Raw genomic sequence first — 57,671 nt, 5'->3', positions numbered from 1 at the left:
TTCGGCGATCGGCTCGAAGGCGCCGAAGTGCACAACGACGACGTGATCAGGGCTCGTACGAACCCGGTCGCGGCCGAGGGCGGCGTCGCCGTCCTGCGCGGCAACCTCTGCCCCGACGGCGCCGTCATCAAGCACATCGCCGCCGAGCAGCGGCTGCTCAAGCACACCGGCACCGCGGTCGTCTTCGACGACTACAAGACCATGCAACGCACCATCAACGACCCGGAGTTGGGCATCACCGCCGACAGCGTCCTGGTGCTGCGCGGCTCGGGCCCGAAGGGCGGGCCCGGCATGCCCGAGTACGGGATGCTGCCCATCCCCGACCACCTGCTCAAGCAGGGCGTGCGCGACATGGTGCGGCTCTCCGACGCCCGGATGAGCGGCACGAGTTACGGGGCGTGCGTCCTGCACATCGCCCCCGAGTCGCACGTCGGCGGGCCGCTCGCGCTCGTCCGCAGCGGGGACACCATCACCCTCGACGTCGCCGCCCGCTCGCTCCAACTCAACGTAGAAGACGAGGAGTTGGCGCGCAGGAAGGTCGAGTGGGTGGCGCCCGATGAGCGGTGCGAGCGCGGCTACGGCGTGCTCTACAACGAGCAGATCACCCAGGCCGACACCGGCTGCGACTTCGCCTTCCTCGCCAGGCCGGGCAAGGTCCCGGACCCGTACGCGAGCTGAACCACCTCTGAACCACCTCTGAACCACCCGCCGTGGGCCCTTTGTTGGCCGACATCTCGAACACCGTCTGCGAAGCGTTTCGATACGTGTCCCGTGCAAGCGCTTTCTGTCGACCCGCAAGCAGCACACGCAGGCAGCACCCGCAGGCACCACCCGTAAGCAGCACCCGCAAGAAGCACCGACCTGAGCCACCGAGAACGGAGTTCCCGTCATGGCCCAAGCCGCAGCCGTGGCCAAAGCCCCGCAGGGCGCGTCGCCGCCCCGGCGCCGCAAGTCAGCCACCCCGCGCAGGCTCCCGTATCTGCTGATCGCGCCCGCCGGGCTGCTGATGCTGGGCTTCATCGCGTATCCCGTCATCAGCGTCTTCTACTACAGCCTGCAGCACTTCAACCCGACCAAGCCGTGGCGCAACGGCTTCGCGGGCTTCGACAACTTCGTCACCGCGTTCACCGAAGACCCGGACTTCTGGCGGACGTTGGGCTTCAGCCTCCAGTGGGTCGGCGTCCAGGTGGTGCTGCAGCTGCTGCTCGGCCTCGGGCTCGCGCTCGTCGTCAACCAGACCTTCATCGGCCGCGGCCTCGCCCGCGCCATGGTCTTCTCGCCATGGGCCGTGTCGGGTGTCCTCACCTCGGCCGTCTGGATGCTGCTCTACAACTCCCAGACCGGCATCACCCGTTACCTCGCGGACATGGGCGTCGGCTCGTACGGCACGTCCTGGCTGTCGGACACCGCGACCGTCTTCCCCGCCGTCGTCACCGCCGAACTCTGGCGCGGCGTCCCCTTCTTCGCGATCCTCATCCTCGCCGACCTGCAGTCCGTGTCGAAGGACCTGTACGAGGCCGCCGAGGTCGACGGCGCGAGCCGGCTGCGGCAGTTCTTCCACATCACGCTGCCGCACCTCAAGGACGCGATCATCCTGTCCACGCTGCTGCGCGCCGTGTGGGAGTTCAACAACGTCGACCTGCTCTACACCCTCACCGGCGGCGGACCCGCGGGTGAGACGACCACCCTGCCGCTGCGCATCGCCTCCATCGCCGTGGACTCGCACGACTTCGGCTACGCGTCCGCGCTCACGTCCATCGCCTTCGTGATCCTCCTGTTCTGCTCGATGATCTACCTCCGCCTGAGCAAGTTCGGGGGCGAGGACAAGTGACCGTCAAGGAAGCCCAGTTGACCGCCACCACGACCACGCCCGTCGCCACCTCCGGCGGCGGTGGCCGGCACCGCGCCGCCCTCACCCCCACGAAGAAGGGCCGCTCCGGTCCCTCCTGGGAGCACGTGCCGCGCTGGCAGATCTATCTCCCGCTCGGCGTGTATCTCCTCTTCACGCTCGTCCCCTTCTACTGGATGCTGCTCTTCGCGTTCCGGCCCGCCGGATCCACCTCGCTCGTGCCGTGGCCGCTCACCTTCGACCACTTCGACAAGGTGTGGAACGAGCGGTCCTTCGCGGTCTTCTTCCAGAACAGCCTGCTCGTCGGCCTCGCCTCGATGCTGATGACGACGGTCGTGGCGCTGGCCGGCGGCTACGCGCTCGCCCGCTTCAACTTCCGGGTCAAGCGCGGCTTCATGCTCGCGCTGCTGTGCTCCCAGTTCATCCCGGGCGCCCTGATGCTGGTCCCGCTGTTCCAGATCTTCGCCAACCTGCGGATGATCAACTCGCTCGGCAGCGTCATCATCGCCGAGACCGTCTTCCAGCTGCCGCTCACGATGATCCTGATCAGCGGCTTCATCAAGAACGTCCCGTACTCGCTCGAAGAGGCCGCCTGGGTCGACGGCTGCGGGCGCTTCCGCGCGTTCTGCGCCGTCGTACTGCCGCTGCTGCGACCGGGGTTGATCGCGGTCGGTTCCTTCGCCTTCGTGCACAGCTGGAACCACTTCCTGTTCGCCCTCATGTTCCTGTCCAACCAGGACAAGCAGACGATCCCGGTCGGCCTCGCCACCCTCATGGGCGCCGACTCCGTCGACCTCGGCGCGCTCGCCGCGGGCGGTGTCGTCGCCGCGCTGCCCGTCGTGATCGTCTTCGCCTTCATCCAGAAGTGGCTCGTCACCGGGTTCAGCGCAGGGGCGGTGAAGGGATGAGGAGCCGTATGGTCCAAGTCGGCGTTGCCTGCGGCCTGTTGGTGCTGGGTGGCCTCGGGGTGTCCGGTTCCGCCGGCGCGCAGGGTGGCCGCGACATCAGCCGCGACATCAGCCGCGACATCAGCCGCGACGTGCTCGCCGCCGATGACGGCTGGGCCGCCTCCGGCACCGGTACCACCGGAGGGGCCGCCGCCGACGACGCCCACGTCACCACCGTCACCGACCGCGCGGGGCTCGCCCGCGCCCTCGACGGCGGCAGCGCCACACCCAAGATCATCAAGGTCGCGGGCACCATCGACGCCAACACCGACGCCGAAGGCGACCGCCTCTCCTGCTCCGACTACGCCACCGACGGCTACGACCTGCGGAAATACCTCGCCGCCTACGACCCGCGTACGTGGGGATCCGGCAAGCCGAGCGGCGCACAGGAGGAGGCCCGCGCCGCCTCCGCCGCCCGGCAGGCCGAGCGCGTCGTGTTCAAGGTGGGCTCCAACACGACGATCGTCGGCCTCGGTTCGAGCGCCGTCCTCAAGGGCGCCTCGCTCCAGGTCGCGGGCTCCGACAACGTCATCGTCCGCAACCTCGAACTGCGCGACGCCTACGACTGCTTCCCCGCCTGGCAGCCCAACACCGGCGGCCTCGGCGACTGGAAGACGGCGTACGACACCCTGTGGCTGAACGGCGCCACCCACGTCTGGGTCGACCACATCACCGCCTCCGACAAGGGCCACCTCGACGAGGACGAGCCCACCTACTTCGGCCGCAACTACCTGCGCCACGACGGCCTGTTGGACATCACGAACGGCGCCGACCTGGTCACCGTCTCCTGGAGCCGGTTCGCCGACCACGACAAGGCGATGCTCATCGGCAACGGGGACGGTGTCACCGGCGACCGCGACAAGCTGCGCGTCACCCTCCACCACAACGAGTTCGAGGGCGTCGTCCAGCGCGCCCCGCGCGTCCGCTTCGGCCAAGTGCACCTCTACAACAACCGCTACGTCGTCCCCGAGGAGCAGAAGGACTACCGCTACAGCGTCGGCGTCTCCACCGAGTCGCGGATCCACGCCCAGAACAACGCCTTCACGACACCGAATTACGTAGAGGTCGCCGACCTGGTCAAGAGCTGGAACGGCAGCGCCCTGCACGACGAGGGCGCCCGCTTCAACGGCTACCCGGTCGACCTCCTCGCGATCTACAACTCGTACAACTCCGGCAGCGAACGCGACCTGACGGCCGACGTCGGCTGGACGCCGACGCTGCACGGCCCGATCAGCGACGCGGCGCGCGCCGACCGGGACGTGGCGCGCGGCGCCGGAGCAGGGAGGGCCCGATGAACAACACTCCGTCCTACGTATCCGAGCCGGTCCCCGTCGTCCTCGCGGGCGCGCGTGGGCACGGGCGCTGGCACCTCAACAACATCCGGAACCTCGCGGAGGCGGGGCGGGTGCGGCTCGCGGGCGTGTGCGAGCTGCGGCCCCTTGACGCGGAGGAGCTCGCCGGGTTCGACGCCGAACGTGTCGTGCAGTCCGCCGACTTCGGGGAACTGCTCGACCGCACCGGCGCCCGGATCGCGATCATCTGCACGCCGATCCCGACGCACACGGACCTGGCGCTGACGGCGGCCGAGCGGGGTGTGCACCTGCTCCTGGAGAAGCCGCCCGCGCCGTCATATATGGAATACGAGCGGATGGCGGCCGGGGTGGCCGCGGCGGGGATCGCCTGTCAGGTCGGTTTCCAGTCGCTCGGCTCGCATGCGGTGTCTCATATACGAGATCTCGTACGCGACGGCCTCATCGGCGAGCCCCTCGGCATCGGCGCCGCCGGAGCCTGGGCCCGCGACGAGGACTACTACCGCCGCGCCCCCTGGGCCGGCCACCGCCGCCTCCCCGCCACCGGCGGCACGGGCGGCGCCGGCCGCACGGTCGACGTCGTCGACGGCGTGCTCACCAACCCGCTCGCCCACGCCGTCGCCACCTCCCTCGCCCTCGACGGCGCGACCGGCGGCGCCGACCTCACCGCCATCCACACCGAGCTGTACCGCGCCAACGACATCGAGGCCGACGACACCTCGTACGTCGAGCTGACCACCCGTACCGGTTCGCGCGTCACCGTCGCGGCGACGCTCTGCGCCGAGCAGGCCGACGAGCCGTACGTCGTGGTGCACGGCAGCCGGGGCCGGATCACGTTCTGGTACAAGCAGGACCGCGTCCTCGTGCAGCGCGCGGGGCACGGCCCGGACGAGACGGTGCACGGGCGCACCGACCTCCTCGCCAACCTCCTCGACCACCTCGCCACCGACGGCGCGACGCCGCTGCTCGTGCCGCCCGCCGCGACCGGCGCGTTCATGCGCGTCGTCGAGGCGATCCGGCAGGCGCCCGACCCGGTGGCGCTGCCCGACGACGCGTGGAGCCGGGTGCCGGCCGACCGGCCGGGAGCCGTGCGCCGTGTCGTGCACGGCGCCGACGGGCTCGTCGCGGCGAGCGCCGACACCCTCACCGGCTATGCGGGGCTCGGCGCGTTCTGGGCCCGCGCGGAAGCGGAGGCCGCGTCATGACCCGCACCGTGAACGGCCTCATCGCCGCGCCGCTGACGCTGAGCTGCGCGGGCCGCCCCGTCGCCCGCTACGAACTGCGCCCGGAGGTCGACCCGAGGCTCTCCCCGCGCCCCGCCCTGCACCCGGTGACGACGCTCGCCGGCACCCCGGTCACCGAGTTCGCGCCCGCCGACCACGCGCACCACCTCGGCGTTGGCGTCGCCGTGCCGGACGTCGCCGGGCACAACTTCTGGGGCGGCCGCACCTACGTACGCGGTCAGGGGCCGACCGAGCTGGACAACCACGGCGAGCAGCGGCACCGCGAGTTCAAGCTGTGCGACCCGGACGGTTTCGTGCAGGACCTGGACTGGCGCACCGGCGGCACGGGCGCGACCCTGCTGCGCGAGCGCCGCACGGTAGCGGTCACCCAACTCGCGGACGACGCCTGGTCGTTGGACTTCACCTTCTCGCTCACCAACCCGTCCGACGACGAGCTGACCATCGGCAGCCCCGCCACGAACGGCCGCCCCGGCGCCGCGTACGGGGGCTTCTTCTGGCGCGCGCCGAAGGAGGCGTCGGCGCCGACCGTGTTCACGGCCGACGCCCAGGGCGAGCCCGCGGTCCACGGCCGCCCCGCCGACTGGCTCGCCATGGCGGGGGAGCGCTGGACCCTCGTCTTCGCGGGCGCCACCGCCGAGACCCGCCGCGACCCGTGGTTCGTCCGCACCGAGGAGTACCCGGGCGTCGGCTCCTCCCTCGCGTCCGCGTCCCGCCTCGCCATCGCCCCCGGCGCCACCGCCGTACGCCGCGTGGTCACGGTCGTCGCCGACGGCACCCTCGACCGCGAACGGGCGGCGACCCTGGTCCGCAAGGCGGTGGCCGCATGAGCGCCGCGCCGTGCGGAACGGGCCGCCGGGGACCGCGTGCCCGTGACCGGGGGTTCGGCGCGTGCCGAGCCCGCGTGCCCGCCGTCGTCGGCGGAGCCGGCCGGGCGTGGAGCGCTCGGTCGGGGCGAGGGGCGGTGGCCGCATGAGCAGCGCGCCGCGCACCACCACACGCCGAGCCCTGCCAACCGGTGACCTCGGGGACGGGACGTACCGCAACCCCGTGCTCGCCGCCGACTGGTCCGACCCCGACGTGGTCCGGGTCGGGGACGACTTCTATCTGACCGCCTCCAGCTTCGGCCGGGTCCCGGGGCTGCCGCTCCTGCACTCCCGCGACCTCGTCAACTGGACGCTCGTCGGGCACGCCCTCGACCGGCTCGAACCGGCCGAGGCGTTCGCGACGCCGCGCCACGACTGCGGGGTGTGGGCGCCGTCGATCCGGCACCACGACGGCCGCTTCTGGATCTTCTGGGGCGACCCGGACCACGGCGTCCAGCAGGTCAACGCCCCCTCCATACACGGGCCTTGGACGGAACCGCACCTGCTCAAGGCGGGCAAGGGGCTCATCGACGTCTGCCCGCTGTGGGACGAGGAGACCGGCGAGGCGTACCTCGTGCACGCCTACGCGAAGTCCCGCGCCGGCATCAAGAACCGCCTCACCGGCCACCGCATGTCACCCGACGGCACCGAACTCCTCGACGAGGGACGGGTGTTGATCGACGGGGACCGCATACCCGGCTGGTTCACCCTCGAAGGCCCCAAGGCCTACCGGCACGACGGCTGGTTCTGGATCCTCGCCCCGGCGGGCGGCGTGGAGACCGGCTGGCAGGGCGCCTTCCGCTCCCGCTCGTTCTTCGGACCCTACGAGGAGCGGGTCGTGCTCGAACAGGGCGACACCGACGTCAACGGTCCCCACCAGGGCGGATGGGTGCGCACGGCGGCCGGGGAGGACTGGTTCCTGCACTTCCAGCAGCGCGGCCCGTACGGGCGGGTGGTGCATCTGCAACCCATGCGCTGGGACGAACGGGGCTGGCCGGTCATCGGCGACGACGGCGCCCCCGTCGACGTACACGACAAGCCCGCGCTGCCGCCGCACCCGGTGGCCGCGCCCGCGACCGACGACGATTTCCCCGGCGGGAACTTCGGCCCGCAGTGGCAGTGGACGGCCAACTCCCGCGCACAGTGGGTCGGTTCACGGTCCGGCGGCGACGCGGACGGCCTGCACCTCACCTGCGTGCCCTCCGCCGACGGCGTCCGCGACCTGCGCCGCGTACCGCACCTGCTGACCCAGCGGCTGCCGCTGCTGCCGAGCCGCGTGACCGTCGACCTCCGCCTCGACGCCACAACTCCCGGCGCCCGCGCGGGACTTGTGGTGCTCGGCGACGCGTACTCCTGGATCGGCCTCGAACGCGGCGCGGACGGCGCGGCCCACGTGGTGCACCGGTTCGCCGAGACCACCGCCGAAGCGGAGCGGGACGCGGCGCACCCGCGCGAGGCGCCGGACGGGACGGCCCGGCTGCGGATCGACATCGCCGAAGGGGCCCGCTGCCGCTTCTCCGTCGACACCGGCGACGGCTTCCGGCGCTCGGGACAGGTGTTCGCCGCGCAGCCCTGGCGCTGGGTCGGCGCCCTCCTCGGCCTGTTCGCGGCGGCACCCCCAGGGACCCCGGACGAAACCGGTCCTCAGGCCACCGGCACCGCCCGGTTCACGCACTTCCACCTCACCACCCTCCAGTTGGATCCAGAAGAAGAGAGCCGATCATGAACATCCGTACACGCAGATCCGCGCTGCGCGGCGGCACCGCCGTCGCCATCTCCGTCGTCCTCGCCCTCACCGCCACCGCCTGCGGCGACGACGGCGGCGGCGCGGGCGACTCCAAGGGGACCGAGGGCTCCGGCAAGGGTGAGATCACCTTCTGGGACAACAACACGGCCGTGCGCCGCGACGTCTGGCAGGAGATCATCAAGGACTTCGAGAAGAAGAACCCGGACATCAAGGTCAAGTACGTCGGCATCCCCGCCGAGAACGTGCAGTCCAAGTACGACACCGCCATCCAGGGCGGCGGACTGCCCGACGTCGGCGGCATCGGCACCGCGATGCTCGCCGGAGTCGCCGCGCAGGACGCCCTCGAACCGCTCGACGAGCGGATCGCGACGAGCTCGCTCAACGGCAAGCTCAACGACGCGTTCATGGAGTCGGTGAAGTCGGCGGGCGCGGGCGACAAGCTGTACGAGCTGCCGACCTCCGCCAACAACGGCGTCCTCTACTACCGCACCGACCTGTTCAAGAAGGCCGGCCTGGACGCGCCGACGACCTGGGACAAGTTCTTCGACTCGGCGGCCAAGCTCACCAACACCGGCAAGAACGAGTTCGGTTACACCATCCGCGGCGGCGAGGGCTCCATCGCGCAGGCCCTCGACGCCATGTACGGGCAGAGCGGCATCACCTCGTTCTGGGACAAGAACAACGAGAAGACCACGGTCAACGACCCCAAGAACGTGGCCGCCCTTGAGAAGTACGCCGGGCTCTACAAGAAGGCCACGCCGTCCGCCGACGTGAACAACGACTTCACGAAGATGGTCGCGCAGTTCGACAGCGGCAAGATCGGCATGCTGAGCCACAACCTCGGCTCGTACGGCGACCACGTGAAGGCGTTCGGGGACAAGTTCCGCGGCATCCCGAACCCGACAGGGCCGGGCGACAACCGCGTGCAGGTCTCCAACCCGGTCGACGGGCTCGGCCTGTTCAAGTCGAGCAAGAACAAGGCGGCCGCCTGGAAGTTCATGGAGTTCGCCGCGTCCCACGCGGAGAACAGCAAGTGGAACGAGTCGGCCAAGCAGATCCCGGCCAACAACGAGGCCGCCAAGGACGCCTGGGTGCAGGAGTCCGAGTCGACCAAGCTGGCCGCCGAGGCCCTGCGGTCCGGTTCCACGAAGATCGTGCAGCTGCCGTACTACCTGCCCGACTGGAACACCATCTCCAAGGCCGACAACGAGGACGACCTCCAGAAGGTCCTGCTTGGCAAGACGACGGCCAAGGCCTTCCTCGACTCGCTCGCCGACCAGCTGAACAAGGCGCAGTCCGAGTGGAAGCAGCAGGCCAACTAACCGCCACTGGTTGCCTGTTCACCCCTGATACCGGGTCGGCGGCGGGACGCCCGAAAAGCCCCGCGGCTCCCGCCGCCGACCCCACCAGCCACCTTCTTGAGAGGACGGCACCTCGCCGTGTCGACCACCCGCAGAGCAACCCTGGCCGCCCTCGCCTCCCTGCCGCTCGCGGCGGCCACCCTCACCTCCCCGGCCTCGGCCGCCACCACCACCCGGGACGACCGCCGCCGCACCCTCTTCATCGCGGGCGACTCCACCGCCGCCCAGAAGTACCTCGACGCCAAGCCCGAGTCCGGCTGGGGAACGGCCCTCCCGTTCTTCCTCGCCGACCGCGTCCGGGTCGCCAACCACGCGGTCAACGGCCGCAGTTCGAAGAGCTTCGCCGACGAGGGCCGCCTCGACACGCTCCTCGCCGCGATCCGCCCCGGCGACCTCCTCCTCGTCCAGTTCGCGCACAACGACGAGAAGAGCGCCGACCCCACCCGCTACACCGAGCCCTGGTCGACGTACCAGGAGTATCTGAAGCTCTACGTCGACGGGGCGCGGGCCAAGGGCGCACGCCCGGTCCTCGCCACCTCCGTGGAACGCAGAAAGTTCGACGCGAGCGGCAACTCCCTGCCCACCCACGGCGACTACCCGGCGTCGATGCGCGCCCTCGCCGAGGAGGAGGGCGTCGCGCTGCTCGACCTCCAGGCGCTGTCCCTCGCCCTCTGGCAGAAGCTCGGCGTCGAGGGCACGAAGACGTACTTCAACTGGACCGCGACGGAGCAGGACAACACGCACTTCAACCCGCCGGGCGCGATCGCCGTGGCCCGCCTCGTCGCGACCGAACTGCTCGCCCGCGAGGTCCTTCCCGCCCGCGACGTGCGCCGCACGGACGAGCTCGACGAGCTGGACCCGGCGTGGCAGTCCCGCCTGACGTGGCTGTCGGGCACAACTCCCGCCTGACACGCCCCCGTTGCACTTAGAGGAGCCGCACAGTGAGAGCACACCGGAAGAGCAAGATGAGATACGGGATCGCCGCGGCCGGCATCGCCGGCAGCACCGCCGTCGTCCTCGCCGTCACCGGCACGGTCGGCACCGCGGGCGCCGCCGAGACCCGGGGCCGCGACCTCGCCCGCCAGACCCTCGCCGAGGGCGACGGCTGGGCCTCCGCCACCACCGGCACCACGGGCGGCGCCGCGGCGGACGCCGCGCACACCTACACCGTCACCACGTGGGCCGAGCTGAAGGCCGCCTTCGCCGACGGCGGCACCGCAGCCAAGCTGATCAAGGTCAAGGGCACCCTCGACGCCGACGGCTCCACCTGCGACGAATTCGCCGCCGACGGCTACGACTTCGACCAGTACCTCTCCGATTACGACCCGGCCACCTGGGGCTACGACAAGGAGGTGGCGGGCGCCCAGGAGGACCTCCGCGCCGCCTCCGCCGCCGCCCAGGCCAAGGCCATCAAGGCGAACGTCCCCGCCAACACCACGCTCATCGGCGTCGGCAAGAACCCCGGCATCGTCGGTGGCAGCCTCCAGATCAACGGCGTCGACAACGTCATCGTCCGCGGCCTCACCCTGGAGTCCCCGCTCGACTGCTTCCCGCAGTGGGACCCCACGGACGGCGACACCGGCAACTGGAACTCCGAGTACGACGCGGCGGTCGTCTACAACTCCACGCACGTCTGGCTCGACCACAACGCCTTCACCGACGGCGCCCACCCCGACTCGACCCTCCCCACCTACTACGGCCGCGTCTACCAGCAGCACGACGGCGAGCTGGACATCGTCAAGGGCGCCGACTACGTGACCGCGTCCTGGAACGTCTTCGCCGACCACGACAAGACGCTGATGATCGGCAACAGCAACAGCGCGTCCGCCACCGACCGCGGCAGACTCCGCGTCACCCTGCACCACAACCTCTTCAAGAACCTCGTCGAACGCGCCCCACGCGTCCGCTTCGGCCAGGTCGACGTCTACAACAACTCCTACGTCGGCAACGCGGACTACGCCTACTCCTTCGGCGTCGGCTTCGAGTCCCAGCTCTACGCCGAGAAGAACGCCTTCACGCTCCCGAAGGACGTCGCCCCCTCCGCCGTCCTGCACCGCTGGGACGACTATCCGGTGACCTCCACCGACAACCAGGTCAACGGCAAGGCCGTCGACCTGATCGCCGCGTACAACACCGCCAACCCCACCACCCAGATCCGCACGGACGCGGGCTGGAAGCCGACCCTGCGCACGACGGTCCACCCGGCGAAGGCGGTTCCGACGGTGGTGTCGCGAGGCGCGGGCCCGGACCGCCTCAGGTAGTTCCCATGGGCCCGGCGGCGTGTGCCGGGCCCATCTCGGACTCATCGGCGGTGATCGACCAGAAAATCAAGCCCCGCCGGCGATTGAGGCGCGGGGTCCGGGGCAGCGCCCCGCGACGTGCACCAATCGCCGGCCCCCATCCCCCGGAGCCGCACCATGCCCACACCCATCCCCAGACGCACATTCCTCGCGGCAGCGGGAGCCGCGGCAGGCGCCGCGACCCTCACCGCAACCCCGGCCCACGCCACCCCCACCCCCTTCGGCCGCTACGGGTCACCAAAACACCGCCTCACCCCCACCACCCGCTACGTAGACCCCCGCGGCGCCGGTGACCACACCACGGTCCAGGCCGCCGTAACCGCGGCGGCAACCACCCCCGCCGCCACCCTCGTCCTCGCCCCCGGCACCTACCGGGAAACGGTCTCCGTCCCGGCCACGGCCACCGGCATGACCTGGCTCGGCACCACCGCCGACCCCCGCGACACCGTCATCGTCTACGACAACGCCGCCGGCACCCCGAAACCCGACGCCTCCGGAGGCACCTACGGCACCACCGGCTCCGCCACCGTCACCCTCCGCCCCGACGGTTTCACCGCCCACCACCTCACCTTCGCCAACGACTGGCTGCGCGCGGACCATCCGGAGTTCACCGGAACCCAGGCCGTCGCGGTCAAGGTCATGGGTGACCGCTCGGCGTTCCACCAGTGCCGCTTCCTCGGCCACCAGGACACCCTGTACGCGGACACCACCGCCCTCACCGCCTTCGCCCGCCAGTACTTCCACGACTGCTACGTCGAGGGCGACGTCGACTTCGTCTTCGGGCGCGGCACCGCCGTCTTCGAACGCTGCCACTTCCACACCCTCGACCGCACCGACCTGACCTCGGCCCCCTACGGCTTCGTCTTCGCCCCGTCCACGGCGGGCGCCAACCCCCGCGGCTTCCTGGTCACCCGGGGCCGTATCAGCTCCACGGCCCCGGACACGTACTACAAACTGGCCCGCCCCTGGGTCCCCAGCTCGGACCCGACCGCGCACCCCTCCCTCGTCGTCCGCGACTCGCTGCTCGGCCCCGGCATCGACCCGGCCGCCCCCTACACCAACATGTCGAACACCTACCCCTGGCAGGAGCAACGCTTCGCGGAGTACCGCAACGTCGGCCCCGGCGCCGCGACCCCCACCCCCGAGAACCGCCCCCAACTCACCGCCTCCGAAGCAGAATCCGCCACCCGAACCGCCTACCTCGGCGACTGGACCCCGACCACGAAGGCCCTCCGATGATCGCCCGCCGCACGCTCCTCACCGCGGCCTCGGCGGCCCTCGCCACCACCACCTTCGCCGCCGCGAAACCAGGCCCCCGCGCCCTCCACGTCCGCCCCGGCGACTCGCTCCAGGCAGCCGTGGACGCGGTCGCCGGACGACCGCACCGGACCATCGTCATCCACCCGGGCGCGTATCGCGAGCCGATCCAAGTCCACTCCGCCACCCCCGACTTGACGATCCGCGGCCTCCCCGGCACCGACCCCCGCCGCACCGTCATCGTCTACGACAACGCCAACGGCACCCCGAAACCCGACGGCTCCGGCACCTACGGCACCGCCGGCTCCGCCACCTTCACCTCCGCCGCCCCCGGCCTCACCGTCCGCGACCTCACCCTCGCCAACGACTGGCTGCGCGCGGACCACCCGGAGTACACCGGCACCCAGGCGGTCGCCGCGTATGTGACGGGCGACCGGACCCGCTTCGAGAACGTCCGCCTCCTCGGCCACCAGGACACCCTCTTCGCCGACACCACCACCCTCGACGCCTTCGACCGCCAGTACTTCCGCGACTGCTGCATCGAGGGCGACGTCGACTTCGTCTTCGGCCGCGGCACCGCCGTCTTCGAGCGCTGCCACTTCCGCACGCTCGCCCGCGCCGTCGACTTCACCCCGAAGGGCATGGTCTTCGCCCCGGCCACCGCCCGCGCCAACCCGCACGGATTCCTGGCCACCCGCTGCCGCTTCACCTCCGGCGCCGAGGACGGAGCGTACAAACTCGCCCGCCCCTGGGTCCCCTCGTACGAGACGACGGCCCGGCCCTCCCTCGTCGTACGGGACTCCTGGCTCGGCCCCGGCATCGACCCGGTCGCCCCGTACACGAACATGCGTGACGCGTACCCGTGGCAGACCATGCGCTTCGCGGAGTACTCCAACTCCGGCCCCGGAGCGGCGATTTCGGTCCCGGCCAACCGCCCGCAACTCACCCCCGAGGACGCCGCGACGCACACCCCCGAGACGTACCTCGGAGACTGGAGGCCGTATGCGTGAGACGTCACCGACCCCCATGGGCCGCCGCGGCTTCGTGACCGGGGCCGCCGCCGCGGCGCTCGCCACGGCCTCCGGGGCCGGCGGCGCGGGCCGGGCGCAGGCCGCCGAACTCGTCGGCGGCAACCTCCCCGACTTCCACCCCCTCCTCAAACACGAACTCAACTACCCCCTCGCCTGGGGCAGTTCACCCATCCGCGACTTCGGTACCTGGCGGCGAGCCGCCCGCGCCAAGGTCGAGGAACTGCTCCTCGTCGACAGCCAGGACGACGTCCCGTACGCGCCGCACTTCGGCGAGGAGTCCCAAGGCGACGGATTCACCGGCCAGTTGCTCGACGTCTCCCTCACCCGCTACGAACGCGTCCGCGGCGCCCTGCTCACCCCGCACGGCACCGGCCCCTTCCCGGCCGTGCTGCTCCTGCACGACCACGGCGCCAAGTTCGACATCGGCAAGGAGAAGTTCGTCCGCCCCTGGTACGACGACACCCGCCTCGCCTCCGCGCAGGCGTGGGCGGACAAGTACTTCACCGGCCGCTTCGTCGGCGACGAACTCGCGCGCCGCGGCTACGTCGTGCTCTGCCTCGACGCGTACGGCTGGGGCGACCGCGGACCCGTCACGTACGACCAACAGCAGGCCCTGGCCGGCAACTTCTACAACCTGGGCTCGTCCCTGGCCGGACTCATGGCCCGCGAGGACGCCCGCGCCGCCGGCTTCCTCGCCGGACTCGACCGCGTCGACCGGCGCCGCGTCGCCGCCGTCGGCTTCTCCATGGGCGGCTACCGCGCCTGGCAGACGGCCGCGCTCAGCGACTCCGTCGCGGCGGCCGTCAGCGTCTGCTGGATGACGGGCCTGAAGGAAATGATGGTGCCCGGCAACAACACGCTGCGCGGCCAGTCCTCGTACTACATGCTCCACCCCGGCCTCGCCCGCCACCTCGACATCCCGGACGTCGCGAGCATCGCCGCACCCCGCCCGATGTACTTCCTCGACGGCGCGGACGACACGCTGTTCACCGCCGAGGGCGTCGAGGCGGCGTACACGCGCATGCGTACCGTTTGGCGTTCCCGGCACGCGGGCGACCGGCTGCGCACCGAGACCTGGCCCGGCCTCGGCCATGTCTTCGTCGAGTCGATGCAGGACGCGGTGTTCGACTGGCTGGACGCGACACTCTCCCGCGACTCCGGCTAGCACCAGAACCGTCAGAAGGGCCCTAGCCCAGGTACCACAGCATGCACGTCACACCCAGCAGCACCACTCCCGCCAGCGTCAGCGCCGCGCCCAGCAGTCGCAGATAGCCCACCGGGGCCGAGCTGCGGACGTCCAGTGCCCAGCTCAGGCCGGCCCCGATGGCGATGAGTCCGCCCACGACGAAGAAACCGAGGAGTACGGGGGAGGTGGCGCGTGCGCCTGCGGCGAGCGGCAGGAGGCGTGTCGGGGTCACGGTTCGACCCTAGAAGGGAGGATTCAAGGCAGGGTCAACACGGCGCCATGCCGGGGCAATGGTCCGTTCCAGGTATGTCTGTATCGATCGGGTAAAGCCGGTCGCGGGGCGTCATGTGATGCGCGTAGACATGCGTCCACCTGCACAATGTCCCCCGTCCAAGACGGCCGCCCCGGCCGTCACGGCCAGAAACGGATCACGTCACCGATGCGCAAGCGCCACCTCGCCGCCGCCACCGCGACGGTCGCTTCCCTCGCACTCGCCGGCATCGTCACCGCCGGTTCCGCCGACGCCGGCTCCACCGACGACCGTGCCACCGCCGAGCCGCACAACATCGGCCTCCTCACCAAGGAGATCGACTCCTACTACGGCGCGAAGCAGGACGCCGACGGCGTCTGGCAGGCCTCGCCCGACAGCCCGTACGCCGACGACCTCGCCCGGATCGAGCGGGGCGCGAAGCGGCAGATCGCGAAGGCCGCCAAGGCGTACCACGGCAAGGGCGACAAGCCCGCCATCGTCTTCGACATCGACGACACGCTGCTGCTCAGCCTCGACTACGAGAAGAAGACCAACTACGTCTACAACGACGCCAGTTGGAAGGAGTACGTCGGCAAGGCGGACCGCCCGGCGGTCTTCGGCACGCCCGAACTCATCCGGTACGCCGAGGCCAAGGGCGTCGAGGTCTTCTACAACTCCGGGCTCGGCGAGACCCAGCGCGCCGCCGCCGTGGAGAACCTCAAGAAGGTCGGCATCGACGTCAACCTCGACAAGGACCACGTCTACCTCAAGGACAAGGCCGACCCGCCCGCCTACCTCGACGACTGCGCCACGGCCGCCGCCTGGAAGTGCACCACGGTCCAGTACAAGGCGGGCACGCGCGAGCACATCGAGTCCCTCGGCTACGACATCGTCGGCAACTTCGGCGACCAGTACTCCGACCTCCAGGGCGGCCACGCGGACAAGACGTACAAGCTCCCGAACCCGACGTACTACGTGGAGTAGGCCACCGGCGCCGTCCTGTGCGACGGCAACCTTTCCTCCGGCCGGTGACCACCTACGGGCGGCACCAACCCCCAGGAAAGGACCCCACGTGCGCACCTTGGCACGCCACCGACGCGCCCGCGCCGTCCCGATCGCCGTCGCCACGGCGGTCGCGGCCGGTGCGGGCGGCCTCTACCTCGGCCTCCAGACGGGCGACGCCCAAGCGGCGACCACGGTCACGGTCTCGACGACCGCGCAACTGGAGTCGGCCGTCGCCGGCGCCGCCGCGGGCACCACCATCCAGGTCCGCGCCGGCACGTACTACCCGACGGCCACCCTCAAGTCCACGGCGAACGGCACCGGTTCGGCCCCCATCACGCTCGCCGCGTACGGCGGCGAGAAGGTGCGGATCGACGGCTCGAAGCTCCCCGACGGATCCTGGCTCGCGGGCATCTACGGCGACTACTGGACCGTCCAGAACCTCACCTTCCAGAACGCCCCGGCCCAGGGCTTCGTCGCCACATCCTCCGTCGGCGGGATCTTCAAGAACCTCGTCACCGCGAACAACGGCGACTCCGGATTCACGCTGCGCGGCGACGGCACGACGAACAACCTCGTGCAGAACCTGGACAGTTACGGAAACTACGACCCGGCGGGCCACGGCCAGAACGCGGACGGCCTCGCCGTGAAGTTCGGCTCCGGCGCCGGAAACAGGATCACCGGCGCCCGCCTCTACAACAACTCCGATGACGGCGCCGACCTCTGGCAGTTCTCCTCACCGGTCACCATCGAGCACACCTGGGCCTTCGGCAACGGCAAGAACCGCTGGAACGACACCGCCTTCGAAGGCAACGGCAACGGCTTCAAACTCGGTGGCGGCGGCGCCACCGTCGCCCACGTCGTCAACAACAACGCCGCCTGGGACAACACCCTCCACGGCTTCACCGAGAACTCCAACACCGGAGCCGTCGCCGCCAACCGCAACACCGCCTACGCCAACGCGCAGACCGGCTTCTACTTCGCCACGGGCACGGCGAAACTCGGCCGGAACCTGTCCGTCTCCAACGGCGGCGGCAAGGCGAACCTGGGCCCGAACACCACGTCGTACATGAACAGTTGGGACGCGGGCGTGACCACCCCCGCCTTCCGCTCGACGGGCGCGACCACCTGCTACGCGGCCCGCCGGGCGGACGGCTCGCTGCCGGTGACGACGTTCCTGACCACGGGCTCCACGACGATCGGCGCGACGATGGACTGAGACGCCGCACGGCGCCGCCCCCGTACCGGGCGGCGCCGCACGCGGCCTCCTCAGCCTCTTTAGTCGTAGGTGATGTCCGCCGCCGTGTACCGGCAGTACGTGCCGTCGGGGCCGCTGCCCAGCTTCTTCGGCTCGGCTCCCGTGTTGTTGCCCTGGTAGCGCACGCACGGCTCGATGTCCCGGTCGTCGTCGCCGTGGACACGGATGCTGCGCAGCGCCGCCGTGTCGCCGTAGTTGGAGTTGATGCCGACGATCGAGTTGCCCGGCGCCGTCACGTCCACGTCGTTGACGATGATGTTGCGGTTCTTGTACTGCGTCGAGCAGTTGCCGCAGGAGCGGACCAGCTTGCCGAAGTCGGAGACCTGGAACTTGGTGACGACGAGCTTGCCCGCGCCGTTGAACTGGAACACCTTGTCGTCGGCCTTCTTCGCGCCGCCGCCGTACACGGTGTAGACGGACGACGTGGACGTGCCCTTGAACGTGGCGGCGTCCTCGCCGACGTCCTCCCACCACACGTTCTGGAGCGTGCAACTGCCCGCGCAGTGCACGCCGTCCGCGGCCGGGGAGCCGATGATGACGTTCTTGAGTACGGCACCGTCCTTCAGGTTGAAGATCGGGTCCTGCCCCTCGTCCTGCCCGTCGCCGCCGAGGTCCCCGCTTCCGTAGAAGCGCTTGTACCCGCCGTCGTACGTGCCGGAGACGGAGATCGTGCTGCTCACGGCCTTGGTACCGGTGGCCGATGGCCAGGCCGACGCGGCACCCGCGCTACTGAGCATCCCGCTCGTGGCAAGCGCCGCGCCGGTCAACGTGAGCGCCCCGAGCGCCCCGAGCAGGGATCTGCGCCGGGTCGTGCGGCGCCGGTGTGAGTGTCGAGTTGTGTCCTTCATGCCGCTCAGTCGCCACCGACAGAACGAAGGTTGCCGCAATCCAACCCCCTACGGCGGCCGAGCGGTCGGGTCCGGCACTTCAAGCCCCGCCGTCGGACGAGAGCCAGCGGGGTCCGGGGCGGAGCCCCGCGACGCCTGCCACGGCTCCCGCGTCCTACTCGAAGTCCCCGCCCACGGCGACCCGTTGACCCCCACCCGTCCGCCCGCTCACCACATACGCGTCGCGCGACGCATCCCGCCCGCCCTCCGCGTGGTTGTACTGCCCGGCAAACACATGCTCCCCGGCCGGCACCGACCGCCCCGCCCGCAGCACCCACCGGTACACCAGAAACCCGTCCCGCTCGACCACGGTCACCGCGAAGTCGTCGTCCGGCAGCGAACGCCAGTTGCCCGTGTCGGCGACCTTTCCGGTCTGCGCCACCCGCAACTCGACGGTCAGCGCGGTGAGTTGACGCTCCGTCTTGAACGTGACGTTGGACTGTCCCCAGTAGTCGTTGGACCCGGGGTCCACCGAACCGTCCCCCCACAGCCGCTTCGTGTCGCCGGGCCCCGCCGGAGCGGTGCGGGACGCGGGCGGCGACGCGGGCGGGGCCTTGGACGCGGTCGACGACGCGGGCGCGGACGGGGGCGCGGACGCGGAGGGCGACCGCGAGCGCGACGTCGCGTCAGGCGATGGCGTGGCGGGCGTAGCGGCCGTCGTCGACGGCGACACGGCGACCTGCTGCTGGCGCGGCGCCGGATCGGGCCGCAGCGCCGAACCGACTGCGAACCCGCCCACGGCGAGCGCCCCCGCGACGCCGGCCGTGATCCCGACGATCCGCACCCAGCCCACCGCGGGCCGCCGCGCCGGCTCGTCCGAACCGGGCCGCATGCCGCGCTCGATCCGGGCGAGCATCCGCTCACGGTCCGGACGGTGCGTGTCGGCGGCGGCGCGCAACCGCTGCCGCAGGTGCTCGTCGTTCATCCACGACCTCCTTCCGTGGCGTCGAGTGCCGCGCCGACCGACGGTACGCGCCCGGGGGCCGGCCCGTTCAACTCGCTGTGCCCGAGCCGTCGTTCCAGCTCGGCCATGCCCTTCGACGTCTGGCTCTTCACCGTACCGACCGAGATGCCGAGGGTGAGCGCGGTGTCCTTCTCGGAGAGGTCGAACGCGTGCCGCAGCACGACACACGCCCGCTTGCGGAACGGCAGTTCCCGCAGCGCGTCCTGCACGTCGATGACCGCAGGCACGTCGGGCCCCTCGGTGCGGTCCTGCCGGCCCGACCAGAACAGCGCCACCCGCCGCCGCTCGCGCACCGCGCTGCGGATCCGGGTGCGCGCGAGATTGGCGACGACACCGCGCGCGTACGCCACCGGGTGCTCGGCCGCCCGCACCCGGTCCCAGCGGTGCCAGAGCGCGAGCAGGGCGTCCGCCGCGAGATCGTCCGCGGCGTCCGGCTCACCCGTCAACAGGTGGGCGAGACGGGCGAGTTCGCAGTGGTGCCGTTCGAAGAAGGCTTGGAACTCGGCGGCAGCGGAGTCGTCCCCTGTGTCCACAACCGTGCTCACGCGATCCCTCCCTCACAGTGAGGCGGCCCAACGGGGGATGCGTGAGCGTACCAGCGCCACGTACGACGCACCGAAGGGTGTCCGTGATACCGGACACCCTTCGATACGTACGGGACTGAGTGGGCGTCAGTCCTTGAGCGCCGCCTCCATCATCGACTTGGCGACGGGCCCCGCGAGGCCGCTGCCGCTGACCTCGGAGCGCGCCGTGCTCGACTGCTCGACCAGCACCGCGACGGCGACCTCCTTGCCGGAGGAGTCGTCCTTCGCGTACGAGGTGAACCAGGCGTACGGCGTCTGGCTGTTGTTCTCGCCGTGCTGCGCCGTGCCCGTCTTGCCGCCGACGGTCGCGCCGTCCATCTGCGCGACCGTGGCGGTGCCCTTCGAGACCACGGTCTCCATCGCGGACTGCAGCTGCGATGCGGTCGACTTGCTGATCACGCGGGTGTTGTCGCCGTCCTTGAAGGACTTGACCGCGTCGCCGTCGGAGTCCGTCACCTGCGACACCATGTGCGGGGACGCCTGCTCGCCGCCGTTGGCGATGGTCGCGGAGACCATCGCGATCTGCATCGGCGTCGCCGTCACATCGAACTGGCCGATGCCGGACAGGGCGGTCTGCGCGCTGTCCATCTTCGACGGGTAGTAGCTCTCGGCGGCCCGCACCGGCACGTCCGTCTTCGCGTCGTTGAAGCCGAACTTCTCGGCCGTCGCCCGGACCTTGTCCTTGCCCAGGTCGGCGGCGATCTTTCCGAAGACGTTGTTGCAGGAGTACTGCAGCGCCGTGCGGATCGTCGCGTTCTCGCAGGGCGCGGACGCGTTCTCGTTCTTCAGGTACGTCGTGGTGCCCGGGAGCTTGTACGGGTTCGGGGAGTCCGTCTTCTCGTCGACGGACGAGTACAGGCCGTTCTCAAGGGCGGCGGCGGCGACCACCAGCTTGAACGTCGAGCCGGGCGGCAGCGCCTGCTTGAGCGCCCGGTTCGTGGTGGGGGAGTCCTCGTCCTTGGAGAGCTTCTTCCACGCCGCGGCGTCCGAGTCGCCCGAGCCGCTGATCTTCGACGGGTCGAACGACGGCGTCGACACCATCCCCAGGATCCGGCCGCTCTTCGGGTCGATCGCGACGGCGGCGCCCTTCTTGTCGCCGAGCGCGCTGTACGCGGCCTTCTGCACACCCGGGTCGATGGTCGTGAGCACATCACCGGGATCGGCGTTCTTGCCGGTGAGCGCGTCGGCGGGGGTCTTCAGCTCGACGTCGGTGCCGTCGAGCACGCCCTGGTAGATCCCCTCCAGCTGGGTGGCGCCGTACACCTGCGAGGTGAAGCCGGTCACCGCCGAGTACAGCGAACCGTCGGTGTACGTCCGCTTGTACTTCAGGTCACTGGATTCGCCCGTCTTTGTCGAGCCGGTCACCGCCTTTCCGCCCACGATGATGTCGCCGAGCGGATTCGCGTACTGCGAGATCTTGGTCCGGCGGTTGTCTTCGCTGTTGGCGAGGGCCTGGCCGTCGTAGAACTGCACCCAGGTCGCCCTGACCAGCAGGGCGAACACGAGCAGCAGCGTGAAGACCGAGGCGCGCCTGATCGTCTTGTTCATTGCGTACGGGAAGACGAGCGGCCCGGATCGATTCGTTCCGGACCGTGCGATTTCTCACCGTACGTTCATCAATCAAGCCCCGCCGTCGGACGAGAGCCGGCGGGGCCCGGGGCGGAGCCCCGCGACCGTGTCAGAGCCTCCGCGTCGCCAACGTCAACCGATCCCGCGCGTCGAACAGCGCGTCCTTCACCATCTGCTCATGCGCCGGAGTGAGCCGCGCCACCGGCACCGAGCAAGAGATCGCGTCCCGCGCCGGCGTCCGGTACGGAATCGCCACACCAAAGCACCGCAGCCCCAACGTGTTCTCCTCGCGGTCCACCGCGAACCCCTGCTCCCGCACCTGGTGCAGCTCCTCGATGAGCTTCTCGCGGTCCGTGATCGTGTGCTCGGTCAGCGACGGCAGCGTCTCCGGCAGCAGCTTGCGGACCTGTTCGTCGGTGTGGGTGGCGAGCAGCGCCTTGCCCAGCGACGTGGAGTGCGCGGGCAGCCGCCGGCCGACGCGGGTGAAGGGGCGCAGATAGTGCTGCGACTGGCGGGTGGCGAGGTAGACGACGTTCGTGCCGTCGAGCCGCGCGAGGTGGATGGTCTCCGTCGTGTCGTCGGAGAGCCGGTCGAGGGTGGGGCGGGCCGCCGTCACGACCTCGTCGCCGTCGATGTACGAGGTGCCGACGAGGAGGGCGCGGACGCCGATGCCGTAGCGCGTGCCGGTCGCGTCCGTCTCCACCCAGCCGAGGTCGACGAGCGTACGCAGCAGCATGTAGAGGCTGGACTTCGGGTAGCCGACGGCCTCTTGTACCGCGGCCAGGGAGTGCATTCCGGGGCGGCCCGCGAAGTACTCCAGCAACTCCACCGTCCGCACCGCCGACTTGACCTGCGCGCCACCTGCCGCGCCGCCCGCCGCGGCCCCCGTCTCGCCTGCCGACATCGCCCTTGACCCCTTCGTTCGACGAGAAATAGTCTCGGTGAGTAGTTCATCAACAGAGACAGCGTTCAGTATATCGAACGATCCTCGTCGCTCACCCTGGTGCGCGGCGAGAAAAGCTGGAGGAATGTGCCGTGGCAGCAGCACCAGTCTGGAGTGTCGACCCCCGAACCGGGAAGCAGCGGGAACAGGTCGCGGTCGAGGCCACGGCGCAGGAAGTGGGCGAGGCGGTGCGCGCCGCGCAGGGCGCCCGCGACGCGCTCGCGGACCGCACCGTCCGCGCCGCGTTCCTGCGCACGGCGGCCGACCGCCTGGAAGAGGCCAAGGACCACCTCGTGGAGGCGGCGGACGCGGAGACCGCGCTCGGCCCGGTCCGGCTCACCGGTGAACTCGCGCGCAGCTGCTTCCAGTTGAGGAAGTTCGCGGACATCGTCGACGAGGGCGCCTTCCTCGGCGTCGTCATCGACCACCCCGACGACACGGCGACGCCGCCCATCCCGGACCTGCGCCGCTACAAGATCCCGCTGGGTGTCGTCGCGGTCTACGCGGCCTCGAACTTCCCGTTCGCGTTCTCCGTGCCCGGCGGCGACACGTCGAGCGCCCTCGCGGCCGGCTGCCCGGTCGTCGTCAAGGCGCACCCCGACCACCCGGCCACCTCCGAACTGGTCGCCGCGACCATCCGGCGGGCCGCCGCCGAGCACGGCATCCCGGAGGGTGTGCTCGGCCTGGTGCACGGCTTCGAGGCGGGCGTCGAGCTGGTCAAGCACCCGCTGGTGTCCGCGGCCGGCTTCACCGGTTCCGTACGCGGCGGGCGCGCGCTCTTCGACGCGGCCTCGTCCCGGCCGGTGCCGATCCCGTTCCACGGCGAGCTGGGTTCGCTGAACCCGGTCGTGATCACCGAGGCGGCGGCCGCCGAGCGCGCCGACCAGATCGGCACGGGGCTCGCGGGCTCCATGACCCTCGGGGTCGGCCAGTTCTGCGTGAAGCCGGGCCTCGTGTTCGCGCCGGCGGGAGAGGCGGGCGACAGCCTCGTCAAGTCCCTGACGGCGGCGGTCAGCGACACCGCGTCCGGCGTCCTGCTCGACCACCGGATGCGCGACAACTTCGTCGCCGGTGTCGCCGCGCGCGCCGAACTCCCGGACGTGACCGCCCCGGTCACCCCCGGCGCGGGCAGCGAGCACACGGTGGCGCCCGGCTTCCTCACGGTTCCGGCGACCCGGCTCGCGGTCGAGGGCGGCGAGCACGACCTGCTCCTGGAGGAGTGCTTCGGCCCGGTCACGGTCGTCGCGCGCTACGAGTCGGCCGACGAGATCACGGCGGTCCTCAGCCGCCTCCCCGGCAACCTCACGGCGACGGTCCAGCTGTCGGCGGGCGAGGCGGCGGGCGAGGGCCGGGGTACCGAGATCCTCGCCGAGCTGACCCCGATCGCGGGCCGCGTCCTCGTCAACGGCTGGCCGACCGGTGTCGCGGTGGCCCCCGCCCAGCACCACGGCGGGCCGTACCCGGCGACGACGTCCACGTCCACGTCCGTGGGCGGCACCGCGATCGAGCGCTGGCTGCGCCCGGTCTCGTACCAGACGACGCCGGAGGCGCTGCTGCCGCCGGAGCTGCGCGACGACAACCCGCTGGGTCTTCCGCGCCGCTTCAACGGCCGCCTGGAGCTCTGAGCGGAGGGGTGCGCGGGCGCCCCCGGCCCCTGCGAGACTGACCGCATGGAACTCGAACTGCCGCCCCTGCCCTTCCCGTTGCGCACGTACGGACCCGACGGCCACTGGTCGTACGAGGACGGGGTGCTCACCGGGTGGGCGGGGCCCCGCCAGGACCGCTTCGTGCCGCCGACCGGTTCCGCGCTCGACCCGGCGTCGGACGCGCCGCGCCTCCTCGGGGCGCCGGAGGGGGACTTCCAGTTGATCGCCCGCGTCACGGTCGGGTTCGCGGCGCCCTTCGACGCGGGTGTGCTGTACGTCCACGTGGGCGACCGGGAGTGGGCGAAGCTCTGCTTCGAGCGTTCGCCGGACGAGCCCACCATCTGCACCGTCGTGACGCGTGGCCACTCCGACGACGCGAACGCCTTCGTCGTACCCGGATCCTCGGTGTGGCTGCGCGTCAGCCGCACGGGCTCGGCCTTCGCCTTCCACGCCTCGACCGACGGCGAGACGTGGACCTTCATCCGGATCTTCTCCCTCGGCGACGAGAAATCCGCCTCCGCGGCGCTGGTCGGTTTCCTGGCGCAGTCCCCGGTGGGGGAGGGCTGCGTCGTCACCTACGACCACGTCGAGTACCGCGCCTCCTGGCCGAAGGGCCTGCGGGACGGCTCCTGACACCCGTCCCCTACGCCTCGGCCCGCCGCGGCCCCCGCCCTTACGCCTCGGCGCGCTGCGGCCCCCGCCCCTACGCCTCGGGGCTCCGCCCCGGTCCCCGCTGCTCAAGCGCCGCAGGGGCTTGAAGGGGTCGGCTTTGGCGTGCCGTGCTGTCGCCGACTTTGCTCTGCCCGGCCCATCTCCCGCCCTCCCGCCCCCTCCGGGGGCTTGGCCTGCCGGGGTGCGGTCGTGTGGCTGGGTGCCGTGCGTGTGGCGGTCGTCCGCCCCTACGCCTCGGGGCTCTGCCCCGGGCCCCGCTGCTCAATCGCCGCAGGGGCTTGATGGGGCGCTGCGGTCTGTCCCGGTGGGGCCCGGGTCGCGGCCCCCGCACCTACGTCTCGGGGCTCTGCCCCGGTCCCCGCTGCTCAAGCGCCGCAGGGGCTTGAAGGGGTCGGCTTTGGCGTGCCGTGCTGTCGCCGACTTTGCTCTGCCCGGCCCATCTCCCGCCCTCCCGCCCCCTCCGGGGGCTTGGCCTGCCGGGGTGCGGTCGTGTGGCTGGGTGCCGTGCGTGTGGCGGTCGTCCGTTCCTACGCCTCGGGGCTCTGCCCCGGTCCCCGCTGCTCAAGCGCCGCAGGGGCTTGATGGGGGCGGCTTGGCGTGGCGTTTCGGGGGGTGCCGGGGCGGCCGCGGGTCTCCTGCGTTCCAAGGGCCTCGCCCCGACAGGGCGCGGCAGGTAGAGAGCCGCACGAGCGACACACTGCGCAACCCCGGGGCGGGTGGGTGGGAGATGGGCGGGGTTGGGGGTGGTACCCGGCCCCCGAAGGGGCGTGGGTGTGGTGGGAATGAGGGGGTGGTGGGGGTGGTTGATGTCGGGTGGGGTGGGCGCCGCCGCCCCGTAGAGGCCCTCAGGGCTTCGCAGACACTTCCACGTAAAGCGAGACCCCCCATGCGCGTCGAGATCTGGACCGACATCAACTGCCCGTTCTGCTACATCGGCAAGGCCCGCTTCGAGCAGGCCCTCGCCGACTTCGCGCACAAGGACGACGTCGAGGTCGTGCACCGGTCCTTCGAGCTCGACCCGGACGCCAAGCCCGGCGAGACCGGCCAGGTCATCCCGTACATCGCCAAGAAGTACGGCATCAGCGAGGCGCAGGCCGCCGCCAATGAGCAGGGGCTCGGGCAGCAGGCCGCCGCGCTCGGACTGCCGTACCTCACCGAGGGCCGCGACTTCGGCAACAGCTTCGACCTGCACCGCCTCCTCCACCTCGCCAAGGACAAGGGCGTACAGGACGCGATGATCGACGCGCTGTACCGGGGGAACTTCGCCGAGGAGGGCTCCGTGTTCGGCGACCCCGAGCACGTCGTACGACTCGGCGTCGACGCCGGGCTCGACGAGGGCGACGTACGCGCCCTGCTCGCGGACCCCACCGCCTACGCCGACGCGGTCCGCGCCGACGAGCGCGAGGCCGCCGAACTCGGCGCGAACGGCGTGCCGTTCTTCGTCCTCGACCGCAAGTACGGCGTCTCCGGCGCCCAGCCCGCCGAGGTCTTCGCGCAGGCCCTGACCCAGGCCTGGGACGAGCGCTCCCCGCTCACCGTCATCGACGGCACGGCCAACGGCGGCGGCGATGCCTGCGGCCCCGAAGGGTGTGCGGTCCCGCAGGCGTGACCCCACCTCGCCTCACCCCACCTCACCCCGCCCCACCTTGACCTGCATGCATAAGGGTTGCTTAGACATATCCCGTAAATATTCGCAATAGACGGGTAGTTGGCGGCGCGGCACAGTGGGGCCATGCAGACTTCCGGTGAGCACCAGGTCCAGGAACAGGTCCAGGAACAGGTCCTCGACGCGGCCCTCGTCCGCGCGCAGTACACCCCCGCCACCACCTACCTGAACACCGCGAGCTCCGGGCTGCTGCCCGTCCGGGCCGCCGACGCGATGCGGTCCGCGATCGCCGACATGGCCGAGGGGCGTTCCCCCGACTCGCTCTTCGGCGACGTGGAGGAGGCGCGCGCGGCGTTCGCGCGGATCGCGGGCGTGCCGGTGGGCCGGGTCGCGGTCGGCGGGTCCGTCGCCGTGTACAGCGGGCTCATCGCCGCCTCCCTGCCCGCGGGCGCCGAAGTCCTCACCGCCGAGGGGGACTTCAGTTCCACCGTCAATCCCTTCCATGTGCGCGGCGACCTCAAGGTGCGCGCCGTGCCGCTGGACGCGCTGGCCGACGCCGTACGCCCCGGCACGGCGCTCGTCGCGGTGAGCGCGGTCCAGTCGGCGGACGGCCGGGTGGTCGACGTGCCCGCGCTGCGCGCCGCCACCCGCGCGCACGGCGCCCGGCTCTACGTCGACGTGTCGCAGGCCGCCGGCTGGTACCCGGTCGCCGCGCTCGCGGCCGACGCCGACTACCTGGCCTCCGTCGCCTTCAAGTGGCTGACCTGCCCGCGCGGCGCCGTCTTCTTCGTCGGCCCGCAGGACCCCGAGGGTTTCGAGGCCCTCACACCCGTCTTCGGCGGCTGGACCGCGGGCGAGAAGCCCTGGGACAGCTGCTACGGCCCCGTCACCGAACTCGCCCACTCCGCCCGCCGGTTCGACGAGACGCCCGGCCTCGTCGCGTACACAGGGGCGCGCCAATCCCTCGCCGTGGTCGAGGAGTTGGGGGTGGCGGCGATCGAGGCTCATGCCCTCGCGCTCGCCGACCGCTTCCGTGCCGGTCTCGCCTCGCTCGGGTGCGAGCCGGTGCCCTCGCCCGGCTCCCCGATCGTGTCCGTCCCCGAACTCGGGGCGAAGCAGGGCGAGTTGCAGGGCGCCGGCATCGAACTCTCCAACCGGGCGGGGAACCTGCGGGCCTCCTTCCACCTCTACAACACCACCGCCGACGTCGACCGCCTCCTCGACGTCCTCTCCGGCTGAAGCCCCGAAGTCCGGTAACCCGAAGTCCGGTAACCCGAAGTCCGGTCGGACTCTGGCGTCCCGCTCGCCAGGACGCTAGGAAGGCACTACGAGGTGGTGGTGCCGGTGGCCCGTACGGAAGCGCCCGACCGCAAGGACGACGCCGAGCTGCACCGGCGTCTCGTCTACGGGGACGAGAACGCGCTCTCCGAGGCGTACGACGCGTACAGCGGGCTGGTCCGCGGCGTCGCCGTGCGCGTGACCCGCTCGACGGGCGCCGCCGACGACGTGGCCCAGGAGGTCTTCGCGCACCTGTGGGCCCGGCCCTACGCCTTCGACGCGCGGCGCGGCTCGCTGCGCACCTGGCTGACCATGCTGGCGCACCGCCGCGCCGTGGACTGGGTGCGCAGCGAGGCCCGGCACCGCAAGGCCGCGGTCGCCGACGACGCCGCGCTGCACGCCATCCCGGCCCCCGACCCGGGCCCCGACGAACGCGTCGTCGACCGCGAGCGCTCGCTGCTCCTGCACTCGGCGGTGGCCCAACTCCCGTTGCCGCAACGTGAAGTGGTACACCTGGCGTACTTCGCCGGCCGGACGTACCGTCAGGCGGCGGCGGAACTCGGCATACCGGAAGGCACCGCCAAGACCCGCCTGCGCACCGCACTGCACCGCCTGGCCGAAACCCTGGCGGACCCGGCGGAGCCGGACTTCGAGGCTCACGAAAGGGGTGCCTGATGGCCACGGACGCGCACGACCACGCCACGGTGAGCGAACTCCTGGGCGCCTGGGCGCTGCACGCCCTCCCCGCCGACGAACAGCGCGCGGTCCCCGTGCACCTGGCGGACTGCGAGGAGTGCGCGGCCGAGGCGGAACGCCTGCGGGCGACGGTCCGCACCCTGGAAGGCCCGAACGGCGACGGCGCGAGCGAGAGCGGAGCGAACGGCAACGGCGCCGCCCGCCACCCTCTGCGCACCGACACAGGCCCCCTCGCCGCCGCCCTCGCCCGCCGCCCCGCCGCCAAGTCCACCGCCCCGCACGCCCAGCCCTACGCGGCCACCGTCGCCGCGCTCCAGGCCCTGCTCGCCGAGGCGGCGGACGCCGCGGCCACGGACGCCTGGTCCACGGAGGTCGTGCACGGGTGGACCGTGCGCGACACCGTCGCCCACCTCATCGCCGCCGACGAACCGCTCGCCGCCCACCTCGGCCTGCCCGCCCACGAACCACCCACCGGCACCTCGGACGACCACGACCACGACCACGGCCACGACGACGGCGGTGGCGACTGGCGCGCCGCCTGGGAGTCCCGCACCCGCACCGTCATCGCCCACGAACGCGCCCGCGACCCCCGGGACACCGTCGCCACCTGGCGCGCCCGCGCCGCCGAACTGCTCTCCGCGCCCGCCGCCCGCGACGCTGAACTCGCCGCACAGGCCGCTACGTTGATGGGGGCGCGGCTGCCCGTCGCCGACCACTTCCTGGTCCGGGCCTTCGAGACGTGGATCCACAGCGACGACATCGGCCGCGCCCTCGACCTCCCCGTGCCCCCGCCGCCCGCCGCCCATCTGTGGCGCCTGGTCCAGCTCGCCGTACGGATCCTGGGCGCGGCGCTCGGCCCGCAGGCCCCGCCCGTCGCCCTCACGGTCACGGACGCGAGCCGCACCACGGAGTGGATCCTCGGCTCCGAGGACGAACCGGTCCGGGCCGAACTCGCCCTGGACCCCGTCGACTTCTGCCGCCTCGTCGGCGGCCGCATCACCCCCGACCACCTGCCGTCCGGCACCGGCGACCCGACGGTGGCCCGCGCCCTCCTGGACCGGGCCGCCCAACTGGCCTGGCTGTAACGGCAGTTGGGGCGGGACCGCGATCGGTCCCGCCCCAACTCACTCGCGTACGAGGATCACTTCACCGGCGTGAAATCACGCGCCCCGATGCTGTGTCTTTCGGGGGCCAACCCCCGGACCCCCGGCCGGGGGGTCGAACTACTTCACCGGCGTGAAATCACGCGCCCCGATGAACTCGGGCCGCCGCACCGGTGCCGCGAACGGCTCCGTCGCCGCGTTCTCCACGCTGTTGAACACGATGAACACGTTCGAGCGCGGGTACGGGGTGATGTTGTCGCCCGAGCCGTGCATGGCGTTGCAGTCGAACCAGGTCGCCGAGCCGGCCTTGCCGGTGAACAGCTTGATGCCGTGGGCGTCGGCGAACTTGGTGAGGGCCTCGTCCGAGGGCAGGCCCGCGTCCTGCATCTGCAGCGACTTCTTGTAGTTGTCCTTCGGCGTCTCACCCGCGCAGCCGAGGAACGTCTTGTGCGAGCCGGGCATGATCATGAGCCCGCCGTTGGTGTCGTAGTTCTCCGTCAGGGCGATGGAGACGGACACCGTGCGCATGTTCGGCAGGCCGTCCTCGGCGTGCCAGGTCTCGAAGTCCGAGTGCCAGTAGAAGCCTCGGGCCCCGAAACCGGGCTTGACGTTGATCCGCGACTGGTGGACGTAGACGTCCGAGCCGAGGATCTGGCGGGCCCGCCCCAGGATGCGCTCGTCGCGCACCAGCTGGGCGAAGACCTCGCTGATCTTGTGGATCTCGAAGACCGAGCGGATCTCCTGCGACTGCTTCTCGACGATGGAGCGCTCGTCGGCGCGCATCGTCGGATCGGTGACCAGACGGTTCAACTCGGCCTGGTAGATGCCGATCTCGTCCGGGCCGATCAGTTCGTCGATGGCGAGGAAGCCGTCGTGCTCGAAGGAGGCGAGGTCCGACTGGCGGATCGGACCACGCGTCCCCTCCGGCGACCAGACGACCGGGTCGACACGCGGCGTGGCGACTTCGGAGGCGCCACGCGTCGGGTACAGGTCCGTGATGTCGGGTGCGGTCGTCATCTGGATCAGGCCTCCTCGTCCTCTGTCAGCAGCGGGTAGACGCCGTTCTCGTCGTGGTCCTCCCGTCCGGTCACCGGAGGGTTGAACACGCAGACGCAGCGGAAGTCGGTCTTCGGGCGCATGGTGTGCTTCTCGTGGCCGTCCAGGAGGTACATCGTTCCTGGTTCGATCCAGTGCGTCTCACCGGTCTCCCGGTTGGTGAGCTCGGCCTCGCCCTCCACACACAGCACGGCCTCGATGTGGTTGGCGTACCACATGTCGGTCTCGGTCCCCGCGTAGAGGATCGTCTCGTGCAGAGAGAAGCCGACCTTCTCCTTGGCAAGCACGATGCGCTTGCTCTCCCAGGTGCCGGTCGCCGACTTCACGTGTCGGTCGGTGTTCTCGATCTCCTTGAACGAACGGACAATCACGGTGAGTTGCTGCCTTTCCTCGTAAACGTGGTGGTGCGTGTCAGACGGTCTCGCGCACGGCTCGGGTGAGCGTGCGCAGACCCTCGTCCAGCTCCTCGCGCGTGATCGTCAGTGCCGGAAGCAGCTTGACGACCTCGCTCTCGGGGCCGGAGGTCTCGATGAGCAGGCCCAGTTCGAAGGCGCGCCGTGCGACCTTGTTGGCCCGCTCCTTGTCGCGGAACTCGATGCCCCAGACGAGACCGCGGCCGCGGTACTCGACGATCTCGTCGTGGTACTCCAGGCGCAGCGCGGCAAGGACCTCGTCGATCTGCTCGCCGCGCTCCATGGTCTGCTTCTCCATGGCCGCGCCGTCGGTCCAGTACGTCTCCAGGGCCGCGGCGGCGGTCACGAACGCGGGGTTGTTGCCGCGGAACGTGCCGTTGTGCTCGCCCGGCTCCCAGACGTCCAGCTCCGGCTTGAACAGGCACAGCGACATGGGCATGCCGTACCCGCTGATGGACTTCGACACGGTCACGATGTCCGGCGTGATGCCCGCCTCCTCGAAGGAGAAGAAGGCGCCGGTGCGGCCGCAGCCCATCTGAATGTCGTCGACGATCAGGAGCATGTCCCAACGCTCGCAGACATCGGCCAGCTTGCGAAGCCACTCGGCACGGGCGACATTGATGCCGCCCTCGCCCTGCACCGTCTCGACGATCACGGCGGCCGGGGTGTTCAGGCCGGAACCGGAGTCCTCAAGCAGCCGCTCGAACCAGATGAAGTCCGGGGTCTGGCCGTCCAGGTAGTTGTCGAACGGCATCGGCGTGCCGTGCACCAGCGGGATGCCGGCGCCGGCCCGCTTGAAGGCGTTGCCGGTCACGGCGAGCGAGCCGAGCGACATGCCGTGGAAGGCGTTGGTGAAGGACACGATGGACTCGCGGCCCTTGACCTTGCGCGCCAGCTTCAGCGCGGACTCGACGGCGTTGGTGCCCGTCGGGCCCGGGAACATGACCTTGTAGGGCAGGTCGCGCGGGCGCAGGATGATGTTCTGGAACGACTCCAGGAAGTTGCGCTTGGCCGAGGTCGACATGTCGAGCCCGTGCACGACGCCGTCGCGCTCCAGGTAGTCGATGAGCGCGCGTTTCAGCACCGGGTTGTTGTGCCCGTAGTTGAGCGAACCGGCGCCGGCGAAGAAGTCCAGGTACTCGTGGCCGTCCTCGTCGTACATACGGCTGCCCTGCGCCCGGTCGAAGACGGTGGGCCAGCCGCGGCAGTAGCTGCGCACCTCCGACTCAAGGGTCTCGAAGACGCTCAGGTCCGGCTGGGTGATGGTCACAGCGAAAACTCCTCTAGGGAGGGAAAGTTGAGGGGGGTTCGGGGGTGGGTGGATCGGGGGTGGATCGAGGGCGCGCTCAGGCCAGCGGGCCTATGCGGTACAGCTCCTCGGGCAGGTGCCCGTCGTCCGGGAACAGCCCCGCGTCGAACAGCACCGTGCGCGCCACGCCGACGCGGTGCCGGCGGGCGAACGAGGTGAACAGGGCCTGGGACGCGGCGTTGTCGGGCGTGATGGTCGTCTCCAGCGTGGTGACCGGACGCGCCGCCGCGACCCGCGCTGCGAGCCCGTCGAGCAGCGCGGCGGCGAGGCCGCGCCCGCGGTGCGCAGCGTCCACGGCGACCTGCCACACCACGAGGATGTCCGGCCGCTCGGGACGCACGTAACCGGTGATGAAACCGGCCACCCCGCCCTTCTCGTCGCGTGCGATCACCGACGTGGCGGCGAAGTCGCGACACCACAGCAGGTAGCTGTAGGAGGAGTTGAGGTCGAGCACCTTCGAGTCGCGGGCGATACGCCAGATCGCGGCTCCGTCGGCCACGTCGGGGTGTTCGATCTTGAGCCCGTCGGGGACCGGGGCCACTTCGGCGACTTCCAGGAATTGCGCTTGTGCGGCGGTCATGCAAATTGAATTTACCGAGCAATTTTCGGGATTGCACGTGCGGAAGGGGTTACGTAACCGAGGATTCTGTGTTATCGCGCGCAGGTGGGCGCGCGCACGAAATCCCGGCGGTTTGTCACGATTTAAGCCGGGCAAATCGTGCATATCGATTTCGATGTGGAATACGTCACAGAGCGGAAACCAGCCTGAGACGCGTCCGAATTACGTCGGTTCCCGTTGATGAAATCTAAGTGTTTACGTCGCGGGAAAGCGGGCAGAAGCAGAACGGGAAGCCGCGCCGAAAGCGGCCGATAAAACGCGGGAAAATTCTGCCTGAACAATTCCTGGAGAAAGAGAAAGGCGCCGCCCGAAAAGGGCGACGCCTGGAGTGCTGTGTGTCTTTTCGCGCTCCGGTATGGGTGGCGGTTCGCGCGCCGGTCCGGCTATTCCCAGGCGGCTGCGACGGCCTTTCGCGCCCCTTCCAGATCGACCTCGACCCCGGCCTCCGCGAGCGCCCCGCCGAGCGCGGCGAGCGAGGACTGCACGACGCCGCGTGTCGCCTGCGGCCCGTAGTGGTTCACCCGGATCATCTCCTGAGCGAGCGCGCCACCCCCCGCGACCAGCGGAAGCACCGGGTCCACCGCGAGCGCCCGGGCCACCAGCTCACGGGCGTCCGTGCCGGCCGGGGCGCGAAGTGTAGTGGCGACGGGAGCGGCGTTCCGCGCTTCGTGCACATACGGCTCAAGTCCACCGCCCAGCGCGAGCGTTCCGGCGCGCGTCGCGGCGGCCGCCGTGGCGTGCCGCGCCATCAACGCGTCGAGCCCCTCGCCCTCGATGCGCTCCACGCACGCCTCCAGAGCGAGCATCTCCAACTGCGCCGGAGCGTGCAGCAGCGCCTTGCGGCCGCCGTCGACCCACCGCTGCTTCCAGTCGAGCAGCGAGAGGTAGGAGTGCCGCGGCGCGTTCGGGTTCGCGGCCATCCGCTCCCAGGCGCGGGCGCTCACGGACACCGCCGAGACCCCGGCGGGCCCGCCCATCGCCTTCTGCGCCCCGATGACACACAGGTCCACGCCCCACGCGTCCGGCAGCACCGGCTCGGCGGCGATCGAGGCGACGGCGTCCAGGTAGAACAGCGCCCCGTGCCTGCGCACCACTTCACCGATCTCGGCGACCGGGTTGGTGTTGCCGGTCGCGGCCTCCGCGTGCACCAGCGAGACGAAGTCGATCTCCGGGTGCTCGGCGAGCGCCTGCCCGATCTGCTCCGCGGTGACGGCCGTGTGGAAGGGCACCGCAAGGTCGTGCACGGTGGCCCCGCAGTCGCGCAGCCAGTCGCCGAAGGTCTGCCCGTACGGACCGGTGATCACGTTCAGCGCGACCGTGCCGGGACCGGCGGCGGCCCGGATCGCCCCCTCCAGCGGAAGCAGCGCCTCCCCCTGCATGATCACCACGTCCTGCGACGTGTCCATCAGCCGGGCGACCCGGTCCTCGATGGAGGCGAAGTGCTCGGCGCTCAGCGGTGTCAGATCGAGAAACGGGTGCGTCACGGTGGTGCTCTCTTCGCTCACGGGTTCGTACGGGTGCCGGTGTCGAGCGTACCCACCGCCTCATAGGCTGCGCGTATGAGTCTTCGCGGGGTACTGCACGTGAAGGGCCGGGTCCTGGCCGGGCCCGATGACGTACGCGACGAACTGTGGGTGGTGGACGGCCGGATCACGTACGAGCGGCCGGTGACGGCCGGGCTCGACATCACGACGGTCGAGGGCTGGACACTCCCCGGCCTGGTCGACGCGCACTGCCACGTCGGCCTCGACGCCCACGGCCCGGTCCCCGCCGAGACCGCCGAGAAGCAGGCCCTCACCGACCGCGACCACGGGACGCTCCTGCTCCGCGACGCGGGCTCCCCGTCCGACACCCGCTGGATCGACGACCGCGAGGACCTGCCGCGCATCATCCGCGCGGGCCGCCACATCGCCCGCACCCGCCGCTACATCCGCAACTACGCCCACGAGATCGAGCCCGACGACCTCGTCGCGTACGTCGCCCAGGAAGCGCGGCGCGGCGACGGCTGGGTCAAGCTCGTCGGCGACTGGATCGACCGCGGCACCGGCGACCTGAGCGCCTGCTGGCCGCGCGAGGCGGTCGAGGCGGCGATCGCGGAGGCCCACCGCCTCGGCGCCCGCGTCACGGCCCACTGCTTCGCCGAGGACTCGCTCCGCGACCTGGTCGAGGCGGGCATCGACTGCATCGAGCACGCGACGGGTTTGACGGACAACACGATCCCCCTCTTCGCGGAGCGCGGCGTCGCCATCGTCCCGACCCTCGTCAACATCGCCACGTTCCCGGACCTCGCGGCGGGCGGCGAGGCCAAGTTCCCCGACTGGTCCGCCCACATGCGCCGCCTCTACGACCGTCGCTACGACACGGTCCGCAATGCCTACGACGCCGGAATCCCGGTCTACGTGGGCACGGACGCGGGCGGTTCGCTGGCGCACGGCCTGGTCGCGGGCGAGGTCGAGGAACTGGTACGGGCCGGCATCCCGCCCGTCGAGGCGCTCTCGGCGACGGCGTGGGGAGCGCGGGAGTGGCTCGGCCGCCCGGGTCTTGAGGAGGGCGCGTCCGCGGACCTCGTCGTGTACGAGGCCGATCCCCGGGAGGACGTACGGGTGTTGGCGGCGCCGCGGAGGATCGTGCTGCGGGGGAACGTGGTGGGGTGAATGGCGTCGGTGGGGCGCAGGCGAAGCGGGGGAACGCGCGAGCCGGCCGTTTCGAAGACCTGAACGAAAACTCCCCAATGGGGTGAACTCGCAACGGGTGGCTGATCGTTCACTCTAAGTGCGTAAAGATTCCCTCAACGATGACCAGTTGGCCTGCGGGACCGTCCCGTCCCGCGCTGTCCCGCTTCTGCTCTCTTGGGGGTCCCACCACCATGCCCAGCTCCACCCGGCGCACAACCGCCCGCCGCCTCGCCGCGACCACCGCCGCCACCGCGCTCGCCCTCGGCCCCACGCTGCTCGCGACCGCGGGCCCGGCCGCGGCGGCCACCGAGCACAGCGGCGGCAAGGCCGGCGCCGTCGTGCTCCGCACCGGACTCGACGTATCGCTCCTCAACAAGACCGTGAACGTCCCGCTCAAGGTCTCGCTGAACGAGGTGCGGGCGCCCAAGAGCGCCGACAAGACGGCGCTGACCGCCCAGTTGGACGGGGTCGACGGCGGGCAGCCGTTCAGCGTGCTGCGCGCAGACGCGGCCAAGGCCAAGGCCACGGTCGAGGGGGAGCGGGCGGAGGGCCGCACCGAACTCGCCCACGCCAAGGTCCACGCCCCCGGCCTTCCGCTGCTCTCGCTCATCGAGGTCGGCCAGGTCACGTCCCGTGCGGTGTGCGTGGCGGGCGAGAAGCCGGTCGCCGAGTCGAACCTGCTCGGTGACGTCACGATCCTCGGCAAGAAGATCACGCTGTCCGCGGGCGGTACGACCTCCGTCAAGGTCCCTGAGGTCGGCGAGGTCACCCTCGGCCTCTCCAACCGCTCCACGACCGACACCACGGCCGCCGCCTCCGCCCTCCAACTCAAGGTCCACGTCAACCCCTTGAACCTCAACGTCGCCGAGGTCGACGGCGAGGTCACGCTCGGCGAGGCCACGTGCGAGACCCCGAAGGCGGCCGCGCCGAAGCCACAGGGTGACCGAGCCGCCTCCCCGGTAAAGCCCGCCGCCGCGCAACAGCAGGAGGACCTCGCCGAAACGGGCGGCAACGAACTCACTCCGTTCATCGCGGGTGGGGCGATCGTGCTGCTTGTCGCGGGTGGCGGGGCGGTGGCGATGGCCCGCCGGGGCCGGGGGTAATTCCAGCCCCGCCGGCGTTTGAGGCGCGGGGTCCGGGGCAGCGCCCCGGGACGTTCACCCCTGTAGGCGGTTACGGTCGCGGGGCGCTGCCCCGGACCCCGCTGCTCAATCGCCGCAGGGGCTTGATTGGCCCGCTGGTCGCTCGCCGCAGGGGCTGGATTGGCCCGCCGGTCGCTCGCAAGGGGAGGAATGGTCGCGGTGACCCGAAGGGGTACCGCCCAGAACCCCGGCCAACGCGGCAGCGAAACGCTCACTCGTCTCCCGCCCCCGCACCGCCACCCGAACCCAATCCCGCCCCAACCCCGGAAACGTATCCCCCCGCCGCACCGCGAACCCGACCCCCCGCAACCGCTCCCGCACAACCCCCGCATCCGGCACCCGCACCAACACGAACGGCCCCTCCGCAGGCCCGGCCACCGAGACCCCGAAGCGGCGCAACCCGTGGAGCAGCCCCACCAGATGCTCCCGGTCAGCCGCCACCACGGCCGCCGCGTCCGCCGCCTCCGCGACCCCCCGCGCCGACACACACGCCCGCGCCGCGACCAACGCGGGCGAGGACACCGGCCACAACGGCTGCGCCCGCTCAAGCGCCGCCACCACCTCCGGCTCCGCCACCACATACCCGACCCGCAACCCGGCGAGCCCCCACGTCTTCGTCAGGCTCCGCAGCACCACGAGCCCCGGCACATCGGTCCTCCCGGCCAACGACTCCCGCTCACCCGGCACCGCGTCCATGAACGCCTCGTCGACCACCAGGAACCGCCCCGGCCGCGCCAGCCTCCGCAGTTGATCCGCCGGATGCAGCACCGACGTCGGATTGGTCGGGTTGCCGACGACCACCAGATCCGCGTCGTACGGAACGAGCCGCGGATCGAGCCGGAACCCGTCCTCCTCCCTGAGCAACACCCGCCCCACCGCGTGCCCGGCATCCTCCAACGCCGCCTCGGGCTCGGTGAATTGAGGATGTACGACGACGGGCCTGCGTACCCGCAACGCCCGCGCGAGCAGCACGAACGCCTCCGCCGCCCCGGCCGTGAGCAGCACCCGCTCCGCCGGCACCCCGTGGTGCGCCGCCACGGCGGCCCGCGCGGCGCGCCCGTCGGGGTACGCCGCGAGCCCCTCCAACGACCCGGCGATCTCCTCCCGCAACCACGAAGGCGGCGTACCCGTGCGCACGTTCACCGCGAGATCGGTCAACTTCTCGCCGTCGTCCCGGACTTCGGCGTCACCGTGGTGCCGCAGATCGGGCCCCTCGACCGGATCCGGCACGTCAGGTACGGGCGCGCACCGCACCGCCACCTCCGGACGCGCCGCCGCCCACCCCTCGGCCTGCGCCCAAAGCCGCTCCGACGCCACACCCTCGTACGGCAGCACGACGATCCGCCGCGCGCCGAGCGCGGCACACCGTTCGAGCCCGGCGGGCACGTCCGGCGCGGCCCCCGAAACGTAGGCCGGTTCCACCCCCGCGTAACCGCTGCCCTCCCACAACATCCGCGCGGCGGCGCCGAGTTCGGCGTTGGCGGCGGAGTCCGCGGAGCCGGGCCCCACGAGCAGCACCGTCACATCGGCCCGGTCGCGAGGGGTGCGGGCGCCGCCGCCCAGAACGTCGTCGAGCCGCTGCCGCAAGGCCGCGAGCAGGGCCGGGGGAGGGGTGTGCATGGGTCGGGCTCCTTGCAGGAAGTCAAAGGGAGGGGGGCGGGGAGAGCGGAACCGGGCGGTCCCTACCCGGGCCGCGCCACCGCACACGTCACCCGGCCGGGCCCGCCGCCCGCCCCGGTCGACGTCCGCTTCGGGACGAGCAGTTCACCACCGCGTACGAGCGCGGCGGCCTCGGCGACCGACGGGGTGCCCACGGCGTCGCGGGCGCGCGCGGACGGATGCGGCACGGGGACGGCGGCGAGCCGCCCGGCGCCGTACGTCTCCAGGGGCACGCCCAGCGCCTCGGCCGCCGCCACGACGCCGGGCTCACGGCCCTTCGTGTCGACCGTCGCGAGCGCCAGGACATCCGCCACGCCCACGCCCGCCTCGGCGAGAACGCGGCGGACGAGCCCGAGCACCTCGGCCACGGGAACGCCCGCGCGGGCACCGACCCCGACGACCACACCCCGGTGCCGGATGTGCGGGGAGACCCCCGGATGGGTTAGCAAGGGTCCATGGCCGTGATCGTGGCGCTGAGCGCCTTTGTGATGACCTTGGTCGGCGGCTGGACCGCGCAGCGGGTCACCGACCGGCGCCACCTGGTGCTCGGCCTCGCCGGTGGCCTGATGCTCGGCGTCGTCGGTCTCGACCTGCTGCCGGAGGCCTTGGAGGCGGCGGGCGGAGAGGTGTTCGGGGTGCCGGCGGCGCTGCTCCTGTTCGTCGCCGGATTCCTCGGCGCGCACATCATGGAGCACCTGCTGGCCCGCCGCCAGGCCGCCCACGGGGCGGAGGAGGGGGCGAACGGCCGGGCGCCCGAGGTGGGCCTCACGGCGGCGTCCGCGATGGTCGGGCACAGCCTGATGGACGGCATGGCGATCGGCGCCGCCTTCCAGATCGGCGGCGGCATGGGCGCGGCCGTCGCACTCGCCGTGATCGCCCACGACTTCGCCGACGGCTTCAACACGTACACGATCACCCGGCTGTACGGGAACGCCCGCCGCAAGGCGCTGATCATGCTGTTCGCGGACGCCTGCGCGCCCGTCGTGGGCGCCGCTTCGACGCTCCTGTTCACCATTCCGGAGCAATTGCTCGGCGGCTATCTCGGATTCTTCGGCGGCGTGCTGCTGTACCTGGCCGCCGCCGAGATCCTCCCCGAGGCCCACCACGAGCACCCGGCTCGCTCGACGCTGCTGTGCACGGTGGCGGGCGCGGCGTTCATCTGGCTCGTGGTGGGCATCGCGGGCTGACGGGTTCACGGCCTGCCGCACCGCTCGACCAGGCGCCGCGCGATGTCCGGCCGCGCCGCCCAGTGCGTGTGCAGATAACTGGCGTGCACGCCGCCCTGTACGAAGCCCTCGACGCGCCGCTCCGGAAGCCGCATGCCCCAGGCGGGCGCGGGCCCGGCGCCCGGCTCCAGCACGGTCCGGTGGAACTCGTGTCCGCGCAGCCGCGCCCCGGCCGGGGCCAGCACGCTGTCGCTGACGGCCACGGCGTCGCGATAGCCGAGCGTGAGCCGCCCCGACATCTTCGCGTCCGCGTCGAGCACCCCGCACATCGGCTGCCCGTCGAGCGACCGCGCGAGATAGAGCAGCCCCGCACACTCGGCGACGACCGGAGCCCCGGCCCGCGCCACCTCGGCCACGGCCTTGCGCAGCCGCTCATTGGCGGACAACTCAGGGGCGTACACCTCGGGAAACCCACCCCCGATCACCACCGCCCCGGTCCCCTCCGGCAACCCCTCGTCCCGCAACGGATCAAACCCCACGACCTCCGCCCCCGCCGCCCGCAACAACTCCGCGTGCTCGGCGTACGAGAAGGTGAACGCAGCCCCACCAGCCACCGCGACGACGGGCCCGGCAAATCCAGCCCCGCCGGCGTTTGAGGCGCGGAGCCCCGCGTCCGCACCCCCGGCTCCGGCATTTTCAGCCCCTCCGGCGTTTGAGGAGCGGGGCCCGGGGCGGAGCCCCGCGTCCGCACCCCCGCCTCCGCCAATTTCAGCCCCTCCGGCGATTGAGGAGCGGGGCCCGGGGCAGAGCCCCGCGACCTCAACCCCGGCTCCGCCGAACACTCCCGGACCACGCGGATCCCACGCCGACGTCAAAAGCGGCGCCGCCGACCGCGCCAACCCCAGCAACCCCTCCAGATCACACCCCTCCCGCACCATCGCGGCAGCGGCCCGCACAGAATCCACCGCCCCCGCACTCCGCTCCGCCACCGGCACAAGCCCCAAGTGCCGCGCCGGCGTCGCCACTTGAGGCGTCCGCCGCAGCGCCCCGTACACCGGAACGCCAACCTCCTCCATCGCCTCGCGGAGCAACTCCTCGTGCCGGTCGGAGCCGACCTTGTTGAGGATCACCCCCGCGAGCCGCACCTCGGGGTCGAAGGACGCGAACCCGTGCACCAGCGCCGCGACGGACCGCGACTGCGACGAGGCGTCCACGACGAGCACGACCGGCGCCTTCAGCAGCTTCGCGACATGCGCGGTGGACGCCAGCTCACCTTCCCCCGACGCCCCGTCGAAGAGCCCCATCACGCCCTCCACGACGGCGAGTTCACACCCGTCCGCCCCGTGCGCGAACAGCGGCGCGACCAGCTCGGGCCCGCACATGTACGCGTCGAGGTTCCGCCCCGGGCGCCCCGTCGCCAGCGCGTGGTACCCGGGGTCGATGTAGTCGGGCCCCACCTTGTGCGGCGACACGGCGACCCCGCGCTCGGCGAACGCCGCCATCAGCCCCGTCGCCACGGTCGTCTTGCCGGTGCCGGAGGCCGGCGCGGCGACGACGAGCCGAGGCACATCCACGGTCGTGCTCACCACTCGATGCCCCGCTGGCCCTTCTGACCCGCGTCCATCGGGTGCTTCACCTTCGACATGTCGGTGACGAGATCCGCGAACTCCACCAGCTTCTCAGGGGCGTTGCGGCCCGTGATGACGACGTGCTGCTGACCGGGCCGGTCCCGCAGTGTCTCCACCACATCATCGACGTCGATCCAGCCCCAGTGCATCGGATAGGCGAACTCGTCGAGCACGTACAGCTTGTACGTCTCGGCGGCCAGGTCCCGCTTGACCTGCTCCCAGCCCTCGCGCGCCTTCTCCTCGTTGTCGGCCTGATCGTCGCGCTGCACCCACGACCAGCCCTCGCCCATCTTGTGCCAGGCCACGGTGCCGCCCTCGCCGGTCGCGCCGAGCGTCTTGAGCGCGTTCTCCTCGCCGACCTTCCACTTCGCCGACTTGACGAACTGGAACACCCCGATCGGCCACCCCTGGTTCCAGGCCCGCAGCGCGAGCCCGAACGCGGCCGTCGACTTGCCCTTGCCGACGCCCGTGTGCACGAACACCAGCGGACGGTTGCGGCGCTGACGTGTCGTCAGTCCGTCGTTCGGTACGACACTCGGCTGTCCCTGCGGCATTAAGCGGCCCTCCTGGTGATGTTCTGCGTTCCGGTGGTCACGTCCTTCACGAGCCCGGCGATCGAGTCCGCCCGCAACTCGTCCAACGACACGGCCGTGCCGCCGAGTTGACCGGCCAGCTGCCCGGCGAGCCCGAGCCGCACCATGCCGGTCTCGCAGTCGACGACGACGCTCGCCGTGCCCTCGGCGGCATGCAGCCCGGCCGCACGCCCCGCCAGCTTCACGGGCTCGGGCCCACCGGTCGCCCGCCCGTCCGTCACGACGACCAGCAACGGCCGCCGCGCCGGATCCCGCAGCCGCTCCACGCGCAGCACCTCGTGCGCCTTCAGCAGCCCGGCCGCCAGCGGGGTGCGCCCACCGGTCGGCAGCGACTCAAGGCGGGCCGCCGCCGCGTCCACGCTCGACGTGGGCGGCAGGGCGACCTCCGCCCCCGTCTTCCGGAACGTCACGAGCCCGACCTTGTCGCGCCGCTGGTACGCGTCGAGCAGCAGCGAAAGCACGGCGCCCTTGACGGCGGTCATCCGCTGCCGCGCCGCCATCGACCCGGAGGCGTCGACCACGAACAGGACGAGGTTCCCCTCGCGCCCCTCGCGGGTCGCCTGCCGCAGATCGTCGCGGCGCACGACGAGACCCCGCCCGCTGCGCCCACGCGCCCGCTGGTGCGGGGCGGCGGCCTGCACGGTGGCGGCCAAGTGCAGCTTGGTCAGGGCGCCTTGGGGGCGGGTGGCCCCGGTGGTACGACCGTGCTCGGTCCGCGCCCGCGACCGCCGCCCGGCGGCCCCTTCACCGAGCCCCGGCACACTCAGCATTTTCGTACGAAAGGGTTCACCGGCCGCGACGGGCTTCTGCTCGGGCGCCCCGGAGGCGGACGCGGGTGCGGCGGCGGGCTCCTCCGGGGATTCGGCGGGGTCGTCGTCACCGGCGGACGGAGTGTCCTGCGCGTCCTGGGGCTGGTCGTGCGGCCCGTCCTGCGGCGGCACGCCACCACCACCGGGACCGCCACCGTCGGGCCCGCCGTCGGGATCGTCGTCCGGATCCGACCCGTTGTCCGGCTCGTTGTCGGGGTCGGGGTCCGGCTCGTCCTCGGGTCCGAACTCGTCCAGCGTCTCGTCGAGCTTGTCCTCGTCGAGTCCCGGCGCGTCAAAGGGGTTTCGGCGCCTGCGGTGCGGCAGCGCGAGCAGCGCCGCCTGCCGTACGTCCTCGGCGAGTACGTCGGTGCGCCCGGCCCAGGCGGCGAGCGCGGTGGCCGTCCGCGCCATCACGATGTCGGCGCGCATGCCGTCCACCTCGAAGGCCGCACACGTCGCCGCGATCTGCGTCAACGCCCGGTCACCGAGCCGCACTTGGGGCAACAGCTCGCGCGCGGCGACGATCCGCGCCCGCACCTCGGCCTCGTCCTCGGCCCAGCGCCCCGCGAACCCGTCGGGGTCGTCGTCGTAGGCGAGCCGCCGCTTGACGACCTCGACGCGCTGCTCCGGCTCCCGCGACGCGGCGACCTCCACGGTCAGCCCGAACCGGTCGAGCAACTGCGGCCGCAGCTCGCCCTCTTCGGGGTTCATGGTCCCGACGAGCAGGAAACGCGCGGCATGCCGCACGGACACCCCTTCGCGCTCCACGTACGACGCCCCCATGGCGGCGGCATCGAGCAGCAGGTCGACGAGGTGATCGTGGAGCAGGTTGACCTCGTCGACGTACAGGATCCCGCGATGCGCGTCGGCGAGCAGCCCCGGCTCGAACGCCTTCACGCCCTCGGCGAGCGCCCGCTCGATGTCGAGCGCGCCGACGAGCCGGTCCTCGGAGGCGCCGACCGGCAACTCGACCATCCGGGCGTCCCGTTGAACACCCGGAGTCTCCTCGTGCGGCCCATCGGGGCACTGCGGATCCACGGCCCCCGGCTCACACGAGAACCGGCACCCGGACACGACGTCGACACTCGGCATGAGCGCGGACAGGGCCCGCACGGCGGTGGACTTCGCGGTCCCCTTCTCCCCCCGCACGAGCACCCCACCCACGGCAGGCGACACAGCGTTCAACAACAGAGCGAGCCGCAAATCCTCCTGCCCGACAACGGCAGTGAACGGATAGGGAGCATTCATCGAGAAAGTACCTCCAACGATTCAGGGGCGCGGGGCTGTGTCTCTTTGCAGCTCCGCTGCGGGGCGCAATCTTTTAGGGGGGTCCGGGGGCACAGCCCCCGGGGACGGGACGGGACGGGACGGGACGGGGCGGGACGGGACGGCGGGGGCGACCTCTCACCCCGGCGCCCTGGGCGCCCCAGGCGCAACAAACGGCAACCCGCTGGGCGCACCCCCCTCGATCAACCGCCACAACGCATCCGTATCGGCATACCGCTCGACCAGATCCCCCAACCGATCGAGCTGCTCCTCCCGCAACGCCTCGAACGACGTATCCGCCGCCGGCACAAACCTCCGCCCCGCCGCCCCGGCAACCACCCGCAAGAACGCCCGCCGAAACCCATCGGCCTCCAGCGACCCATGCCAATGCGTCCCCCACACGGAACCAACCCGGCACCCGTCCAGGAACGCCTCTCCGCCCCCCACCTCGGCCACCCCGTGATGGATCTCGTACCCCTCGACGTACTCCCCGAGCGCCTCCCCGACCGGCCGCGCGAGCGTCTTCTCCGCCGCGAACCGCACTCGTACGGGAAGCAGCCCGAGCCCGTCGACGACCCCGGCCCGCGACTCCACCTCGTCCTCGATGCGCTCGCCGAGCAACTGGAACCCGCCGCAGATCCCGAGCACGGGCCGCCCCTCGGCCGCCCGCCGCGCGAGCGCATCCGCGAGCCCACGCTCACGCAGCCACTCAAGGGCCCGCACGGTCCCGCGCGTCCCCGGCACGATCACCAGATCCGCGTCGGCCAACTCCTCGGCCCGGTCCACGAACCGCACGACGACACCCGGCTCGGCGGCCAGCGCGTCCACATCGGTGAAGTTCGACATCAGCGGCACCGCGCACACCGCGACCCGCAGCACGTCCTCGCCCACCGGCGGCGCCACGACGGACTCGCGTACGGCCCCGCGCAGGGACACCCGCAGCCCGTCCTCCTCGTCGATGCCGAGGCCGTGCTGGAACGGCAGCACGCCGTAAGTGGCGCGTCCCGTAAGCGACTTGAGCATGTCGAGACCGGGCTCCAGCAGGCTCACATCCCCCCGGAACTTGTTCACCAGATACCCGGCGAGCAACTCCTGGTCCTCCGGCGCGAGCAACGCGGTCGTCCCGAAGAACGAGGCGAACACCCCGCCCCGGTCGATGTCGCCCACCACGAGCACCGGCAGCCGGGCGGCCCGCGCGAGCCCCATGTTCACGATGTCGGTGCGCCGCAGATTGATCTCGGCGGGCGACCCGGCCCCTTCACAGATCACCGCGTCATGACTGGCCCGCAACTCCTCCAGACACCCGACGACGGTGTCCAGCAAGGCGGCCTGCCGCCCCCCGTGATACCCGCGCGCACTCAACTCGCCCACGGGCTTCCCCATGAGCACGACCTGACTGCTCCTGTCGCTCCCCGGCTTCAGCAGCACCGGATTCATCAGCGCGCTCGGCTCGACCCGCGCGGCCTGCGCCTGCATGGCCTGCGCCCGCCCGATCTCGGCGCCCTCGCGGGTCACGAACGAATTGAGGGACATGTTCTGCCCCTTGAACGGCGCGACCTTCACGCCCTGCCGCACCAGCCACCGGCAGATCCCGGCGGTGACGACACTCTTCCCGGCGTCGGAGGTGGTCCCCGCGACGAGCAGCCCGCCGCCCGTCATCGCCGCCCCCGGGCTCGTACGACTCGCACACCCACGCAGACTCCCAACGCCAGCAGAGACACCCGCCGCGACAAGCGCACGGCCCGATCCACATCACGTACTTCGACCGCCCGCCCCGGCGCGTTCAGCACCGGCCGGTGCTCGACCCGCCCGCCGTACGCCAGGGTCCCGCCGAGCCGCACCCCGAGCGCGCCCGCGAACGAGGCCTCGACGACACCGGCGTTGGGGCTCGGATGCCGCCCGGCGTCCGCCCGCCACGCACTCAGCGCCTCCCGCGGACGGCCACCGGCGAGCACGGCGAGGGCACCGGTGAGCCGGGCCCCCGGCCATCCGGCGACGTCGTCTAGGCGGGCCGATGCCCACCCGAACCGCCGGTACTTCACGGACTTGTGCCCGACCATCGCGTCGAGGGTGTTGACCGCCCGAAAGGCGACGAGCCCCGGCACCCCGCCCACCGCGCCCCACACGAGCGCGCCCACGACGGCGTCGGAGGTGTTCTCGGCGACGGACTCGACGACGCCCCGCGCGATCCCGTCGGCGTCGAGCCCCTGCGGGTCCCGCCCGCACAGCCGCGGCAGCAACTCCCGCGCCCGCTCCACGTCCCCGGCCTCCAGGGCGGCTCCTACGTTCCGTGCCTCGCGGCCGAGCGAGGTGCCGCCGAGCGCGGCCCAGGTCGCGGCGGCCGTCAGCGCGACGGAGGCGGCGGGGGAGCGGCGTACGAGAAGGGTGGCGGCCGCGGCGAGTCCGGCGGCGCCACCGGCACACACCACGGTGTGCAGGGCGCCCGCGCCACGGTGGTCGCGCCACAGCCGGCGCTCGACGGCCGCCGCCGTACGCCCGAATCCGGCGACGGGATGCCCACGGCGCGGATCACCAAGAAGAAGATCGGCGAGCACTCCGGCAGCGGCACCGCACGCATACACGCGTTCGGGCCGCCAGACGCCGCGCGGGGCGAACATGGCGGTAGTTGTCCTCACTCAGGGTGTCCACGCCCTGGTTCGACGAGACCGGCAGCGAGAGTTCCTGGCTCGACCTGCCGAAGCAGGGCTCACAGTGGCGGGACCGCGCCGGATTCGCACCGGCTTCCTCAACTGCTGCCGTATATGGCGGTGGAAGTATACGAGGTCGCAGCGCGCGCGTACGTAAGCGGGGTGCCGGGACAACACCCACTGTCCCGACACCCCGCCTTCGTACGCTCACACGCCGTCAGGCCACGATCAGATAGATCCCGTAGGCCACGGCCGCCGCGCACAGCGCGAAGCAGACATACGCCCCGGACGTCGCGACCGCCGCCGAGCCACCGTCCCGCGCCGCGGACTCCTTCTTGGAGAGGCCCACGATGCCGAGGGTGAACAGGCCGACGAGGGCCACGGTGACGACGAGACTGACGCCGAACACGGAGCCGAGGGCCGCCCAGTCGATCTTCATAGCTGGTCCTGCTTTCTTACAGCGTGGCGCCGGCGGCGCGCGCGGAGTCGTTCACCGACGCGGCCTTCGTCGGCTGGGCCGGGATCGCCGCCTCCGACTCGACCGTGCCCGCCGGCGGCGGGGTGACCGAGGCGATCGCGGTCGTCACGACGCCGGGAGCCTCCTGCGGAGTGCTGGCGTGCGGCTCGTCCGCCGTGACGTTGGTGTGGTCGATGGAGTTGCGGCGCGACAGCTTCCAGATGACCGCCGAACCGATCACGAGCAGCGCGGCGGTGAGGCCGATGCCCCACGGGCCCTGCTTCGTCAGGAACTCGGCGCCCGCGCCCACCAGACCGGCGGCCGGCAGGGTCAGACCCCACGCGACGAACATCCGGGTGGCGGTCGACCAGCGGACCACGCCGCCCTTGCGGCCGAGGCCCGCGCCCATCACACCGCCGGAGCAGACCTGCGTGGTGGAGAGCGAGAAGCCCAGGTGCGAGGAGGCGAGGATCGCCGTCGCCGCACTGGTCTGCGCGGCGAAGCCCTGCTGCGGGGCGAGGTCGGTGAGGCCCTTGCCCATGGTGCGGATGATGCGCCAGCCGCCCAGGTAGGTGCCGAGGGCGATGGCCAGACCGGCCGAGACGATGACCCACAGCGGCGGGTCGGCGTGCGGCGCGATGACGCCACCGGTGATCAGGGCGAGGGTGATGATGCCCATCGTCTTCTGCGCGTCGTTCGTGCCGTGCGCGAGGGAGACGAGACCGGCGGAGGCGATCTGCCCGGCGCGGTAGCCCTTGGCGGTCGCCTTCTCGTCCGTCTTCCTGCTGATGCGGTACGTGAGGCGGGTGGCCAGCATCGAGGCGATGCCGGCGACGAGCGGGGCGGCCACCGCGGGCAGCAGCACCTTCGTGACGACGGTGCCGCCGTTGACCGAGGACCAGCCCATCGACATGACCGCGGCGCCGATGAGGCCACCGAACAGGGCGTGCGAGGAGCTGGACGGCAGGCCGAGCAGCCAGGTCAGCAGATTCCAGAGGATGGCGCCCACCAGCGCCGCGAAAATGACCTCTGTCTTGAGGCCGTCCTCATTGACGATGCCGCCGGAGATCGTCTTCGCGACTTCGACGGAGAGGAACGCTCCGACGAGGTTCAGCACGGCGGACATGGCCACCGCCGTCTTCGGCTTGAGGGCGCCGGTCGAGATGGTCGTAGCCATCGCGTTGGCGGTGTCGTGGAAACCGTTGGTGAAATCAAAGACCAGCGCGGTAACGATCACGATCGCTAGGAGCAGCGTGGCATCAAGTGCCATATCCGGGATCCGTTTCAGGTTGCGTACGGAGGCGCTGACCACGGCAGTCTCGCCGAAGCCTTCATGAACGTAAGGAGGCCGGGTGAACGGAAGATGAACTGGCGGAGGCCCCTGGGCGTCCACTACGCACGGCAATCGTATAAACGCACAAAGTCTCGAGATTGGAGCGATGTGCATGGGGAACCATGCCCGAGCATCGGCAAACCGCCCCGGGTTGCTCCGTGTCCGCGACGCCGTGATGACGATCATCACACTCCACGTGAACGTGGCCTGCGAGGCCGGGCTTGAGGCCGGCCGGAGTCCCCGCGGTGCCCGCGGAGCGGTTCGCGCGGCCGCTCGTTCGGTCTCGTTGGCCGACGCGATGATGACGTGCTCGGGGGCACACGGATCTGCTCTTTTCCCCAACAGCCGCCCCTTGGCTCCGATCTACTTCCCCGAGGACACGTCTCTTCCTCGGCTCCCCGCTGGGTAGCCATGAGGCTCTTCGGGCTACACGTGCAGGCGTGCACGTATGTACTGCTCATGGGGATTCGAGGAAGAACGGCATACGCCTGCGCATGTTGCTTGCCCGGAAGTGGGAGCGCTGCCGCGAGTCGGTCAGTCGCTTCAAAGGATGGGCGTCGCAGATCAAGGCCAACCAGAACTACGGCCGCGTGAAGCGATGGCTTGGAGATCTGTCCGTGGCGGTGCTGTCCGACAGCATCGCGGCGTTGATCCTCTGCCTCTGCCTCTGCTTCCGCGGCCGGTAGCCCTTCCAGCACCCGTCCTGGGACGGGCGTTTGGGGGAGGTCTCTCTTCAACCTTGAGGCCACGCCAGCGCACCGCAAAGTGCGCTGACGATTTGGAATGCTCAAGGGGCGATCACGTCGGTGATCGTGCGCAGCTCTACCCGCAGGGTTGCGCAAGTCCTGCCAGGTCACCGAGTCGCCCCGGGCGAAGATCTGCCCGACGGCTCGCGGCCGGCTGAGCGTGCGGCCCTCGAAGCCGAGCTCCTGGCCGCTCTGGGGCTGCTCGAAGTTCCAGCAGGACAGCAGAACAGGGGGTCGTGTGAGGACCGGCGTGTCAACGTCACCGGGGCCCAGGCGCCGGGGCGCCTGGCCAGTCGCGAAGGGACTGACATGACACAGGCTCTCATGAGTGCCGTTGATCAGGGTGCGGGCCTGCCCGCCTCTGCTGAGCCCCAGAATGGAATGGAGGCGCTGCTTCGGTCCACCGGGGCCGTTCTCCAGGTCGCAGAGCCCGGCCAGCTGCGGGCAGTCGCCTACCTCCGGGTGTCCACCGAGGATCAGGCCAAGGGCTACGGCATCGACTACACCGGCAAGCGTGTGGTCAAGCGCATCAAGGAACGCGGTTGGGCCATGGTCGACGTCTTCGCCGACGAAGGGCTGAGCGGAAGCCTGGAAGCGCACGAGCGCCCCGACCTGAAGCGCCTGATGGAGTCGGCGAGGCAGGAACCGCGCCCGTTCGACATGGTTGCGGTCCATGAAGGACGCGTGATCGGGCGTACTGGCCGCGCCTTCTGGCGCTGGGTGTGGGAGCTGGAAGACCTCGGCATCTACGTCCACGTGGTCAAGAAGAACTACGACAACTCGACCTCGCAGGGCCGCAGCCGGATGCGCAAGGATGCCGACTACGCCGAAGAGGAGCGCGAGAACATCCGCGACCGCACCCAAGGCGGACTTCAGGCGAAGGCCGAAGACGGCGGGTGGACCGGCGGACGGCCGCCGTACGGCTACATGATCGAAAACAAGGGCCGGCGGGGCCTGTCCCGGCTCGTCCTGGACGAGCGGGAGCAAGCCGTACTGCACCGGGCAGGGAAGCTGGAGCCGCGGCTCCTCACGGAACACGCGGCGCCAGGCCCTTCGACTACCCCCTCGCGAACCGCTTGAGCTGGGTCATCGAGCCATTGAAGAGATTCTGATCACCGGGCAGCCGGCCGCTGTTGTCGTACTGCCAGAACGTCCAGTAGTTCCAGCCCGCCGGTAGTGCGCCAGCGCTCTCGTCGTACCGGGCGAGCCACAACGCGTGGTTGGCGGCGAAGGCCCGGCTGTTGCCGGTGCACTTCTTCCACCACCGGGCGTTGGTGTAGATGACCGGACGGCGCCCGGTGCTGCGCGTGACCTGGTCGCTGAACGACTTGATCCAGGACACCAGCGTCGACTTCCGCAGCCCGTAACAGGGGTGCTTGGTGCTGTACGGGTTGTACTCGATGTCGAGCGCGGGCGGCAGCGTCCAGCCGTCCCGCCGCCAGCCCCCGCCATTGCGCACGAAGTACGAGGCCTGCGCCTTGCCGGACGACTTGTGGGGCAGCGCGAAGTGGTACGCGCCACGGATGAGGCCCGCGCTGCGGGCGCCGTTGTACTGCCGCGAGAAATAGGGGTTGCGGTAGCTCGTCGACTCGGTCGCCTTCACGTAGACGAACCGGGCCCCTTTGTTCTTCGCCTTCTGCCAGTTCACGTTCTTCTGGTGCGAAGAGACGTCGTGCCCGCGCGGCTTGCCCGCGCCCTGGGCCGGCAGCTCCGCGAGCAGGGTCCCGCCGATGGTCAGGGCGGCGACGGACGTGACCGCGGCGATGCGGGTGCGACGGACAGAAACCATGGTGCCCCCCGAAAGCGACGTGCATGACAAATCGTCAGAGATCTCCCAGAGAGTAGCGGTAGATCGCCAATTGCCCGTTAAAGACAGGCCAATCGGAATGAGGAGGGATCAATCACCATTTGAAGAATTCGGAGGATTGAGATCCGCAACGGCGGCGGCTGGCAGGATGCGCGCCATGGCGGAATTCCAGGAACCACAGGAACCACAGGAACCACGGGAACCCCGGGAGCCGCAGGAGCTCGACGAGGCATGGCGGGAGCTGGTGGCGACGGCCCGCCGCACCGTGACCGACGGCCTCGTCGTCGGAACCTCCGGCAATGTCTCGGTCCGGGTGGGCGACACCGTCCTCGTCACGCCGACCGGCGTCCCGTACGAGAAGCTCGGCCCCGACGACCTCGTCGCGGTCGGCCTCGACGGCGAACAGCGCGCCGGCACCCTCAGGCCGACCAGCGAACTCCCCATGCACCTCGCCGCCTACCGGCACACCGGCGCCCGCGCCGTCGTGCACACCCACGCCGTGCACGCCACCGCGGTCTCCACGCTCGTGACCGAACTCCCGCCCGTCCACTACATGACGGCCGCACTCGGCGGACCCGTCCGCGTGGCCCCCTACGCCACGTACGGAACCCGAGAGTTGGCCGAGAACATGCTGCGCGCGCTGGCCGACCGCACGGGGTGCCTGCTCCAGAACCACGGCACCCTCACTTACGGAGACACCCTCGCCGCCGCCTACGACCGCACCGCCCAGCTGGAGTGGATGTGCCGCCTGTGGCTCACCGCCCACTCCGTCCCCGGCCTGACCCCCTCGATCCTCACCGACGAGCAGCTGCGCGAGGTGGGGGAGCGGCTGAGCGGCTACGGGCAGCGGCAGGCCTGAGAAGCACGGCAGGCCCTGAAGCACGGGAGGCCTGAAGCGCGGGGCGGCGTCACCCCGAGCCGTCGCCCCACTGGCCGGGGCGGGCGCGGCACCCGACACTGGACGGGTGCGCACCGCCAAAGCGACGGCCGCAGCCGTCACCGCCGTGATAGGAGCCTCGGCCGCCGCGATCGCCGCCGGCCGGCTGGCCAGCGACGCAGCGCTCAAGGCGCCCTCGGGCCGCCCGCTGCCCACCGAGCCGCGACTCACCGTGCATGCCACCGCCGCGGGCCAGGTCACCCTGACCCGCGACCTGGCCTCGCTGCGCCCCGGCACCTACGGGCTCCAGGGCGACGGCTACCACGCGGTCGTAGGACCGGTCGTCGAATCCGCCACGACCTCCGCCGACACCGTCGTACGCCGCCTGGAACGGGTCACCCACGGCACCCTCGAACCCGGCGCCAAGGGCTGGCTCACGCCCCAGGTGCACATCGGCGACCCCAAGTCCGCGCTCGGCCTCGACCACGCCGACGTCGACGTGCCCGGCGAACTGGGAGCGCTGCCCGCGTGGTTCGTGCCCGGCGTCCGGGACACCTGGGTGATCGCGGTGCACGGCCTCGGCACCACCCGCGAACACCCCATGAACCTCATGGAGTTCCTGCACCACCACCAGTTCCCGGTGCTCTCGCTCGGCTACCGCGGCGACCTCGGCGCGCCCCGCTCCCCGGACGGCCTGAACCACCTCGGCGAGACGGAGTGGCGCGACCTCGACGCCGCGATCCGCTACGCCGCGCGCTACGGCGCCCGCGACGTCATCGTGCTCGGCTTCTCGACCGGCGCCGCGATGGCCCTGCACGCCGCCGCCCACTCGGCGCTGCGCGACCGGATCAAGGGCCTGGTCCTCGACTCGCCGGTGCTCGGCTGGGAGGCCACGCTGCGCACCCTGGCCCGCGCCCGCCGCACCCCGGGCCCCCTCCTCCCGCTCGCGGTCCGCGCCGCCCAGGGCCGCACGGGCCTCAGCGGCGACCGCCTGACCGAGGCCGCCGACCCGCACTCCCTCCACGTCCCCACGCTCCTGATCCACGGACCCGGCGACGAGGTGGCCCCCTGGGCCCTCTCCCGCCGCCTGGCGGCGTCCCGCCCTGACCTGGTGACGCTCCACGAGGTGGACGACGCCCCGCACGGCGCGATGTGGAACGCGGACCCGAAGGCGTACGAGGAGGCCCTGCGCCGCTTCCTGACACCCCTCATGTGACCGCCCGGCGCACTACGCCCCGCCCACCCACCCGCCACCCGCGAAACCGCCGGACGGCCCCCCGTTTTGGGAAAACTGACCGTCAACCGCGAGACTGCCCTACGTGACGTCCCGTACCCCGCGCGACTCCCGGCTCCGACTCGTCAGCCCGCGCCGCCAGCCCCTGGCCGCCCCGACCCCGCGGCCGGTCGCCGCACGCCGTCCGGCCCCCCGCCCCCCGGAGGGCACCCCACCCCCCGCGGAGCTGGCCCGCGCCGCCCGCCGCGGCCTCGTCGACGCCGTCCGCGTGGCCCGCTGGGCGGACGCCAAGATCGGCCCCGGCAACGACATGGCCGCCCGCGACGGCAAGGGCACTCTCGCCGACGTCACCGCGCTCCGCGCCGCCGACGACCTCGGGTTGACGGTCGATCAGGTCCGCGCCGACTGGGACACCGCCCGCCTCGCGGGCCTCGTCGAGGTGCACGGCGCCAGCGCCCGCCCCGGCTGGCGGCTGCGCGCCTGGGACCGCGACGACACCGCCGTACTGCGCGGCTGGGTCGCCCTGTTCGACGCGTGGTCGCTGGTCCACCAGGCACCGGACGAGGTCGGCCCGGCCGCGGTCGCCGAGGCCGTCGAGGCGATGCCGCAACTGCTGAGCTTCCTCCAGCTGATGGCGGGCCCGGTCGCCGCCGCCCAGCTCCTCGACCTCCTGGACCAGCGGGTCACCGAACTGCGCACGGAACGCTGCGAGATCCCCGTGGGCCCGGGGCCGCAGCCGGAACCGGTCGCCCCGCAGGACACGCCCCTCAGCCCCCTCCTCGACTGGGCCCTCGGCTGCCTCGCCGCCGTCGGCGCGCTCACCTACGACGAGGGGCACGCCACCCTTACCCCGCTGGGCAGTTGGGCGGTCTGGGTCCGCCTGGAGCAGATCTGCGTCGCCGCCCAGTCCCCGGCGGGCAACATCGAGGTCTCCGCCGAGGACATGCTGCGCGGCTGCGCCCGCCTGCGCCCCAAGGCGGCCCGCGACGAGTACCGGGCCTGGCTCGCCGCCCGCGACACCAATGCCGCCGTCACCGAACTCCTCGACGCCGCCCGCGGCGAGGACGCCCTGCTGCGCGGCCTCGCCTTCGAGGCGCTGCGCGTCGTCGGCGCCCCCGCCGAACCCGAGGTCCGCCGCGCCTGCGACGACCCGCACCTGCGCCCCTACGTCCTGCTGTGGCTCGCCGAGTACGAGGGCGCCGACCCCGAGGACGTCCACACGGTGCTCAGCCGCGAGGAGGCGACCTGGCTGTGGGTGGACACCGCTGCCGCCGTCGCCGACCACGGCGAAGCCCCCCTCCTCGTACGGCACTTGGAGGCCGCGGTGCAGCCCACGGTGCCCGCGCTGATCGCGGAGGTGCGCGCCGTCGGACACCCGCGCACGGTGCAGGTCCTCGTCGCGCTGGCCGCCGCGCACCCCGACCCGGCGCTCGCGAAGGCGGTCCGCAGGGCGGCGTTCCAGGTGCACACCGGCGGGGCCTAGCAGGGCCTCACCGGAAGGTGTTGCACTGCGCCATGTCGCCGCTCTCGAACCCCCGGTAGAACCACTGCTGCCGCTGCTGCGCGGACCCGTGCGTCCAGGTCTCCGGCGTCACCCGGCCCTGGTACCGCTCCTGGATCCGGTCGTCGCCGACCGCGGCCGCGGCGTCGAGGCCGTCGCGGATGTCCGCGTCGGTCAGGCTCGTGATCAGCGGCCTGCCGGTGGACTCGGTGGGCGTGCGCGTCGCGTGCCGTGCCCACACGCCCCCGTAGCAGTCGGCCTGCAACTCGACCTTGACCGCGTTGCTGTCCTCGCCCGTGCGCCCGTCCTGCGCGCGGGTCAGCGTGCCCATCAGGTTCTGCACGTGGTGCCCGTACTCGTGCGCCACTACGTAGGCCTGCGCGAACGGCCCGCCGCTCGACCCGAACTTCGTACGCAACTCGTCGAAGAAGCCGAGGTCGAGATAGACGCGCCGGTCGCCGGGGCAGTAGAAGGGCCCGACCGCCGAGGTCGCCGAGCCGCACGCGGTGGCCACCTGGTTGGTGAAGAACACCGTCGACGCGGGCGTGTACGAGGCGCTCCTGCGCGCGAATTCCGAGCTCCAGAAGTCCTGCACGCTGTTGACCACGGCGACCGTCCGGCAGTCCTGCCTGCTGTTCGCGTCCGAGCCGGTACGGCACTGCTCCTGGACCTGCGCCTCGCTGGACATCTGAGCGGCCGGGGCGCCGGTGGTCCCGTCCGAGAGCCCGAACTGGTCGGTGCCGAAGAGCAGCCCGAGCACGAGCGCGATCACTCCTACGAGACCGCCGCCCATGGTGGCCCTGCCGCCCGGGAGCCGGCTGCCGCGTACGTCCTGGACCTCCGAGGTGTCCAGGCGCGCGTCGTCGTCGAACTGCATGACCTCATCCTGTGACGCCGCTGGTCAGGGGGCTCGGGCCGGAGGGCCGAACGGGGGACGCGCACGGGTGGAAAAGCGCTTGCAGCCCACCGGTAAACTGGCTCGTATGACGTTTCTTCTCTGGGTGCATTAGCGGCGCTGATTGGCCCCCGCCCTGTCAACCAGCCGTTAAGCCGTTAATCCTGTCCTGGAGTACCTCCCTTGATCACCGCATCGGGTATCGAACTGCGCGCCGGCGCGCGCATCCTCATCGAGAACGCCACCTTCCGTGTCGCCAAGGGCGACCGCATCGGCCTGGTCGGCCGCAACGGCGCGGGCAAGACGACCCTCACGAAGTGCCTGGCCGGCGAGGGCATCCCGGCCGGCGGCACCATCTCCCGCTCCGGTGAGGTCGGCTACCTCCCGCAGGACCCGCGCACCGGCGACCTCGACGTCCTCGCCCGCGACCGCATCCTGTCCGCCCGCGGCCTGGACACCCTGATCCGCAAGATGCGCGAGAACGAGCAGCGCATCGCGACCGGCTCCGGCGCCACCCAGGCCAAGGCCATGCGCCAGTACGAGCGCCAGGAGACGGAGTTCCTCACCAAGGGCGGATACGCCGCCGAGGCCGAGGCCGCCACCATCGCCGCCGCGCTGAACCTCCCCGACCGCGTGCTCGGCCAGCCCCTGCACACGCTCTCCGGCGGTCAGCGGCGCCGTATCGAGCTGGCCCGCATCCTCTTCTCGGACGCGGACACCCTCCTGCTCGACGAGCCCACGAACCACCTCGACGCGGACTCCATCGTCTGGCTGCGCGACTACCTCAAGAACTACAGCGGCGGCTTCATCGTCATCTCCCACGACGAGGAGCTCGTCGAGACGGTCGTCAACAAGGTCTTCTACCTGGACGCCAACCGCTCCCAGATCGACGTCTACAACATGGGCTGGAAGCTGTACCAGCAGCAGCGCGAGGCCGACGAGCGGCGCCGCAAGCGCGAGCGGCAGAACGCCGAGAAGAAGGCCGCGACCCTGAACGCGCAGGCCGACAAGATGCGCGCCAAGGCGACCAAGACCGTCGCCGCGCAGAACATGGCCAAGCGCGCCGACAAGCTCCTCGCCGGGCTCGAAGAGGTCCGCCAGTCCGACAAGGTCGCTAAGCTGCGCTTCCCCGAGCCCTCGCCGTGCGGCAAGACGCCGCTGATGGCCGAGGGCCTGTCGAAGTCGTACGGCTCCCTGGAGATCTTCACGGACGTCGACCTGGCCATCGACAAGGGCTCGCGCGTCGTCATCCTCGGCCTCAACGGCGCGGGCAAGACGACCCTGCTCAAGCTCCTCGGCGGCGCCGAGAAGCCCGACACGGGCAAGGTCGTCGAGGGCCACGGCCTCAAGCTCGGCTACTACGCGCAGGAGCACGAGACGCTGGACCCGGAGCGCACGGTCCTGGAGAACATGCGCTCCGCGGCCCCCGACCTCGACCTGGTCCAGGTCCGCAAGACGCTCGGCTCGTTCCTGTTCTCCGGCGACGACGTCGACAAGCCCGCGGGCGTCCTCTCCGGCGGCGAGAAGACCCGCCTCGCCCTCGCCACCCTCGTGGTGTCGTCGGCGAACGTCCTCCTCCTCGACGAGCCCACGAACAACCTCGACCCGGCCAGCCGCGAGGAGATCCTCGGCGCGCTGCGCACCTACAAGGGCGCCGTCGTCCTCGTCACCCACGACGAGGGCGCGGTCGAGGCGCTGCAGCCGGAGCGGATCATTCTGCTGCCGGACGGAATCGAGGACCTCTGGGGCCCGACGTACGCGGATCTCGTGGCCCTCGCGTGATCCACTCGGCGCCCGGCCAGTGATCCACTTGTTGATCCACTGACTGATCGACTGGCTGATCCACTTCATCTGGATCATTCGGCCGATCCGTGATCCATCATCTGAGTGAGATCTCCTCGTACCCAGGTGTGTCGTGCACGGAATTCTGGGTCGGGGTGTGCTCGGCGCCCTTGCGGCGCCTGGATCGTGGCTGACCTGCCGGTTCTTTCGCGCGGGCGCTTTCGGGCGGCGCGAAGACCCTGCGGAATTCCGCATTCCACTCGTGTGGATCCCCTTCAGGCCCGGAATTGGGGGTCTATAGACCTTGCCGAATGGGTGGCCAGGAAGCCCGCAAGGGGTGATCATGGGAAATCCAGAGCGCACTTCCCATGAGGAGGCACGGGTGGCCGAGACTCTGAAGAAGGGCAGCCGGGTGACCGGCGCCGCGCGCGACAAGCTCGCGGCAGACCTGAAGAAGAAGTACGACTCCGGTGCGAGCATTCGGGCATTGGCCGAGGAGACCG

Annotated in this window: 50 protein-coding genes, 3 pseudogenes and 1 riboswitch (2 of these 54 cut by a window edge); of the genes and pseudogenes, 30 read left to right on the top strand and 23 right to left on the bottom strand. The window is 71.3% G+C overall.

What is annotated here, in order from left to right; all coding sequences use genetic code 11:
- The 13 genes from araD to RBJ65_RS41335 all read left to right on the top strand — a co-directional run.
- Positions 1-678 carry the end of an L-arabinonate dehydratase gene (gene araD / locus RBJ65_RS41395; protein ID WP_306322509.1) on the top strand. It extends 1,068 nt beyond the left edge of the window, so the window shows 678 of its 1,746 coding nt (coding positions 1,069-1,746); its start codon lies beyond the left edge, outside the window; the stop codon is at positions 676-678.
- Positions 679-889: 211 nt separating this feature from the next.
- A complete protein-coding gene (locus tag RBJ65_RS41390) occupies positions 890-1,831 on the top strand; it encodes a carbohydrate ABC transporter permease (RefSeq protein WP_306322508.1) in 942 nt (313 codons plus the stop codon).
- Positions 1,832-1,956: 125 nt separating this feature from the next.
- The gene (locus RBJ65_RS41385; protein WP_306322530.1) at positions 1,957-2,757 is read left to right on the top strand and encodes a carbohydrate ABC transporter permease; all 801 of its coding nucleotides are present in this window, start codon (positions 1,957-1,959) and stop codon (positions 2,755-2,757) included.
- Between the two features lie 8 nt (positions 2,758-2,765).
- Complete coding sequence (locus tag RBJ65_RS41380; protein WP_306322507.1) at positions 2,766-4,091, top strand: polysaccharide lyase family 1 protein; 1,326 nt, start codon at positions 2,766-2,768, stop codon at positions 4,089-4,091.
- Positions 4,088-5,311 (top strand): Gfo/Idh/MocA family protein, encoded by a 1,224-nt coding sequence (locus RBJ65_RS41375; RefSeq protein ID WP_306322506.1) that lies wholly within the window; start codon positions 4,088-4,090, stop codon positions 5,309-5,311. Before RBJ65_RS41380 ends, RBJ65_RS41375 begins: the two co-directional genes overlap by 4 nt.
- On the top strand, positions 5,308-6,177 hold the full coding sequence (locus RBJ65_RS41370; protein ID WP_306322505.1) for a PmoA family protein: 870 nt from the start codon (positions 5,308-5,310) through the stop codon (positions 6,175-6,177). The genes RBJ65_RS41375 and RBJ65_RS41370 overlap by 4 nt, the downstream gene beginning before the upstream one ends.
- 142 nt (positions 6,178-6,319) lie before the next feature.
- Entirely contained in the window at positions 6,320-7,939 is a 1,620-nt protein-coding gene (locus tag RBJ65_RS41365; protein ID WP_306322504.1) for a glycoside hydrolase 43 family protein, read from the top strand.
- Positions 7,936-9,282 (top strand): sugar ABC transporter substrate-binding protein, encoded by a 1,347-nt coding sequence (locus RBJ65_RS41360; protein ID WP_306322503.1) that lies wholly within the window; start codon positions 7,936-7,938, stop codon positions 9,280-9,282. Before RBJ65_RS41365 ends, RBJ65_RS41360 begins: the two co-directional genes overlap by 4 nt.
- Positions 9,283-9,399: 117 nt before the next feature.
- The gene (locus tag RBJ65_RS41355; protein ID WP_306322502.1) at positions 9,400-10,230 is read left to right on the top strand and encodes a rhamnogalacturonan acetylesterase; all 831 of its coding nucleotides are present in this window, start codon (positions 9,400-9,402) and stop codon (positions 10,228-10,230) included.
- Between the two features lie 56 nt (positions 10,231-10,286).
- Positions 10,287-11,582: a polysaccharide lyase family 1 protein gene (locus RBJ65_RS41350; RefSeq protein ID WP_306322529.1), complete on the top strand. Its 1,296-nt coding sequence runs from the start codon at positions 10,287-10,289 to the stop codon at positions 11,580-11,582.
- 156 nt (positions 11,583-11,738) lie between these two features.
- Positions 11,739-12,860, top strand: a complete 1,122-nt coding sequence (locus tag RBJ65_RS41345) for a pectinesterase family protein (RefSeq protein ID WP_306322501.1) — start codon at positions 11,739-11,741, stop codon at positions 12,858-12,860.
- Positions 12,857-13,888, top strand: coding sequence for a pectinesterase family protein (locus tag RBJ65_RS41340; protein ID WP_372341407.1), 1,032 nt, complete (start codon positions 12,857-12,859; stop codon positions 13,886-13,888). The genes RBJ65_RS41345 and RBJ65_RS41340 overlap by 4 nt, the downstream gene beginning before the upstream one ends.
- A complete protein-coding gene (locus RBJ65_RS41335; RefSeq protein ID WP_306322500.1) occupies positions 13,881-15,074 on the top strand; it encodes a dienelactone hydrolase family protein in 1,194 nt (397 codons plus the stop codon). Before RBJ65_RS41340 ends, RBJ65_RS41335 begins: the two co-directional genes overlap by 8 nt.
- Before the next feature lie 22 nt (positions 15,075-15,096).
- On the opposite strand, the gene RBJ65_RS41330 is transcribed toward RBJ65_RS41335, so the two are convergent.
- Positions 15,097-15,327: a hypothetical protein gene (locus RBJ65_RS41330; RefSeq protein ID WP_306322499.1), complete on the bottom strand. Its 231-nt coding sequence runs from the start codon at positions 15,325-15,327 to the stop codon at positions 15,097-15,099.
- Between the two features lie 207 nt (positions 15,328-15,534).
- Here RBJ65_RS41330 and RBJ65_RS41325 point away from each other — a divergent pair, with 207 nt between their 5' ends.
- Both RBJ65_RS41325 and RBJ65_RS41320 read left to right on the top strand, forming a co-directional pair.
- Positions 15,535-16,329 (top strand): HAD family acid phosphatase, encoded by a 795-nt coding sequence (locus RBJ65_RS41325; protein WP_306322498.1) that lies wholly within the window; start codon positions 15,535-15,537, stop codon positions 16,327-16,329.
- Positions 16,330-16,417: 88 nt separating this feature from the next.
- Entirely contained in the window at positions 16,418-17,566 is a 1,149-nt protein-coding gene (locus RBJ65_RS41320) for a right-handed parallel beta-helix repeat-containing protein (RefSeq protein ID WP_306322497.1), read from the top strand.
- A gap of 59 nt (positions 17,567-17,625) precedes the next feature.
- On the opposite strand, the gene RBJ65_RS41315 is transcribed toward RBJ65_RS41320, so the two are convergent.
- The 5 genes from RBJ65_RS41315 to RBJ65_RS41295 all read right to left on the bottom strand — a co-directional run bounded on the left by RBJ65_RS41315 (position 17,626) and on the right by RBJ65_RS41295 (position 22,513).
- Positions 17,626-18,453 carry a pectate lyase gene (locus tag RBJ65_RS41315; RefSeq protein ID WP_306322496.1) on the bottom strand — a complete coding sequence of 276 codons (828 nt, stop codon included), beginning with the start codon at positions 18,451-18,453 and terminating at the stop codon, positions 17,626-17,628.
- A gap of 154 nt (positions 18,454-18,607) precedes the next feature.
- A complete protein-coding gene (locus tag RBJ65_RS41310) occupies positions 18,608-19,417 on the bottom strand; it encodes a hypothetical protein (protein WP_306322495.1) in 810 nt (269 codons plus the stop codon).
- The gene (locus RBJ65_RS41305; protein WP_306322494.1) at positions 19,414-20,001 is read right to left on the bottom strand and encodes a SigE family RNA polymerase sigma factor; all 588 of its coding nucleotides are present in this window, start codon (positions 19,999-20,001) and stop codon (positions 19,414-19,416) included. The genes RBJ65_RS41310 and RBJ65_RS41305 overlap by 4 nt, the downstream gene beginning before the upstream one ends.
- Before the next feature lie 126 nt (positions 20,002-20,127).
- Positions 20,128-21,588 (bottom strand): penicillin-binding protein 2, encoded by a 1,461-nt coding sequence (locus tag RBJ65_RS41300; protein ID WP_306322493.1) that lies wholly within the window; start codon positions 21,586-21,588, stop codon positions 20,128-20,130.
- Between the two features lie 130 nt (positions 21,589-21,718).
- A complete protein-coding gene (locus tag RBJ65_RS41295) occupies positions 21,719-22,513 on the bottom strand; it encodes an IclR family transcriptional regulator (protein ID WP_306322492.1) in 795 nt (264 codons plus the stop codon).
- Positions 22,514-22,644: 131 nt separating this feature from the next.
- On the opposite strand from RBJ65_RS41295, the gene RBJ65_RS41290 reads away from it, so the two are divergent.
- The 6 genes from RBJ65_RS41290 to RBJ65_RS41265 all read left to right on the top strand — a co-directional run bounded on the left by RBJ65_RS41290 (position 22,645) and on the right by RBJ65_RS41265 (position 29,535).
- A complete protein-coding gene (locus tag RBJ65_RS41290) occupies positions 22,645-24,177 on the top strand; it encodes an aldehyde dehydrogenase (NADP(+)) (protein WP_306322491.1) in 1,533 nt (510 codons plus the stop codon).
- Positions 24,178-24,222: 45 nt separating this feature from the next.
- Positions 24,223-24,831, top strand: a complete 609-nt coding sequence (locus RBJ65_RS41285; RefSeq protein WP_306322490.1) for a DUF1349 domain-containing protein — start codon at positions 24,223-24,225, stop codon at positions 24,829-24,831.
- Between the two features lie 925 nt (positions 24,832-25,756).
- A complete protein-coding gene (locus RBJ65_RS41280; RefSeq protein ID WP_306322489.1) occupies positions 25,757-26,479 on the top strand; it encodes a DsbA family oxidoreductase in 723 nt (240 codons plus the stop codon).
- 123 nt (positions 26,480-26,602) lie between these two features.
- The gene (locus RBJ65_RS41275; RefSeq protein ID WP_306322488.1) at positions 26,603-27,715 is read left to right on the top strand and encodes an aminotransferase class V-fold PLP-dependent enzyme; all 1,113 of its coding nucleotides are present in this window, start codon (positions 26,603-26,605) and stop codon (positions 27,713-27,715) included.
- A 93-nt stretch (positions 27,716-27,808) separates the two neighbouring features.
- Complete coding sequence (locus tag RBJ65_RS41270) at positions 27,809-28,429, top strand: sigma-70 family RNA polymerase sigma factor (protein WP_306322487.1); 621 nt, start codon at positions 27,809-27,811, stop codon at positions 28,427-28,429.
- Entirely contained in the window at positions 28,429-29,535 is a 1,107-nt protein-coding gene (locus RBJ65_RS41265; RefSeq protein ID WP_306322486.1) for a maleylpyruvate isomerase family mycothiol-dependent enzyme, read from the top strand. Before RBJ65_RS41270 ends, RBJ65_RS41265 begins: the two co-directional genes overlap by 1 nt.
- A 138-nt stretch (positions 29,536-29,673) precedes the next feature.
- On the opposite strand, the gene thpD is transcribed toward RBJ65_RS41265, so the two are convergent.
- From thpD to RBJ65_RS41240, 5 genes are all read right to left on the bottom strand, one after another.
- Positions 29,674-30,570: an ectoine hydroxylase gene (gene thpD, locus RBJ65_RS41260; protein ID WP_306322485.1), complete on the bottom strand. Its 897-nt coding sequence runs from the start codon at positions 30,568-30,570 to the stop codon at positions 29,674-29,676.
- A 5-nt stretch (positions 30,571-30,575) separates the two neighbouring features.
- The gene (locus RBJ65_RS41255) at positions 30,576-30,980 is read right to left on the bottom strand and encodes an ectoine synthase (protein WP_266721029.1); all 405 of its coding nucleotides are present in this window, start codon (positions 30,978-30,980) and stop codon (positions 30,576-30,578) included.
- 40 nt (positions 30,981-31,020) lie between these two features.
- The gene (gene ectB, locus RBJ65_RS41250; protein WP_306322484.1) at positions 31,021-32,292 is read right to left on the bottom strand and encodes a diaminobutyrate--2-oxoglutarate transaminase; all 1,272 of its coding nucleotides are present in this window, start codon (positions 32,290-32,292) and stop codon (positions 31,021-31,023) included.
- A gap of 76 nt (positions 32,293-32,368) precedes the next feature.
- Positions 32,369-32,911 (bottom strand): diaminobutyrate acetyltransferase, encoded by a 543-nt coding sequence (gene ectA / locus RBJ65_RS41245; RefSeq protein WP_306322483.1) that lies wholly within the window; start codon positions 32,909-32,911, stop codon positions 32,369-32,371.
- A 422-nt stretch (positions 32,912-33,333) separates the two neighbouring features.
- Positions 33,334-34,434 (bottom strand): alanine--glyoxylate aminotransferase family protein, encoded by a 1,101-nt coding sequence (locus tag RBJ65_RS41240; RefSeq protein ID WP_306322482.1) that lies wholly within the window; start codon positions 34,432-34,434, stop codon positions 33,334-33,336.
- A 75-nt stretch (positions 34,435-34,509) separates the two neighbouring features.
- Here RBJ65_RS41240 and RBJ65_RS41235 point away from each other — a divergent pair, with 75 nt between their 5' ends.
- Positions 34,510-35,604, top strand: a complete 1,095-nt coding sequence (locus RBJ65_RS41235) for an amidohydrolase family protein (RefSeq protein ID WP_306322481.1) — start codon at positions 34,510-34,512, stop codon at positions 35,602-35,604.
- Between the two features lie 212 nt (positions 35,605-35,816).
- Positions 35,817-36,728, top strand: a complete 912-nt coding sequence (locus RBJ65_RS41230; protein WP_306322480.1) for an SCO1860 family LAETG-anchored protein — start codon at positions 35,817-35,819, stop codon at positions 36,726-36,728.
- Between the two features lie 219 nt (positions 36,729-36,947).
- Here RBJ65_RS41230 and cobC read toward each other — a convergent pair.
- The 3 genes and pseudogenes from cobC to RBJ65_RS41215 all read right to left on the bottom strand — a co-directional run.
- A pseudogene (cobC, locus tag RBJ65_RS41225) lies at positions 36,948-38,027 on the bottom strand (Rv2231c family pyridoxal phosphate-dependent protein CobC); the annotation flags it as partial.
- 123 nt (positions 38,028-38,150) lie between these two features.
- Positions 38,151-38,219, bottom strand: a pseudogene (locus RBJ65_RS41220) (hypothetical protein); the annotation flags it as partial.
- A gap of 230 nt (positions 38,220-38,449) precedes the next feature.
- Positions 38,450-38,875: a cobalamin biosynthesis protein gene (locus RBJ65_RS41215; protein WP_372341406.1), complete on the bottom strand. Its 426-nt coding sequence runs from the start codon at positions 38,873-38,875 to the stop codon at positions 38,450-38,452.
- A gap of 6 nt (positions 38,876-38,881) precedes the next feature.
- Between RBJ65_RS41215 and RBJ65_RS41210 the strand changes: the two genes are divergently transcribed.
- A complete protein-coding gene (locus RBJ65_RS41210; RefSeq protein WP_306322479.1) occupies positions 38,882-39,613 on the top strand; it encodes a ZIP family metal transporter in 732 nt (243 codons plus the stop codon).
- A 5-nt stretch (positions 39,614-39,618) separates the two neighbouring features.
- Here RBJ65_RS41210 and RBJ65_RS41205 read toward each other — a convergent pair whose 3' ends face one another.
- The 7 genes and pseudogenes from RBJ65_RS41205 to RBJ65_RS41175 all read right to left on the bottom strand — a co-directional run bounded on the left by RBJ65_RS41205 (position 39,619) and on the right by RBJ65_RS41175 (position 48,263).
- Entirely contained in the window at positions 39,619-41,178 is a 1,560-nt protein-coding gene (locus RBJ65_RS41205) for a cobyrinate a,c-diamide synthase (RefSeq protein ID WP_306322478.1), read from the bottom strand.
- Positions 41,175-41,774: a cob(I)yrinic acid a,c-diamide adenosyltransferase gene (cobO, locus tag RBJ65_RS41200; RefSeq protein WP_306322477.1), complete on the bottom strand. Its 600-nt coding sequence runs from the start codon at positions 41,772-41,774 to the stop codon at positions 41,175-41,177. The genes RBJ65_RS41205 and cobO overlap by 4 nt, the downstream gene beginning before the upstream one ends.
- Entirely contained in the window at positions 41,774-43,870 is a 2,097-nt protein-coding gene (locus tag RBJ65_RS41195) for a putative cobaltochelatase (RefSeq protein ID WP_306322476.1), read from the bottom strand. The genes cobO and RBJ65_RS41195 overlap by 1 nt, the downstream gene beginning before the upstream one ends.
- A pseudogene (locus RBJ65_RS41190) lies at positions 43,867-45,547 on the bottom strand (cobyric acid synthase). Before RBJ65_RS41190 ends, RBJ65_RS41195 begins: the two are co-directional and overlap by 4 nt.
- Complete coding sequence (locus tag RBJ65_RS41185) at positions 45,544-46,506, bottom strand: cobalamin biosynthesis protein (RefSeq protein WP_306322474.1); 963 nt, start codon at positions 46,504-46,506, stop codon at positions 45,544-45,546. Before RBJ65_RS41185 ends, RBJ65_RS41190 begins: the two are co-directional and overlap by 4 nt.
- 37 nt (positions 46,507-46,543) lie before the next feature.
- Positions 46,544-46,693, bottom strand: a riboswitch (cobalamin riboswitch).
- Between the two features lie 60 nt (positions 46,694-46,753).
- Complete coding sequence (locus tag RBJ65_RS41180; protein WP_306322473.1) at positions 46,754-46,975, bottom strand: hypothetical protein; 222 nt, start codon at positions 46,973-46,975, stop codon at positions 46,754-46,756.
- 16 nt (positions 46,976-46,991) lie between these two features.
- A complete protein-coding gene (locus RBJ65_RS41175) occupies positions 46,992-48,263 on the bottom strand; it encodes an inorganic phosphate transporter (protein WP_306322472.1) in 1,272 nt (423 codons plus the stop codon).
- 1,118 nt (positions 48,264-49,381) lie between these two features.
- Between RBJ65_RS41175 and RBJ65_RS41170 the strand changes: the two genes are divergently transcribed.
- On the top strand, positions 49,382-50,152 hold the full coding sequence (locus RBJ65_RS41170; RefSeq protein WP_306322471.1) for a recombinase family protein: 771 nt from the start codon (positions 49,382-49,384) through the stop codon (positions 50,150-50,152).
- Here the strand turns inward: RBJ65_RS41170 and RBJ65_RS41165 are convergent.
- A complete protein-coding gene (locus RBJ65_RS41165) occupies positions 50,130-50,861 on the bottom strand; it encodes a lysozyme (protein WP_306322470.1) in 732 nt (243 codons plus the stop codon). The genes RBJ65_RS41170 and RBJ65_RS41165 overlap by 23 nt on opposite strands.
- A gap of 175 nt (positions 50,862-51,036) precedes the next feature.
- Between RBJ65_RS41165 and RBJ65_RS41160 the strand changes: the two genes are divergently transcribed.
- From RBJ65_RS41160 to RBJ65_RS41150, 3 genes are all read left to right on the top strand, one after another.
- The gene (locus RBJ65_RS41160; protein ID WP_306322469.1) at positions 51,037-51,738 is read left to right on the top strand and encodes a class II aldolase/adducin family protein; all 702 of its coding nucleotides are present in this window, start codon (positions 51,037-51,039) and stop codon (positions 51,736-51,738) included.
- A 106-nt stretch (positions 51,739-51,844) separates the two neighbouring features.
- Positions 51,845-52,972, top strand: coding sequence for an alpha/beta hydrolase (locus tag RBJ65_RS41155; RefSeq protein ID WP_306322468.1), 1,128 nt, complete (start codon positions 51,845-51,847; stop codon positions 52,970-52,972).
- Between the two features lie 103 nt (positions 52,973-53,075).
- A complete protein-coding gene (locus RBJ65_RS41150; protein WP_306322467.1) occupies positions 53,076-54,473 on the top strand; it encodes a hypothetical protein in 1,398 nt (465 codons plus the stop codon).
- Between the two features lie 7 nt (positions 54,474-54,480).
- On the opposite strand, the gene RBJ65_RS41145 is transcribed toward RBJ65_RS41150, so the two are convergent.
- Positions 54,481-55,368 (bottom strand): neutral zinc metallopeptidase, encoded by an 888-nt coding sequence (locus RBJ65_RS41145; protein ID WP_306322466.1) that lies wholly within the window; start codon positions 55,366-55,368, stop codon positions 54,481-54,483.
- A 201-nt stretch (positions 55,369-55,569) separates the two neighbouring features.
- Here RBJ65_RS41145 and RBJ65_RS41140 point away from each other — a divergent pair, with 201 nt between their 5' ends.
- Both RBJ65_RS41140 and RBJ65_RS41135 read left to right on the top strand, forming a co-directional pair.
- Positions 55,570-57,168 (top strand): ABC-F family ATP-binding cassette domain-containing protein, encoded by a 1,599-nt coding sequence (locus tag RBJ65_RS41140; protein ID WP_306322465.1) that lies wholly within the window; start codon positions 55,570-55,572, stop codon positions 57,166-57,168.
- Between the two features lie 382 nt (positions 57,169-57,550).
- A protein-coding gene (locus RBJ65_RS41135) for a helix-turn-helix domain-containing protein (RefSeq protein WP_006123601.1) crosses the window boundary here: on the top strand, positions 57,551-57,671 show its 5' portion. The gene runs 101 nt beyond the window's last position; only the first 121 of its 222 coding nucleotides appear in the window; its start codon is at positions 57,551-57,553; its stop codon lies off the right edge, out of view.

The organism is Streptomyces sp. KL109B (assembly GCF_030766935.1).
GTDB lineage: Bacteria > Actinomycetota > Actinomycetes > Streptomycetales > Streptomycetaceae > Streptomyces.
Note: the sequence above shows the minus strand (reverse complement) of the source record. Positions and strands in the feature narration are given on the sequence as shown.

Excerpts from the sequence above, each read along its gene's own strand:
- RBJ65_RS41390 (WP_306322508.1), top strand. The coding sequence starts at position 890 with ATGGCCCAAGCCGCAGCCGTGGCCAAAGCCCCGCAGGGCGCGTCGCCG.
- RBJ65_RS41380 (WP_306322507.1), top strand. The coding sequence starts at position 2,766 with ATGGTCCAAGTCGGCGTTGCCTGCGGCCTGTTGGTGCTGGGTGGCCTC.
- RBJ65_RS41375 (WP_306322506.1), top strand. The coding sequence starts at position 4,088 with ATGAACAACACTCCGTCCTACGTATCCGAGCCGGTCCCCGTCGTCCTC.
- RBJ65_RS41370 (WP_306322505.1), top strand. The coding sequence starts at position 5,308 with ATGACCCGCACCGTGAACGGCCTCATCGCCGCGCCGCTGACGCTGAGC.
- RBJ65_RS41365 (WP_306322504.1), top strand. The coding sequence starts at position 6,320 with ATGAGCAGCGCGCCGCGCACCACCACACGCCGAGCCCTGCCAACCGGT.
- RBJ65_RS41360 (WP_306322503.1), top strand. The coding sequence starts at position 7,936 with ATGAACATCCGTACACGCAGATCCGCGCTGCGCGGCGGCACCGCCGTC.
- RBJ65_RS41350 (WP_306322529.1), top strand. The coding sequence starts at position 10,287 with ATGAGATACGGGATCGCCGCGGCCGGCATCGCCGGCAGCACCGCCGTC.
- RBJ65_RS41345 (WP_306322501.1), top strand. The coding sequence starts at position 11,739 with ATGCCCACACCCATCCCCAGACGCACATTCCTCGCGGCAGCGGGAGCC.
- RBJ65_RS41340 (WP_372341407.1), top strand. The coding sequence starts at position 12,857 with ATGATCGCCCGCCGCACGCTCCTCACCGCGGCCTCGGCGGCCCTCGCC.
- RBJ65_RS41335 (WP_306322500.1), top strand. The coding sequence starts at position 13,881 with ATGCGTGAGACGTCACCGACCCCCATGGGCCGCCGCGGCTTCGTGACC.
- RBJ65_RS41325 (WP_306322498.1), top strand. The coding sequence starts at position 15,535 with ATGCGCAAGCGCCACCTCGCCGCCGCCACCGCGACGGTCGCTTCCCTC.
- RBJ65_RS41315 (WP_306322496.1), bottom strand. The coding sequence starts at position 18,453 with ATGAAGGACACAACTCGACACTCACACCGGCGCCGCACGACCCGGCGC.
- RBJ65_RS41310 (WP_306322495.1), bottom strand. The coding sequence starts at position 19,417 with ATGAACGACGAGCACCTGCGGCAGCGGTTGCGCGCCGCCGCCGACACG.
- RBJ65_RS41300 (WP_306322493.1), bottom strand. The coding sequence starts at position 21,588 with ATGAACAAGACGATCAGGCGCGCCTCGGTCTTCACGCTGCTGCTCGTG.
- RBJ65_RS41295 (WP_306322492.1), bottom strand. The coding sequence starts at position 22,513 with ATGTCGGCAGGCGAGACGGGGGCCGCGGCGGGCGGCGCGGCAGGTGGC.
- RBJ65_RS41285 (WP_306322490.1), top strand. The coding sequence starts at position 24,223 with ATGGAACTCGAACTGCCGCCCCTGCCCTTCCCGTTGCGCACGTACGGA.
- RBJ65_RS41280 (WP_306322489.1), top strand. The coding sequence starts at position 25,757 with ATGCGCGTCGAGATCTGGACCGACATCAACTGCCCGTTCTGCTACATC.
- RBJ65_RS41275 (WP_306322488.1), top strand. The coding sequence starts at position 26,603 with ATGCAGACTTCCGGTGAGCACCAGGTCCAGGAACAGGTCCAGGAACAG.
- RBJ65_RS41265 (WP_306322486.1), top strand. The coding sequence starts at position 28,429 with ATGGCCACGGACGCGCACGACCACGCCACGGTGAGCGAACTCCTGGGC.
- thpD (WP_306322485.1), bottom strand. The coding sequence starts at position 30,570 with ATGACGACCGCACCCGACATCACGGACCTGTACCCGACGCGTGGCGCC.
- ectA (WP_306322483.1), bottom strand. The coding sequence starts at position 32,911 with ATGACCGCCGCACAAGCGCAATTCCTGGAAGTCGCCGAAGTGGCCCCG.
- RBJ65_RS41235 (WP_306322481.1), top strand. The coding sequence starts at position 34,510 with ATGAGTCTTCGCGGGGTACTGCACGTGAAGGGCCGGGTCCTGGCCGGG.
- RBJ65_RS41230 (WP_306322480.1), top strand. The coding sequence starts at position 35,817 with ATGCCCAGCTCCACCCGGCGCACAACCGCCCGCCGCCTCGCCGCGACC.
- RBJ65_RS41210 (WP_306322479.1), top strand. The coding sequence starts at position 38,882 with ATGGCCGTGATCGTGGCGCTGAGCGCCTTTGTGATGACCTTGGTCGGC.
- cobO (WP_306322477.1), bottom strand. The coding sequence starts at position 41,774 with ATGCCGCAGGGACAGCCGAGTGTCGTACCGAACGACGGACTGACGACA.
- RBJ65_RS41195 (WP_306322476.1), bottom strand. The coding sequence starts at position 43,870 with ATGAATGCTCCCTATCCGTTCACTGCCGTTGTCGGGCAGGAGGATTTG.
- RBJ65_RS41185 (WP_306322474.1), bottom strand. The coding sequence starts at position 46,506 with ATGTTCGCCCCGCGCGGCGTCTGGCGGCCCGAACGCGTGTATGCGTGC.
- RBJ65_RS41180 (WP_306322473.1), bottom strand. The coding sequence starts at position 46,975 with ATGAAGATCGACTGGGCGGCCCTCGGCTCCGTGTTCGGCGTCAGTCTC.
- RBJ65_RS41175 (WP_306322472.1), bottom strand. The coding sequence starts at position 48,263 with ATGGCACTTGATGCCACGCTGCTCCTAGCGATCGTGATCGTTACCGCG.
- RBJ65_RS41170 (WP_306322471.1), top strand. The coding sequence starts at position 49,382 with ATGACACAGGCTCTCATGAGTGCCGTTGATCAGGGTGCGGGCCTGCCC.
- RBJ65_RS41165 (WP_306322470.1), bottom strand. The coding sequence starts at position 50,861 with ATGGTTTCTGTCCGTCGCACCCGCATCGCCGCGGTCACGTCCGTCGCC.
- RBJ65_RS41160 (WP_306322469.1), top strand. The coding sequence starts at position 51,037 with ATGGCGGAATTCCAGGAACCACAGGAACCACAGGAACCACGGGAACCC.
- RBJ65_RS41145 (WP_306322466.1), bottom strand. The coding sequence starts at position 55,368 with ATGCAGTTCGACGACGACGCGCGCCTGGACACCTCGGAGGTCCAGGAC.